General features: G+C 51.5%; 51 protein-coding genes and 1 other RNA gene (1 of these 52 running past the window's edge). 7 read left to right on the top strand and 45 right to left on the bottom strand.

Annotated elements, in window-relative coordinates; genetic code table 11:
* The 16 genes from AXA67_02020 to AXA67_01945 all read right to left on the bottom strand — a co-directional run.
* Positions 1 to 694, bottom strand: the 5' portion of a protein-coding gene (locus AXA67_02020) for a hypothetical protein (protein KXJ39455.1). The gene continues 5 nt to the left of window position 1, outside the view; 694 of the gene's 699 nt are visible here — the first part of the coding sequence; the start codon lies at positions 692 to 694; its stop codon lies off the left edge, out of view.
* Positions 695 to 704: 10 nt separating this feature from the next.
* Positions 705 to 2,780, bottom strand: coding sequence for a chemotaxis protein CheA (locus tag AXA67_02015; GenBank protein ID KXJ39454.1), 2,076 nt, complete (start codon positions 2,778 to 2,780; stop codon positions 705 to 707).
* A 348-nt stretch (positions 2,781 to 3,128) separates the two neighbouring features.
* Entirely contained in the window at positions 3,129 to 3,887 is a 759-nt protein-coding gene (locus AXA67_02010; GenBank protein KXJ39453.1) for a chemotaxis protein CheZ, read from the bottom strand.
* A gap of 9 nt (positions 3,888 to 3,896) precedes the next feature.
* Entirely contained in the window at positions 3,897 to 4,283 is a 387-nt protein-coding gene (locus AXA67_02005) for a histidine kinase (GenBank protein ID KXJ39452.1), read from the bottom strand.
* A gap of 253 nt (positions 4,284 to 4,536) precedes the next feature.
* Entirely contained in the window at positions 4,537 to 5,265 is a 729-nt protein-coding gene (gene fliA / locus AXA67_02000) for an RNA polymerase sigma factor FliA (protein KXJ39451.1), read from the bottom strand.
* Positions 5,262 to 6,134 (bottom strand): cobyrinic acid a,c-diamide synthase, encoded by an 873-nt coding sequence (locus AXA67_01995; GenBank protein KXJ39467.1) that lies wholly within the window; start codon positions 6,132 to 6,134, stop codon positions 5,262 to 5,264. The genes fliA and AXA67_01995 overlap by 4 nt, the downstream gene beginning before the upstream one ends.
* Positions 6,121 to 7,521 carry a hypothetical protein gene (locus AXA67_01990; GenBank protein ID KXJ39450.1) on the bottom strand — a complete coding sequence of 467 codons (1,401 nt, stop codon included), beginning with the start codon at positions 7,519 to 7,521 and terminating at the stop codon, positions 6,121 to 6,123. Before AXA67_01990 ends, AXA67_01995 begins: the two co-directional genes overlap by 14 nt.
* 18 nt (positions 7,522 to 7,539) lie before the next feature.
* Positions 7,540 to 9,627, bottom strand: coding sequence for a flagellar biosynthesis protein FlhA (locus tag AXA67_01985; protein ID KXJ39449.1), 2,088 nt, complete (start codon positions 9,625 to 9,627; stop codon positions 7,540 to 7,542).
* Positions 9,624 to 10,769, bottom strand: coding sequence for a flagellar biosynthetic protein FlhB (locus AXA67_01980; GenBank protein ID KXJ39448.1), 1,146 nt, complete (start codon positions 10,767 to 10,769; stop codon positions 9,624 to 9,626). Before AXA67_01980 ends, AXA67_01985 begins: the two co-directional genes overlap by 4 nt.
* Positions 10,770 to 10,772: 3 nt before the next feature.
* Entirely contained in the window at positions 10,773 to 11,546 is a 774-nt protein-coding gene (locus AXA67_01975) for a flagellar biosynthetic protein FliR (protein ID KXJ39466.1), read from the bottom strand.
* A gap of 167 nt (positions 11,547 to 11,713) precedes the next feature.
* Positions 11,714 to 11,986, bottom strand: coding sequence for an EscS/YscS/HrcS family type III secretion system export apparatus protein (locus AXA67_01970; GenBank protein KXJ39447.1), 273 nt, complete (start codon positions 11,984 to 11,986; stop codon positions 11,714 to 11,716).
* Between the two features lie 12 nt (positions 11,987 to 11,998).
* Complete coding sequence (locus tag AXA67_01965) at positions 11,999 to 12,739, bottom strand: flagellar biosynthesis protein flip (protein ID KXJ39446.1); 741 nt, start codon at positions 12,737 to 12,739, stop codon at positions 11,999 to 12,001.
* On the bottom strand, positions 12,736 to 13,143 hold the full coding sequence (locus tag AXA67_01960) for a hypothetical protein (protein ID KXJ39445.1): 408 nt from the start codon (positions 13,141 to 13,143) through the stop codon (positions 12,736 to 12,738). The genes AXA67_01965 and AXA67_01960 overlap by 4 nt, the downstream gene beginning before the upstream one ends.
* Entirely contained in the window at positions 13,140 to 13,613 is a 474-nt protein-coding gene (locus AXA67_01955; protein KXJ39465.1) for a flagellar motor switch protein FliN, read from the bottom strand. The genes AXA67_01960 and AXA67_01955 overlap by 4 nt, the downstream gene beginning before the upstream one ends.
* Positions 13,614 to 13,662: 49 nt before the next feature.
* The gene (locus AXA67_01950) at positions 13,663 to 14,700 is read right to left on the bottom strand and encodes a flagellar motor switch protein FliM (GenBank protein KXJ39444.1); all 1,038 of its coding nucleotides are present in this window, start codon (positions 14,698 to 14,700) and stop codon (positions 13,663 to 13,665) included.
* 4 nt (positions 14,701 to 14,704) lie between these two features.
* A complete protein-coding gene (locus AXA67_01945; protein KXJ39443.1) occupies positions 14,705 to 15,247 on the bottom strand; it encodes a hypothetical protein in 543 nt (180 codons plus the stop codon).
* Positions 15,248 to 15,448: 201 nt separating this feature from the next.
* On the opposite strand from AXA67_01945, the gene AXA67_01940 reads away from it, so the two are divergent.
* Positions 15,449 to 18,115: a hypothetical protein gene (locus AXA67_01940; GenBank protein ID KXJ39442.1), complete on the top strand. Its 2,667-nt coding sequence runs from the start codon at positions 15,449 to 15,451 to the stop codon at positions 18,113 to 18,115.
* A 146-nt stretch (positions 18,116 to 18,261) separates the two neighbouring features.
* Here AXA67_01940 and AXA67_01935 read toward each other — a convergent pair whose 3' ends face one another.
* The 18 genes from AXA67_01935 to AXA67_01850 all read right to left on the bottom strand — a co-directional run bounded on the left by AXA67_01935 (position 18,262) and on the right by AXA67_01850 (position 40,200).
* Positions 18,262 to 20,712: a hypothetical protein gene (locus AXA67_01935; GenBank protein KXJ39441.1), complete on the bottom strand. Its 2,451-nt coding sequence runs from the start codon at positions 20,710 to 20,712 to the stop codon at positions 18,262 to 18,264.
* A 45-nt stretch (positions 20,713 to 20,757) separates the two neighbouring features.
* Positions 20,758 to 21,780 carry an aspartate-semialdehyde dehydrogenase gene (locus AXA67_01930; protein KXJ39440.1) on the bottom strand — a complete coding sequence of 341 codons (1,023 nt, stop codon included), beginning with the start codon at positions 21,778 to 21,780 and terminating at the stop codon, positions 20,758 to 20,760.
* 14 nt (positions 21,781 to 21,794) lie between these two features.
* The gene (locus AXA67_01925; GenBank protein ID KXJ39439.1) at positions 21,795 to 22,883 is read right to left on the bottom strand and encodes a 3-isopropylmalate dehydrogenase; all 1,089 of its coding nucleotides are present in this window, start codon (positions 22,881 to 22,883) and stop codon (positions 21,795 to 21,797) included.
* A 21-nt stretch (positions 22,884 to 22,904) separates the two neighbouring features.
* The gene (locus AXA67_01920; GenBank protein ID KXJ39438.1) at positions 22,905 to 23,552 is read right to left on the bottom strand and encodes a 3-isopropylmalate dehydratase; all 648 of its coding nucleotides are present in this window, start codon (positions 23,550 to 23,552) and stop codon (positions 22,905 to 22,907) included.
* A 2-nt stretch (positions 23,553 to 23,554) separates the two neighbouring features.
* Positions 23,555 to 24,955: an isopropylmalate isomerase gene (locus tag AXA67_01915; protein KXJ39437.1), complete on the bottom strand. Its 1,401-nt coding sequence runs from the start codon at positions 24,953 to 24,955 to the stop codon at positions 23,555 to 23,557.
* 122 nt (positions 24,956 to 25,077) lie between these two features.
* Complete coding sequence (locus AXA67_01910) at positions 25,078 to 25,725, bottom strand: adenylate kinase (protein KXJ39436.1); 648 nt, start codon at positions 25,723 to 25,725, stop codon at positions 25,078 to 25,080.
* 29 nt (positions 25,726 to 25,754) lie between these two features.
* Positions 25,755 to 27,029, bottom strand: a complete 1,275-nt coding sequence (locus AXA67_01905) for a serine--tRNA ligase (GenBank protein ID KXJ39435.1) — start codon at positions 27,027 to 27,029, stop codon at positions 25,755 to 25,757.
* Positions 27,030 to 27,342: 313 nt separating this feature from the next.
* Positions 27,343 to 27,666: an integration host factor subunit beta gene (locus AXA67_01900; GenBank protein KXJ39434.1), complete on the bottom strand. Its 324-nt coding sequence runs from the start codon at positions 27,664 to 27,666 to the stop codon at positions 27,343 to 27,345.
* Positions 27,667 to 27,730: 64 nt separating this feature from the next.
* Positions 27,731 to 29,401, bottom strand: a complete 1,671-nt coding sequence (rpsA, locus tag AXA67_01895; GenBank protein KXJ39433.1) for a 30S ribosomal protein S1 — start codon at positions 29,399 to 29,401, stop codon at positions 27,731 to 27,733.
* A gap of 89 nt (positions 29,402 to 29,490) precedes the next feature.
* The gene (gene cmk, locus AXA67_01890; GenBank protein KXJ39432.1) at positions 29,491 to 30,183 is read right to left on the bottom strand and encodes a cytidylate kinase; all 693 of its coding nucleotides are present in this window, start codon (positions 30,181 to 30,183) and stop codon (positions 29,491 to 29,493) included.
* Positions 30,176 to 31,498, bottom strand: a complete 1,323-nt coding sequence (locus tag AXA67_01885) for a 3-phosphoshikimate 1-carboxyvinyltransferase (GenBank protein KXJ39431.1) — start codon at positions 31,496 to 31,498, stop codon at positions 30,176 to 30,178. The genes cmk and AXA67_01885 overlap by 8 nt, the downstream gene beginning before the upstream one ends.
* A 14-nt stretch (positions 31,499 to 31,512) precedes the next feature.
* Positions 31,513 to 32,379, bottom strand: coding sequence for a prephenate dehydrogenase (locus AXA67_01880; protein ID KXJ39430.1), 867 nt, complete (start codon positions 32,377 to 32,379; stop codon positions 31,513 to 31,515).
* 19 nt (positions 32,380 to 32,398) lie between these two features.
* The gene (locus tag AXA67_01875) at positions 32,399 to 33,529 is read right to left on the bottom strand and encodes an aspartate aminotransferase (protein ID KXJ39429.1); all 1,131 of its coding nucleotides are present in this window, start codon (positions 33,527 to 33,529) and stop codon (positions 32,399 to 32,401) included.
* 1 nt (position 33,530) lies between these two features.
* The gene (locus AXA67_01870; GenBank protein ID KXJ39428.1) at positions 33,531 to 34,622 is read right to left on the bottom strand and encodes a prephenate dehydratase; all 1,092 of its coding nucleotides are present in this window, start codon (positions 34,620 to 34,622) and stop codon (positions 33,531 to 33,533) included.
* 27 nt (positions 34,623 to 34,649) lie between these two features.
* On the bottom strand, positions 34,650 to 35,819 hold the full coding sequence (locus tag AXA67_01865) for a 3-phosphoglycerate dehydrogenase (GenBank protein KXJ39464.1): 1,170 nt from the start codon (positions 35,817 to 35,819) through the stop codon (positions 34,650 to 34,652).
* A 7-nt stretch (positions 35,820 to 35,826) separates the two neighbouring features.
* Positions 35,827 to 36,903 (bottom strand): 3-phosphoserine/phosphohydroxythreonine aminotransferase, encoded by a 1,077-nt coding sequence (locus AXA67_01860; protein ID KXJ39427.1) that lies wholly within the window; start codon positions 36,901 to 36,903, stop codon positions 35,827 to 35,829.
* A gap of 83 nt (positions 36,904 to 36,986) precedes the next feature.
* Positions 36,987 to 39,524 carry a DNA gyrase subunit A gene (locus AXA67_01855; GenBank protein ID KXJ39426.1) on the bottom strand — a complete coding sequence of 846 codons (2,538 nt, stop codon included), beginning with the start codon at positions 39,522 to 39,524 and terminating at the stop codon, positions 36,987 to 36,989.
* Between the two features lie 130 nt (positions 39,525 to 39,654).
* Positions 39,655 to 40,200: an oligoribonuclease gene (locus AXA67_01850; protein KXJ39425.1), complete on the bottom strand. Its 546-nt coding sequence runs from the start codon at positions 40,198 to 40,200 to the stop codon at positions 39,655 to 39,657.
* Positions 40,201 to 40,363: 163 nt separating this feature from the next.
* Here AXA67_01850 and AXA67_01845 point away from each other — a divergent pair, with 163 nt between their 5' ends.
* Entirely contained in the window at positions 40,364 to 41,614 is a 1,251-nt protein-coding gene (locus tag AXA67_01845) for a peptidase M48 (protein ID KXJ39463.1), read from the top strand.
* 58 nt (positions 41,615 to 41,672) lie between these two features.
* Positions 41,673 to 42,560, top strand: a complete 888-nt coding sequence (locus AXA67_01840) for a ribosome biogenesis GTPase RsgA (protein KXJ39424.1) — start codon at positions 41,673 to 41,675, stop codon at positions 42,558 to 42,560.
* 94 nt (positions 42,561 to 42,654) lie between these two features.
* On the opposite strand, the gene AXA67_01835 is transcribed toward AXA67_01840, so the two are convergent.
* From AXA67_01835 to ffs, 7 genes are all read right to left on the bottom strand, one after another.
* On the bottom strand, positions 42,655 to 43,137 hold the full coding sequence (locus AXA67_01835) for a hypothetical protein (protein KXJ39423.1): 483 nt from the start codon (positions 43,135 to 43,137) through the stop codon (positions 42,655 to 42,657).
* A gap of 63 nt (positions 43,138 to 43,200) precedes the next feature.
* Entirely contained in the window at positions 43,201 to 43,647 is a 447-nt protein-coding gene (locus tag AXA67_01830; GenBank protein KXJ39422.1) for a hypothetical protein, read from the bottom strand.
* Positions 43,648 to 43,838: 191 nt separating this feature from the next.
* Positions 43,839 to 44,924, bottom strand: coding sequence for a hypothetical protein (locus AXA67_01825; protein ID KXJ39421.1), 1,086 nt, complete (start codon positions 44,922 to 44,924; stop codon positions 43,839 to 43,841).
* 170 nt (positions 44,925 to 45,094) lie between these two features.
* Entirely contained in the window at positions 45,095 to 45,661 is a 567-nt protein-coding gene (gene recR, locus AXA67_01820; protein KXJ39420.1) for a recombination protein RecR, read from the bottom strand.
* 37 nt (positions 45,662 to 45,698) lie between these two features.
* The gene (locus tag AXA67_01815) at positions 45,699 to 46,028 is read right to left on the bottom strand and encodes a nucleoid-associated protein (GenBank protein KXJ39419.1); all 330 of its coding nucleotides are present in this window, start codon (positions 46,026 to 46,028) and stop codon (positions 45,699 to 45,701) included.
* A gap of 31 nt (positions 46,029 to 46,059) precedes the next feature.
* Positions 46,060 to 47,625, bottom strand: a complete 1,566-nt coding sequence (locus AXA67_01810; protein ID KXJ39418.1) for a DNA polymerase III subunit gamma/tau — start codon at positions 47,623 to 47,625, stop codon at positions 46,060 to 46,062.
* A gap of 30 nt (positions 47,626 to 47,655) precedes the next feature.
* Positions 47,656 to 47,752: signal recognition particle sRNA small type (ffs, locus tag AXA67_01805), an RNA gene on the bottom strand.
* Positions 47,753 to 48,562: 810 nt separating this feature from the next.
* Here ffs and AXA67_01800 point away from each other — a divergent pair.
* Complete coding sequence (locus AXA67_01800; GenBank protein KXJ39417.1) at positions 48,563 to 49,231, top strand: hypothetical protein; 669 nt, start codon at positions 48,563 to 48,565, stop codon at positions 49,229 to 49,231.
* A gap of 556 nt (positions 49,232 to 49,787) precedes the next feature.
* Complete coding sequence (locus AXA67_01795; GenBank protein KXJ39416.1) at positions 49,788 to 50,228, top strand: hypothetical protein; 441 nt, start codon at positions 49,788 to 49,790, stop codon at positions 50,226 to 50,228.
* Between the two features lie 38 nt (positions 50,229 to 50,266).
* Here the strand turns inward: AXA67_01795 and AXA67_01790 are convergent, their stop codons facing one another.
* Genes AXA67_01790 through AXA67_01780 form a run of 3 tightly spaced genes read right to left on the bottom strand, consistent with a single transcriptional unit; the run spans position 50,267 to position 53,609 of the window.
* Positions 50,267 to 51,970, bottom strand: coding sequence for a ubiquinone biosynthesis protein UbiB (locus AXA67_01790; protein KXJ39415.1), 1,704 nt, complete (start codon positions 51,968 to 51,970; stop codon positions 50,267 to 50,269).
* A 7-nt stretch (positions 51,971 to 51,977) separates the two neighbouring features.
* Positions 51,978 to 52,706, bottom strand: coding sequence for a hypothetical protein (locus AXA67_01785; protein ID KXJ39414.1), 729 nt, complete (start codon positions 52,704 to 52,706; stop codon positions 51,978 to 51,980).
* A 24-nt stretch (positions 52,707 to 52,730) separates the two neighbouring features.
* Positions 52,731 to 53,609, bottom strand: coding sequence for a hypothetical protein (locus tag AXA67_01780; GenBank protein ID KXJ39413.1), 879 nt, complete (start codon positions 53,607 to 53,609; stop codon positions 52,731 to 52,733).
* A 451-nt stretch (positions 53,610 to 54,060) separates the two neighbouring features.
* Here AXA67_01780 and AXA67_01775 point away from each other — a divergent pair, with 451 nt between their 5' ends.
* Together AXA67_01775 and AXA67_01770 are read left to right on the top strand one after the other, a co-directional pair.
* The gene (locus tag AXA67_01775) at positions 54,061 to 55,947 is read left to right on the top strand and encodes a 1-deoxy-D-xylulose-5-phosphate synthase (protein ID KXJ39412.1); all 1,887 of its coding nucleotides are present in this window, start codon (positions 54,061 to 54,063) and stop codon (positions 55,945 to 55,947) included.
* A complete protein-coding gene (locus AXA67_01770) occupies positions 55,947 to 56,477 on the top strand; it encodes an adenine phosphoribosyltransferase (protein ID KXJ39411.1) in 531 nt (176 codons plus the stop codon). Before AXA67_01775 ends, AXA67_01770 begins: the two co-directional genes overlap by 1 nt.
* Here the strand turns inward: AXA67_01770 and AXA67_01765 are convergent.
* Entirely contained in the window at positions 56,474 to 57,589 is a 1,116-nt protein-coding gene (locus tag AXA67_01765) for a glycosyl transferase (GenBank protein KXJ39410.1), read from the bottom strand. The genes AXA67_01770 and AXA67_01765 overlap by 4 nt on opposite strands.
* Positions 57,590 to 57,671 lie beyond the last annotated feature (82 nt).

The raw sequence follows: 57,671 nt of genomic DNA, 5'->3' as shown, positions 1-57,671 counted from the left end.
TTTCCCTGAAGCGTTTGCCGATCTCATCCAAGCCGATGATTTGATCGGCTAGACCAGCATCGGCAACGGCTTTCGGCATACCATAAATGGTGCAACTCTGTTCATCTTGGACCCATATGCGGGCCCCTTTGCTTTTCAATATTTTGACGCCAAACCGTCCGTCCGCGCCCATGCCCGTCATGACAATGGCCAGCACCCTGCCCATAAACCGATGGGCAACCGAGGTAAAAGTAATGTCCGCACTGGGTTTGTAGAGTTCTTTATGCCTGGTAGCGCGGATTTTGATGGTCCGGTTGGCTTCCAACTCCATTTGCTTCCCGCCCGGCGCCAATAACGCCAGTCCAGGCTTTAACCGGTCCCCGTCCTCGGCTTCCCGTACTTCAATTTTGGATAATCGATTCAATCGCTCGGCAAAATCGCGGGTAAAATCCTTCGGCATGTGTTGCACCACCAAAATCGGGAATCCCACGTTAGTCTTCAGTTGAGGAAGAACCTTCTGCAGAGCCAAAGGCCCCCCGGTTGATGCGGCGATCAGCAACAACTGAAAAGGCGAATCTTTTCTTTCACCCTTAGGCTTATTTGCCCCGTTGACAGCAGATTTACTGTGGATTACTGCCACCATTAAGTCTTTAGGATACAGGCTTTTTCTGGGGGTTGGATTCGATACCCGAATCAATGCTTTGTTAACTACCATCTAATCATGGTCAGGCAGCATAGCGCTTCATTAGTCCGGGAACATCGAGAATCAACGCAATCATGCCATCTCCGGTAATCGTGGCCCCTGCCAGGCCTACCAGTCCGTGCAACTTGGCACCCAGAGCTTTGATGACCACTTCCTCCTGGCCAATCAAATGATCCACCACAAAACCAACGTGCCGTCCTCCCACATTCACCACTACCACATTGCCATCGTTTTGCGAGCGGATTTCACTACGCCGGCCGTGAATCAGCCAGTCTTTTAGGTAAAACAGGGGCAGTGCCTGCTCGCGGACAATAACCACTTCCTGGCCATCCACCACATTGGTCTGATTCAAGTCCAAATCCAGGATCTCCACAACGCTGGCCAAGGGCAAGGCAAAGGCTTGGTGTTCCAATTTCACCATCAGGGTGGGCATAATGGCTAATGTCAAAGGTACGCGGATAGTGAGCTTGGTGCCCTTCCCTTTTTCGGAATCGATATCCACGCTGCCATTCATCTGACTAATCCGGGTCTTCACCACATCCATGCCTACCCCACGCCCGGAAATATCGGATATCTCCGACTTGGTAGAAAATCCCGGCATGAAAATCAAATGAAAGCACTCCTTTTCGTCTAGGCGGGCGGCGCTTTCTTCATCCATTAACCCTTTTTCCACTGCTTTTTGACGCAACATTTCAGGGTCCATGCCCTTGCCATCGTCTTCAATGGTTAACTGGATATGATCACCTTCCTGGGCGGCAGTCAGCACCACCACGCCTTCGCGGGGCTTGCCTGCCTTTTCCCGCTCATCAGGCATCTCAATGCCGTGATCGACGGAATTGCGCACTAAATGCACCAAGGGATCGGCAAGCGCTTCCACCAGATTCTTGTCCAAATCCGTGTCCTCGCCGTGCATTTCCAACCGGATTTCCTTGTTGAGGCTGCGCGCCAAGTCCCTGACCACGCGGGGAAAACGGCCAAATACTTTCTTGATGGGCTGCATGCGGGTCTTCATGACCGCCAGCTGAAGGTCTGAAGTCACCACATCCAGATTCGCCACCGCTTTGGCCATGTCTTCGTTATCCAGGGCTTCGCGAAGGGTCTTGAACCGGTTCCGGACCAGGACCAATTCACCCACCATGTTCATGATTTCATCCAGGCGCTGGGTGTCCACCCGAACCGTGGTTTCCCCCGTCGGGGCTTTGGGCTTGCCGCCAGCAACCGCTTTCAACTGCGGGCGGGGCTTATCTTCCTGCTTGGGCGGCTTTGGTTTAGGCGGATCGGTTTTAGGTTTAACCTCGGCATTGGCAGGGCTTGATTTGACGCGTTCTTCAGACTGTTTAGCCACTGCTGCTTGATGTTTTCCAGGTCCATGGAGCTGATCCAGCAAGGCTTCGAACTCTTCTTCGGTAATCTCGTCATTATCAGCGGAAGTTGCGGAAGGTTTCGGCGATTGCGAGCCCTCTTCTTTTTTTCCTGGCGCGCCACTGGGACCGTGAAGTGAATCCAATAATTTTTCAAATTCTTCTTCGGTAATTTCATCAGCCGCAGGAACCGTTTCTTGGGGTTCTTGCACACCTTGGAGCATAGCTTCGAATTCTTGCTCAACGGGATCGGGTTCCGGTGGTTGCGCTTCGATTGACTCTGGTGTTGTTTCCGGTTGCTCGTTAACCGCTGCTTGTGGCGCCACCTCCACGGAAGCACTGCCATCATCAGGCACGGTAAATTGCGCCAGTGCATTAAGCAACGCGGGATCGGCCGAAGCAGGCTCCTGCCCGCCCCGAATCGCGTCAATCATCTCGTTGATGACATCCAACGCCTTGAGTACCGCATCCATCAAGGCAGGTTCCACCTTGCGGTCTCCCTGACGCAAGAGATTGAAAACATCTTCCGCCTTATGACACAGCTCCACCAGCGGAGTTATGCTCAAAAAGCCCGCCCCGCCCTTGACCGTATGAAATCCCCGGAAAATCGCGTTGAGCAGATCACTGTCTTCGGGCGATTGCTCCAGATCTACCAGTTGCTCGCCTAACTGCTCCAAGATTTCCCCGGCTTCTACCAGGAAGTCTTGGAGAATTTCGTCGTCAAAATCTATCGCCATGATGGAGATCTCCTTCCTTAACCCGAATATTGCACCAGCATCCCGGATGATGGCGCAGGACAGGTGCGGCTGGACGCAGGATTGGACTGACCAAATCGCCGGGAGCGATTTGGAACAGCTCCGCTGGCCCCGTAAGGGGCGAAGGGCAGGACGCCCGGAGTAAACCCATAGCCGTAGCTATGGGTTGAGGGAAATTCAAGTCCAGGCGTGCCTGGACAAGCCAGGGCCGGGATAGGATTCGGGCCAGGGACAAATTGCACCTCGTGAATAATGTGAAAATTTAGCATTTTCTTTCCCTAATTCAATAAATTACTTAAAGGCTCGAAACCGGCTGGTGCAATATTCGGGTTAAAACCCTAGACTGGACAATAAATCATCCACATCGTCCTGGTTGCTGACAGCTTCTGCCTTGTCTACCCCCGGAACTACCGGCCCCTCGGCTTCTACTTCGGGCTTCCCATGCCCGGTCTCCGGGGTAGAAGGTCCAATATGCCGGCTTGAAAAGCGGATCAATTCAATCAGGCTGTTTTCCACCTGTTGCACCAGTTCGATAACCTTGCGGATAATTTGCCCGGTCAAATCCTGAAAACTCTGCGCCATCAGCACTTCATTCAACTGCGCTTGCATTTGCGCCAGGGCGGGCGATATATCTTTAAAATAACTGCTAATTTCCCGGCTCATTTCCCGGAATTCCGCATAAGGCATTTCCCGTTGCAGAAACCGCTCCCAGCGGGCGCCCAAGTTATCGGTTTTTTCACTGAGAGAATTGATTTGCGGCAAGACCTCATCCAAAACGTTAAGCGTGGTGTTGGCCGCCTGATCGGTCATGGTGATGACATAATTCAAACGCTCGCGGGCATCGGGAATATCGTTTTCGGTAAGCTCTGCCAATTTGTTGTCCACCATGAAGCCTGTCAAAGCCTCGTGAAGCTGACGAGTTAATTTGCCAATCTCCTGAAAAAGCATGCTTTCCCGTACCCGGCCGATCTCATCCAAAATCCGGTCAGCCTCTGCTTCATCTCCTTGTTCCAGAGCAATCACCAAGGCTTTGGCGCGCTCCAGGCGTGCACTGAGGGATTCATCCAGTTCAGTTGTTACTGCTGCCATGAATTGCCCCTAAGCCGCCAGACGTTCAAAGATTTTTTCCAGCTTCTCTTTCAGAGTACCGGCGGTAAAAGGCTTGATAATATAGCCATTCACACCAGCCTGAGCGGCGGCAACAATCTGATCCCGGCGGGCCTCGGCCGTCACCATCAGTACCGGCATGGTTGATAACTTTTCGTCCGCTCGTACCGCCTTCAGCAGTTCAATGCCGGTCATGCCGGGCATATTCCAGTCGGTAATCAGCAAATCAAAGTCCCCGGCCTGCAGCTTGGGCAGCGCTGTTTGACCATCGTCAGCTTCGCTGATATTGGTAAACCCAAGTTCCCGCAGCAGGTTTTTAATGATCCTGCGCATGGTGGAAAAATCATCCACCACCAGGATTTTCATGTTCTTGTCCAACGCTCAACCCCTTGTCTGTCGTTTAACTCAATTAATAGTAAATATAGTCGTATTTTCGCGGTTGGCTGTGATTCATCCGATTGAAGAGATTTGGCGATATAATCCGATCGCCTAAGCTGGTGTTCCAGTCCTCCATCCGCGGGTGTTGGTGGCCCGGATGGCCACCATCAAGCCCCCAGGGATGGGTTCACTGCGTCCCGCGGATGGAGGATTGGAACACCAGCGCCGCCTCGAGTTTTGAGACACAACCCACCTAATCATGCAGCCATTCCCGCATCCGCGCCCGCAACCTGAGCATGGCCTGGCTATTGATCTGGGATACCCGGGACTCGCTCACTCCCAACACTTCGCCAATTTCCCGCAGATTCATTTCTTCTTCATAATAGAAGGAAATCACCAACCGTTCCCGCTCGGGCAGTCCGGCAATAGCATCCGCCAACGCTGCCTTAAAATTATCCTTGGAAAGGGAATCAATGGGCGCTACTTCAGAGCCACTAATCTGATCCAGAATCGCCTCGCCATTTTCGAACAACTCATCGACACTAAACAGACGGCAACCAATAGCATCCTGAAGCACCTGATGATATTCATCCAGGGTCATATTCAACTCTTCCGCCACCTCCGTGTCCCGGGCGTCACGGCCGGTGCGGCGTTCGATGGCATACATGGCCTCGGAAATCATTCTGGCCTTGCGGTGGACGGAACGGGGCGTCCAATCGTAACGGCGCACTTCGTCCAGCATCGCCCCGCGTATACGGATCCCCGCATAGGTTTCAAAACTAGCGCCCTGCCCCGCATCGTATTGACGGGAGGCTTCCAACAAACCCACCATGCCGGCTTGAATCAAATCATCCAATTGCACGCTTGCCGGGAGCCTGGCTTTCAAATGATGGGCAATCCGATTCACCAACGGGGTATAGCGACCCACGATTGATTCGAAATCCTGGGACTGTACCTGCGCATAGGCCTGGGCGCCTTTCATGCGAATGCCTCCGAACTGAAATGAATCATGCGCTCGACAAAAAATTCCAGCTGCCCGGATGGCATGTCACTCATGGGCCAAGTCTCAATCTTACGCGCCAAGGATTTTAATGCCTGGGCAGCAGGCGATCCGGGAAATGCCGTTACCACTGGCTGTTGCATTCTCACGGCCTTGCGTACGCCGTCATCGTAGGGAACGGCGCCAAAATAATTCAACGTCACATCCAGATAATGGTCGGTCACCCGGCAAAGCTTTTCGAATAGAATCCTTCCCTGGCCCGCATCCCGCACCATATTGCATAGAATTTGAAAGCGGTGCAGGCCATAATCGCGATTGAGTAGCTTGATGAAAGCATAGGCATCGGTCAAGGATGTGGGCTCATCACACACCACAACCACTACTTCCTGGCACGCCCGGGCAAAATTCACCACGCTGCCGGAAATCCCCGCCGCAGTATCGACAATCAACACTTCCAAAGGGATTTGCAGCTCGCTGAATGCCCGGATCAAACCTGCCTGCTCCGCTGGCGATAACTCCGCCATCTGTTGCACACCGGAAGCGGCTGGCACAATTTTCAAACCGGCGGGGCCTTCCAATAAAATTTCATCCAGGGCCTTTTCTCCCCGAATGACATGGGAAAGGTTATAGCCAGGATGCAGTCCCAATAAAATGTCCACATTGGCCAGCCCCATATCCGCATCCAACAAGGCGGTAGCCCGCCCCATCTGCGCTAAAGCCACGCCGAGATTCACCGACACATTGGTTTTACCCACCCCCCCTTTGCCACTGGCCACCGCCAATACCCGCACTGGCTTGAGGTTTGTCATGTGCCGGATTCCGGCGGCTTGATCCGAGTTATACGCTGGCATAAGCAACCCAATCTTCAAAGGCGAAATCATTCTTATCTGGCGCGGATGCGGCTTCCTCGCCGGCAAAACAACACTCGACCAGATCCCTGGCATTGGCGCGATGCAGATTTTCCGGCACCTGTTGGCCATCGGTGACAAAAGCGGCTGGTAACCTGTGCTCCAGCAAGGCGGATAATGCCGGTCCCAAGGTACCGGCTTCATCCAGTTTGGTAAGAATGCAGGATTTGGCTCCGAACCCGGAAAATGCGGCAATGGTTTCCTTAAGGGATTTGAGTTGGGAACTGGCGGAAAGCACCAGATGAGTTTCAATCTCGATTTCACTCTCCCGGAAAAGGGCGAATTGGTCCGCCAGCCGCAAGTCTTTTTGGCTCATGCCGGCGGTATCAATCAGTACCAATTTTTTATCCATGAAACCCCTGAGTATACCGTGCAACTCTTCCGTATTACCGGCCACCCGCACCGGCACCCCCAAAATCCGGGCATAGGTACTGAGCTGTTCATGGGCGGCGATCCGGTAATTGTCCGTGGTGACCAAGGCAATTTGGCGGGGGCCGTGCTTTAACCGGAAACGGGCCGCCAGTTTGGCAACAGTAGTGGTTTTACCAACACCGGTCGGCCCGACCAAAGCGACAATCCCGCCATAATCCAGCAGTGGATTTTCCGCGATAGGAATCGCCTGGCTTATTGCCTGCCGGACTTGCTCCCAGGCAAAAGCGATGTCCCCTGCCTGACCACAGCGTTGAGCAAATTCGCGGCTCAGGGTTGGAGAGAAACTCAATTGGGTAAGCTGGCGCAAAATATCCAGACGGGTAGGATACTTCTCCACTTCCTCCCGCCAGGCTTGCCGGGATAAATGTCTATCCAGCAAAAAGCGCATTTGCTGCAATTCCCGCCGCATCCCCTGCATTTCCTCTGAATGAACCGGTATGTTGGAAAGGGTGGCGGAAACCGGGCTGTCCCCAGTAGAAGCGGCAGATTGCGCCACCGGCTTCTGCCGGGTAAGGAGGGGGTCCTTGGATGGGCCCCGATTTCCGCCATTGTTTAATGTCACCTTATTGATATCGGCAACTTGCCTGGTATCTTTAGCCGGCTTCTTTGTCCGCCCCGAAACCGGCTTGGGTTTGTCCGAGGCGTCAGCCAGTTCCGCCACCGCGCTATAGCCGCGGGCGGAAAAGGATGGTTTGGGTGTCACTTTTGGCTTTTCCGGTTCCGCCCGAGGTGGACTGGAAGGCGGCATGGTTTCCATCTCGAAATCGCGGGCGGCGACGATTTCCACCCCCTCATCGGTTTTGCGATTGGAAAGGATGACCGCATCTGGACCCAGAGTTTCCTTGACTTGTTGCAGAGCCTGGCGAATATCCGGTGCCAGGAAACGTTTCATCTTCATCCAGTGTTACCTCTAAATTTAAGCTCTTTGGCCGACCACGCCCACCACTTTGATCTGTTGATCTTCCGGGACTTCGTTATAGGCCAGCACGTGCAGTCCAGGAATAGTATGGCGGACGAACCGCGACAACCAGGAGCGGAGCAGGGAAGAAACCAACAGGACCGCGGGTTTGCCGGTCATTTCCAATTTTTGGGTTTGTTCTTCCAACAGTTGATGCATACGTTGCGCTAATCCCGGTTCAATGCCGGCACTTTCGTTGCCAGCGCCTTGCAGGGTTTGCTGCAATAACTGTTCCAATTCAGGATCCAGGGTAATTACCGGCAACTCATGCTCCAAGCCATTGATTTTCTGGACAATGGAACGTCCCAGCGCGGAACGCACCGCGGCGGTCAAGGTGTCGGGTTCCTGACTCTTACCCCCCTGCTCCGCCAAAGTTTCGGCGATGGTAATCATGTCGCGGATGGAAATTTTCTCTTTGAGCAGGTTTTGCAGGATCTTGACCAGCAACGTCAGAGGAATAATTTGAGGCACCAGACTTTCCGCCAGTTTCGGCGCCACCTTGGCCAAATTGTCCAGCCATTGTTGCGCTTCTTCGTGGCCAAACAGTTGAAATGCATGTTCCTGAAGCACTTGGCTGAGATGGGTGGCAATCACCGTTTCAGGATCTACGACGGTGTAACCCAGCGCCTGGGCGTGATCTTTTTGCGCCGGCTCGATCCACACCGCCTCCAGGCCAAAGGCGGGATCTTTCCCTTCGATACCCTGCAATGCGCCGAATACCTGGCCGGGATTGATGGCCATTTCTCGATCCGGCTGAATTTCCGCCTCGCCAACAGTCACGCCAAGCACTTGTAACCGGTAAGCGGTGGGTAATAAATCCAGGTTATCCCGGATATGTACCGGCGGAATCAAAAAACCCAATTCCTGGGACAGTTTTTTCCGAACCCCTTTAATCCGGGCCATTAGCTGCCCGCCCTGCTGTTTATCCACCAAAGGAATCAACCGGTAGCCCACTTGCAAGCCAATCCGGTCTACGGGCATCACATCATCCCAGCTCAATTCTTTGACTTCCGGTTCCGGCGGCGGGACCAGGGCCTCTTCAGCCTGGGTTTCCAGCACTCGATTGCGTCGGTACAGATAATAAGCCCCCGCCCCCAAAACGCTTCCCAGCAGTAAAAACGGCAAATTCGGCATTCCCGGAATCAAACCCAACAGGCCAATCACCGCGGCGCTGATGGCCAAGGCCTTGGGGTGATCGAAAAACTGACCGCTGAACTGCTGGCCCATATCCTCGGTGCTGCTGGAAACCCGGGTCACTAGAATGGCCGAAGCCACTGACAATAACAGGGAAGGAATTTGCGCCACCAGGCCGTCGCCGATGGTCAACAAGGTGTAACGCTCGACGGCTTCGGCAAAGGTCATGTCATGCTGGGCCATGCCAATGGCCAGACCGCCAATGACATTGATGAAAAGAATCAAGATCCCGGCGATGGCATCGCCGCGGACAAACTTGCTGGCCCCATCCATGGCGCCGTAGAAATCCGCTTCTTGCGCCACTTCCAGCCGGCGCTGACGGGCTTCGTCCTGGGACAGCAGGCCGGCATTGAGATCCGCGTCAATGGCCATTTGCTTGCCCGGCATCGCGTCAAGGGTGAAACGGGCGCTGACTTCCGACACTCGCCCCGCCCCTTTGGTCACTACCACAAAGTTGATAATGACCAAAATGGCAAACACCACCAGCCCCACGGCGAAATTACCGCCGATGACAAAGGCGCCAAATGCCTCGATCACCTTGCCCGCCGCCTCCGGGCTTTCGTGACCTTCCAACAAGACAATGCGGGTAGAGGCTACGTTCAGCCCCAACCGCAATAGGGTTGCCACCAGCAATACGGTGGGAAATATGGCAAAGTCCAGCGGTTTGGCCGTATAGATGACTACCAAAAGAATAATGAGAGAAAAAGCGATATTGAAAGTGAAAAACAAATCCAGCACAAATGCGGGCAGCGGCAACACCAACAGCATCAGCATCAACGTCACCAGCAATGGCGCGCCCAGGCCCGCGCCGCCCAATTGCTTCATTCTGGTCAGGATTACATTAATGTTCATTCCCTAATGTCTCCCGAATGTCGTAAATATTCTTCCGGAACCGGTAAATCCACTGGTGGAGGCGGCCGTTCGCCAGGATGGGTCGCCACTTTAAGCTGATAGACGTAAGCCAGCACCTGGGCCACTGCCAGGTATAACCCTTCCGGGATTTCCTGCTCCAATTCGGTGTTGTAGTACAAGGCCCTGGCCAGTGGCGGAGCCGCTACCAGTGGCACCTCGGCCGCCACCGCCTTGTTGCGGATTTGCGCGGCAATCATGTCCACCCCTTTGGCCACCACCTTGGGCGCTCCGCCCCCTTGTTGATCATATTTCAGTGCCACCGCGTAATGGGTAGGGTTGGTCACGACCACGTCCGCCTTGGGCACTTCCTCCATCATCCGTTGGGATGCCCGTTCATGTTGGAGCTGGCGGATCTTGCTCTTGACCTCGGGGCGGCCTTCCGATTCTTTCATTTCATCCTTGACTTCTTGCAGCGTCATTTTGAGCTTTTTGCGATGATCCCAAAGCTGGTATGGCACATCGATGGCCACCAGCACCACCAAAGCGGCGCTGAGGAGCAATGTTGCCCGCCACAGAATCTCCAGCCCGTGGCTGAGCGCAGGTTGCAAATTCTGCTGGATCAACCCAAAAATTTCCCGCTGAAAAGCTTGCAGCAAAAGCGTGGCTACCCCGCCCAACAACAAAACCTTGAGCAGCGACTTGATCAGTTCCACCAATCCCTTGGTGGCGAACATCCGCTTGAAGCCTTCCCAGGGATTCAGTTTGCTGAATTTGAGTTGCAGACTTCCCCAGCTGAACATCCAGCCCCCCAATCCCAGGGGCGCCGCCAAGGCGGCCAATACCATTAAAGCCAGGAAGGGGGTTAACATGCTCAATATATTGGTGAATGCTTCGCCACTGTGAACCAGCAGGGCATCTGAATCAAACAACTCTTTCCTTTCCAGCTTAAAATTTGCGGTCATGGTCTGGCGTAATCTTTCCGCCATGTAACCACCAAAAATACTGCACCCCATTACCCCGGCCAGCAGCACCACGAAGGTATTCAACTCCCGGGAACGGGGGATCTGGCCTTTCTTGCGGGCATCGTCCAGCCGTTTGGCGGTGGGTTCTTCGCTCCGTTCGTGGCCTGAATCTTCCGCCATGCCTTACAACCTCAATAGCTTGGCAATCAATTCATATGCCGCTGGCAAGCTCAGGGAAAAACGATGCAGCACGGCGGGAAAGGTTACCCACACCATCGCCAATCCTAACATTAAAGTTACGGGGAAACCCACAGAAAAAATGTTTAATTGCGGCGCGGCTCGGGTCGCAATGCCAAATGCTATATTGACGAACAATAAAGTCACCACAATGGGCAGGGATAATAAAACGCCGCCGATAAATACCGTGGCGCTCCAGCGAACGATGGTCCACAAATCCTCCCGCGCTAGACTTTCCATCACCACGGGCAGCGTATGGAAGCTGGCCGAGATCATTTCGATCAGCACCAAATGCCCATTAGCGGCCAAAAAAACCAGGGTGGCAAAAAGCAAATATGCCTGGGAAATAATCGGCACCTGAACCCCCAATTGCGGATCAATCATGGAAGCAAAGCCTAACCCCATGCTGTAGGCAATGCTTTGCCCCGCAAAAATCAAGGCGGCAAAGGCCATTTGCATGATAAAGCCCATGGCCATGCCAATCAGCACTTCCCGCATGGCCACCAAAATGGCTGAAAATCCCAGCATATCCAGAACTGGTACAGACTCCAGGGTTGGAGCGACTATCCAGCAGAGCGTTACCGCCATGATGACCCGCACCCTTACCGGCACTGAATGGCTATTGAATACCGGCATGGCCATGATGAAAGCCCCTGTGCGAAGCAGGGGCCAAAGAAAACGGGATAAATACTCCAATAGCTGGGCTTCCGTCCAATGAATCATGGTTCAACTAACAGGAGTTCCAGTCTTCCATCCGCGGGACGCCGTGAACCCATCCCTGGGGGCTTGATGGCTGCCATCCGGGCCGCCAACACCCGCGGATGGAAGACTGGAACTCCTGACCCCAGGTCCGGATAGACAAAATGGTGAAATCTTTATTGCTCCTTTCATCCACCTAACAGCCTCGGAATATTCTCATAAAGCTCGCGGGTGTATTCGGTCAGCAACCGTAACATCCAATGGCCCGCCAACACCAAAACCAGCGCGATGACAATGAGTTTGGGGACAAACGTGAGGGTCATCTCATTAATTTGCGTAGCCGCTTGAAACATGGCCACCACCAGCCCGACGGCCAATACGGAAAGCAAAATGGGCGCTGCCAGTTTCAATGTCACCCACAACATTTCATGGGCCACGGTCATGACGGTATCGGCATCCATGATAAAAACGCTTTACACAGTGTAAAAACTGGCAGCCAGGGTTTCTATGACCAGCGCCCAGCCATCTACCAACACAAACAACATTAGCTTGAATGGCAGAGAGATAATTACCGGAGACAACATCATCATCCCCATGGACATCAACACGCTGGCAACCACCAAATCAATCACCAAAAAGGGCAAAAACAACAAAAATCCGATTTGAAAAGCGGTTTTCAACTCCGAAGTGATAAAGGCCGGAATCAACATGCTCATGGGAACATCGTCCAGGCTCTCCAGGTCTTCCCGGCCAGACAGGCGGACAAACAAGCCCAGATCGCTTTCCCGGGTCTGGCGGAGCATGAACTTTCGCAGGGGCACGGTAACCCGCTTGAGGGCTTCGCCTGCTTCTATTTTCTCCTCCAGATAGGGGGCAATACCGGTTTTGTATGCCTGATCGAACACCGGCATCATAATGAAAAAGGTCAGCAGCAAGGAAATCCCGAGCAGAATCTGGTTATTGGGCGTTTGGCCGGTCCCCAATGCCTGACGGAGAATCGCCAACACCACGATAATGCGGGTGAAGGAAGTCATGGACAACAGCAATCCAGGCAACAGCGTCAGGGCCGTCATCAGCGCCAATACCTGGATGCTGATGGTGTAACTTTTGCCACCGTCCGGGGCAGTGGTCACTTGCACCGCTTCCAAACCCGGCGCCGCGACCGCCAACCCTGGCACACTCAAAAGAAAAACCATGCCGAACCCGTTCTTCATTTGCTCTGCTCCCTTGTTTTCAATGACCGCTGGAGCTGCTCTCCAAAACTGGGTTCAGAACTGGGCGATAACCGTTTATCTTCCTCCAGGACACACAGGGTTTGTACCCTGCCGGGAGAGATGCCCAACACTAACTGGGTTTCTCCCACTTCCACCACCACCAGCTTTTCCCTGCCTCCCAAGGACAATCCTCCCAACATCCGGATTTGCCCGCCGGCAGGCGCGCTCCAGCGGCCCAACCGCTGTAATGCCCACAAACACACCAGAATCAGGGCCACCACTGTCACCAATCCCCCAAGCCACTGTCCGATTAACGCCAGATTCCAATGGGACTGGCCATATTCATCCGCCGCCAATGCCATTTGGGGGAAAAACAATCCTGTTATCAAACAAATATTTTTCATCGAAGCTTGCGCAATCGTTCCGCCGGACTGATCACATCGGTGAGACGAATACCGAATTTATCATTCACCACCACCACTTCACCGTGAGCAATCAAGGTGCCATTGACCAAAACATCCATGGGCTCTCCCGCCAACCGGTCCAGCTCCACGACTGAACCTTGAGTCAGTTGCAATAAATTGCGGATACTCATGCGCGTCCGACCAATTTCCAGAGATACCGTGACGGGAACATCGAGAATAACGTCCAGGTTGATGTCTTCCGGCGTTCTGGATTCGGTGATTCCCTGATTCTCAAGATTTTCATAGGTGGCTGGCGCAATTTCATCTCCGCCTTCTTCCGCCTCGTCAACCACTTCGGCATCGGCCTGTTCCGCCAAGGCAGCACCCCAAGCATCCTCGAGATCGTCCTCGCCGGTGGATTCCTCTGCCTCGCCGGATTCTTCCGAAGACGAGGCCGCCGCGCCTTCCAGAAGTTCATCTACATCGTCTGGTTCTGGCGTGGGTTCTAGTTCTTCTTCGTCACTCATGGGTAACATCCTCTGCTTTCTCGTGTTCAATTTGTTCAGGACAGGGTTTGGAGTCCGGACCGCGTTCTATTTTTTCCATCAATTTCATTGCATAGTTGCCATTGGAAATACCCACCCGCCCCTTGAAAATAGGGATTTCTTCCGCCATTAAGGTCGCTTTTTCATTCATTTCCACGGGAATAACATCGCCAGGGCGCAAATCCAGCAATTGCTCCACCGTCAGTTGCTTGTCCAAGAGCAGGCCATGGAGCTCGACTTGCGATTGCATCACTTCATAATGAAGCGCATTGCGCCAGCGCTCATCCACATCTCCGCGGTCACTCTGGATGGTATCCAAAAGTTCGCGGATTGGCTCAATCATGGAATAGGGCAAAGTGATGTGAAGATCCCCACCACCCCCTTCCAGCTCGATATGAATAGTGGAATTGACCACGATTTCCGAAGGGCTGACGATATTGGCAAACTGGGGATTGACCTCGGAATTCATATATTCCAGTTCAATTTCCATCACCGGCTTCCAGGCTTCGTGCAGGTCCTTGAAAACCAAATTCAGCAGGATTTGGATTACCCGCATCTCCGTGGGCGTAAACTCCCGCCCTTCCACCTTGTTGTAAAACTGCCCGCTGCCGCCAAAATAATTATCCACGGCGGTAAACACCAATTTGGGATCAAATACAATCAATCCCCGTCCCCTGAGCGGCTGAAAGCGGATCAAATTAAGATTGGTGGGCACAAACAAACTATGGATGAATTCCGAAAATTTCATCACTTGGACGCCGCTGAAGGTAACTTCCGCTGTTCTTCTCAACAAGCTAAACAGACTGATGCGGAAATACCGGGCAAACCGTTCGTTGACCATCTCCAGGGTTGGCATCCGGCCCCGGACAATCCGGTCCTGACTGGTAAAGTCATAACTCCGAACTTCATCGGCACTATAGGTAGGGGCGGTTTCTGTTTCAACCTTACCCTCATCGACGCCGTGGAGAAGAGCGTCGATTTCGTCCTGGGATAATAAATCGTCCAATGACATGGTGTTATTGCATTATAAATTGAGTATAAAAGACCGCTTCTATCTCGCCCCCTTCCTTCTGCATATCCAATGCTTTTTGGATCTCTTGGGTGATAGCATTCAACAACGCTTCCTTGCCTTGTGTGGATTTAAGTTCCGAGGGACGAAATCTGCCCAGCAAAAGTAATAAATTGTTACGAATGAGGGGAGCATGCTTGGTCAATGTCTCGGCCACTGCTTCATCATGGGTCAAGGCGCTAAAACTAATCTGTAATAATCGCGCCTCCCGATTAGGCGGAAAGTTGACGATAAAAGGCTCGAAATCATAAAAAAATGCCTCGCTTGATTTTTTACTGACTTTCTTTTCTGAGGCTTCCTCTTCTGCCTCTCCTTCCTCTTCTTCAGCAACCTCTTCGGTATCTGAAGACGCCCCGAAAGGAAGCAGGCCCATAAAATAAGCCGCAGCGCCGCCACCAATGAAAAGCACAATCACCATGGCCAAAATAATAAACAGCATTTTTTTTGAGGATTTTTTTTCCTCGCCAAGATCTAAATCATCATCTGCCATAATTTCACCTCCTGACAAGGTATTAGCAAAACCCGGGCCAACTATGAATACACAATGCTTTCAATAAGTTATATTTTTTAACTAAAAATTTATTGTTAATGCATCTCCCGGACCCTTAAAAGCGTCAAAAATCAGTCACGGGGATTTACACCGGCCTCAGGCTGCTTGATAATCACACTCTAAATCTAATTGCACCCAGTAATGTCCATATTTAAATCCATTCGCAGTCAGCTCCTGTTTACTTCCCTTCTTCCCGCAATCACCGTCGCCATCGGAATGACCGTTTACTTTCATCAGATATTGATTTCGTCTGTTGAAAGGTCACTGGTCCAACACGGGGAAATCATTGCCAGGCAACTAGCTTTAACCAGCGCCCAATATCTGTTCAATCATCAGCATCAGCGGTTGGCCCAACTGCTGAACGTGACGTTGCAAAATCGCTATGTCAGGGAAATTACAATTGTCGATGGCCAGGGGAAACAATTAATCCGGGCAACCGATCCGTCCTCTGTCGAGAATGGAAACGATGAAGTCATCATAATTACTGCTCCTATCCCGCTGGCACTCGACGATCCCGACAAAGAGAATGTGGATCTCGTTGCTGACGACACTTATGGCATGGTACGGGTTGTGTTATCCGCCTCTCAGCAGATTGCCCAACAGCAACAACTGGTTTTACGCAGTTTGGGTATTTTGCTGGCGGGGGTTTTGCTGGCTCTGGGACTGGCCAAACTATTGACTCAAAGATTGTTCCAACCCATTCGTGCTTTGCAACGGGCCGTCACGGATATTACCAAAGGCAAATTGGAAACCCGCGCAGATTTTATAGCCACCGGCGAATTAAAAACCCTGAGAGACGGCTTCAATGTCATGGCGGAAAAGCTGGAACAAAGCCAGACTCAATTGGAAAACAAAGTCTATCAAGCCACTGTCCGCCTGCAACACGCCCTACAGGACTTGGAAACCCGCAACCGGGAACTGGAACAAGCGCGCGCCAAAGCAGTGGAGCAGAATCGCCAAAAAAGCCAGTTTCTTGCTCAGGTCAGCCACGAAATCCGAACGCCGATGAACGGCATCATTGGCCTGTCGGAAGACTTGTTAAAAACGCCGCTGTCGGATCGGCAGTATGAACATCTCCAACTGATCTACCGGTCGGCAACAGATTTACTCAATATCATTAACGAAATTCTTGATTCCACCCAGATTGAATCCGGGCATATTAAAGTACGTCCGGTGGCGATGTCTCTTCGTCCTTGTTTAGAAGAATGCGTTGCGTTGCTTGCTTCCAAGACCCAACAGGTTCGTTTGATTTTGTGGATTGATTCCAATCTACCTGATGAAATCGTCAGTGATCCACTAAGAATCCGGCAAATCATCACTAATTTGGTGGGCAACGCCATCAAATTTACTAAAAGTGGCTGGATAGTCATTCGGGTACGCTGGTCACAAAGCCACCGTCTGCTTTTCTTTTCCATTTCTGATACCGGCTGTGGCATCGCGCTGGGACAATGTCAACGTATTTTCCAGCCCTTTGTCAGCCTAACTAAGGATGAACAAGAAGGCACCGGACTCGGGCTAAATATCACTAGGAAGTTAGTCGAAAAGATGGGGGGTACGATTGAATGTACCAGTATTTCTGGCAAAGGATCGACGTTCTGGTTTACTTTACCCGTGTCCCGTTGGCAGAAGAATCCGAAACCAACTTTTTGCCGGGTGGCCCTCATCGACATTTTGCCGTTGTCCCAACATGCGCTTAAAGCCCAATTGGAAAATTTGGGTGCGGAAGTTGACATACTAACGCTGGATAAAATCGAGAATCCAGAACATCAACCATGGCATGCGCTGATTTTTGTTATTCCTGAGCAAAACCCTTCTTTTGAAAGCATCAAGCGTCACTCGACAAAATTGAGGGGGCAGTTTCAAATCCCCATAATCCTTGCCGGACCCTATCACTGCGCCCAATACGAATCCCACTATCGCACCTTGGGCGCCATTGCTTTTGTTTCCATTCCAAGCCGTAGTGAATTTTGGCGACAACAGCTCCAAACCATCGTCAACGCCGAACAGATGGCAAAACAACGGCGTCCGATTGAAAAAACTTCTAAGTTTATAGAAAAACAAAATCGAATTTTGGTCGTGGATGACAATGACATCAATCGCATGGTGGTCAAAGCACAACTGGCTGACAAGGGCATAGAAATCATTGAGGCGGCCAATGGCAGTCAAGCCATGGAACTTGCAGATTCTTTACCCTTTGATTTGATATTGATGGATTTACAAATGCCAGACTACTCCGGCGTGGAGGTTTTAAAGCATATCAAAAGCAATGCTCAAGGAGTGAATTTTGCAACCCCTGTGGTCGCAGTCACGGCGCATGCATCTCCGGATCAGCTTGAATCTTTAAAAAAAATTCAATTCAGCGATTTATTAATCAAGCCCATTTTCGAAGACAAATTAAACCAAATATTAAAAACCTGGCTAAAAAAAGAATCTGTAGAACTGGAAAAAACGAACCGAACCATCAAACAAATAGCGGAGGGTATTTCACAGCGCCTCCAAGGCAATCATCAACTAGGGGCGAAAATCATAGAAAAATTGCTGGATGAATTGCCGGGACAGATTAAAGACATCGCCCATGCTTTAGACGAAAAAGACTACTCGAACGCACAATCCATCGTCCACAAAGTACACGGCTCTGCAGCTTTTTGCGGCATTCCGAAGCTGAAAGACCTGGCAGAAGATTTGGAAATCGTGCTTGAAAATGAGGATGAGGCCGGGATACCCATGGCATGGCAGGCGTTTCACCAAGAAGCGAAACACCTGCTGCAGTTGGGCTCAAGCCTGTTTGAGATTTTATCCAAGCAATAGCCTGAATTGCGGTAACTACTCGCTCGTACAGAAAGAAAACCCCATGGGTTATCTGTAAGCGTCTTTGAAGGGATGCCAAAGCCGGATGTATTCACGGCGTCTTGCGGAACAAATCCCCCCATAGGTGCCCGACGAGCCGTTACGAATTATGATGCCATCCCCAATTTACCCATCAGGGCTTTGGCTTCTTCCTTTTGTTTTTCATTGCCATGGGCGAAAACATCTTCCAGAATATCCTTGGCTGAATCCACATCTTCCATATCCACATAAGCACGGGCCAAATCCAGCTTTGTCTCCATTTCATCCATGTCCGTCAAATCGAAGGCTTCTTCTTCAGTTTCATCTGATTCTTCGTTTTGACCCTGAATGCCCATGCTCTCCAGATTAAATGTGAAGTCGCTGTTTTCAGGTTCGTCGACTGATTCCTCGCCTGGGGCTTCTGCACCTTTCGATTCGGGGTCCAAATTTATTCCGCTCAGATCAAAGTCCAAAGCATTATCCGAGGATTCAGAAGCTTCAATTTCAAGGCTCTTGTTTTCGTCATCGGCAAATTCATCCTCGGGGGAGTCAGCTGAAAAATCAACGACAGCTTCGTCTCCCAGATCAAAAGCCAGGGATTCCTGATCATTTACTTGTTCGTCCAAATCTGCTTCCAGATCGATACTATCTGCCGACTCTTCCTCGGAATCCCAATCATCCTCGACAAGGGTTGCTTCTTCACTGTCTAAATCAAACAACGAGGATTGGGGACAGAGTTCTCTGCCCATTTCTGCCACTTTCGCCCAAAACAGGCCATCTTTATGCCTGCCTTTTGCCTGCAGTTTGCTCGCATAGTTTTCAAAAGCTTCCGCGTCTTCCTTGGCATAGAAGATTTCCAGCAATTTTAGTTGCAGCTCCGGGTTTTTAGGTTCATCTTCCAGTGCTTGCTGGATCAATTCTTCGGCCTGTTGATAACGACCGTAGGCCAAGTAAACATCCGCTTCCGCAACCGGATCGACGGCGTCACTTTCCGTTTCCAGAATATCGAAATCACTGGGAGTAAATTCACTCAGGAAAGAACTTTCTTCCACAGGGGCGCTAGCGCTTACAGCGGCTGCTTGGGGTTGCTTGTCACTAGCGGGGGAAGGTGCAGTAATATTTTCCTGTTGTTGCTCCTCTTCTTCCAAATCCATCAAGAAAGAATCAGCAAGCAAACTATCAGCCTGCTCTTCCGCTGCCACTCTGCGGCGCCAGATCAGAAAGCCAGCCACGCCCAACAGCATAAAACTGAAGCTGCCAATTCCCAAATACAAAGGATTGGAAAAGACACTTACCGAGAAATCGCTCTCCTCTCCTGCTTGCACTGGTTTCGGAACCGAAACCGGTTTGGGAGTTGGTTTGGCTTGCTCTGCAGGCTTGACAGGTTTGGGCGTCACCACAGGTAAGGACTGCTTCTCTGCCGTTGGTACAGACGCAATCTTCTCCCCCTGTTGCGTTCCTTTGGATTGTTCTTCGATTGTTTTGGATTGATCAAGAGTTTTTTCCTGGTTTTGCCGTGCCCCAGCATTTTGGAGTTGGGCCAATTGAGCATTCTTGATCTCCATCAACGCCGTCATGCGCTTTTCCAAGTCTTCCAGACGCTGACGCAATAGATCATTTTCCTGACGGAGAGACTCAATCATCTCCAAGGTCTTGGGATTATCCTGACCTGGCATTTCAATCACTGGAAGCTCTGACTGCGCTTCCTGGATATCCGCTTCCCTGGGCGCTTCCAGTTTCAACCGGTTGGCTTCTTCCGCTACGGTCAATGGCTTGGAACCAGAATGGGTCGACTGCTGACGCCGGGCAATCCAAGTTTGATACTGTTGCTGGAATTCCCTGCGTGCTTGCGAAGGCGATAGTTGAACCACTTGAGAAGCTTCAGGCACTTTTAAAGTAACTCCGGCTTTTAACTCATTGACATTGTTGTTATAAAAAGCCCCGGGGTTGGCATTAAACAGTGCCATTGCCATTTGTTCCGTCGTTACCGACGCTTGCGGTTTGAGCTTCTTGGCGATGGCCCACAGTGATTCATTACGTTTTACTGGGCCGTATTCACTGCCAGGAACTGCTATAGTCTCCTGGGCTTTCTGCTTGACCGTGGAAGCTGGTGGCCGGGACTGAGCTTGGTTGCCGCTTTTTTCTGCGGCAGGCTTGGATTGAGCTACCGTCACCACATCTTCAAAAGTGATGGGCGGATCCAACAGGACAGTGAATTCCCGCAGCATCCGGCCCTGGGGCCAATCTACTTCCAGCAGAAAATCAAGAAATGGTTCCCGGATGACATCGCTGGAGGTGACTTGCACTACGACAGTACCATCCGACTTCTTTACCGGTTTGAAACGCAAATTCGACAAATAGTAAGGGCGTGTCAACCCAGCTTTTGAAAAGGCGTTGGGCGGCGCCAGACTGACGCGAATTTGTGAAATATCCTCACCTGGCGAAACAAGTAACGGAATTTCCGCATAAAGCTTCTGGTTGAGCGCGGAGTGTAATTTTATCTCGCCCACGCCCAATGCGTTTACACCGGCCGGCGTCATCACACTTACCACAGCCAGGGTTTTTGCGAATTTGCGCACTTTGGGTCTCCTTTGAGCTAATCTTGGCTTCCTTGTAAGGATAGCTCAAATATAATTTTTGACCAGCAACTCAGCAATTTGAACGCTATTTAGAGCCGCCCCCTTACGAACATTGTCCGCAACCACCCAAAGGTCCAAGCCTTTGGGATGAGAAATATCTTCCCTGATTCTTCCGACATAAACCGCATCCTTGCCAGCCGCTTCCGTCACTGCTGTAGGGTACCCTCCTGCCTCTCTTGTATCCAGGACGATCACCCCGGGAAATTTCTCCAATAATTCCCGGGCATTGTCAGCACTGATTTTCTCCCGGGTTTCAATATGCACCGCTTCACTATGCCCGTAAAACACAGGCACCCGGACGGTGGTGGGATTCACCTGAATGGATTCATCACCAAGAATCTTCCTGGTTTCCCACACCATTTTCATTTCTTCTTTGGTATAACCGTTATCCAGGAAGACATCAATGTGCGGCAATACATTAAAAGCAATTTGCTTTGGATAAACTTTAGGCTCAATGGATTTGCCATTGAGCAGCTGGGCCGTTTGCATGGCAAGCTCTTCAATCGCTTCTTTCCCGGAGCCGGAAACGGCTTGATAAGTGCAGACATTGATGCGCTCTATCCCCGCCGCATCATAGATTGGCTTTAACGCCACCACCATTTGAATGGTGGAACAATTGGGATTGGCAATGATGCCCCGATTCGTGTATTGAGCCAAATCCCGGGGGTTGACTTCCGGTACAACCAACGGGATATCGTCGTCATAGCGGAATTGGGAGGTATTGTCGATGACCACGCACCCTGCCTCGGCGGCAATGGGGGCAAATTTTTCCGAAATGCTGGCGCCGGCGGAAAACAGTCCAATCTGCGCCTGGGAAAAATCAAACTCGGCAAGGTCTTGCACCACCAGTTGCCGGTTTTTGAACAAAAGCTTTTCTCCCACAGAACGCTGGCTTGCCAATGCATAAACTTCCCCTACCGGAAAGTCACGCTCGGCCAAAATTTCCAGCATGACCTCCCCTACCGCGCCCGTCGCGCCTACGACAGCGATATTGTAGGTTTTACTCATCTTTGACCTTCCTCTTAATTTTCCTGAGTCCGGAGTGCATTCACTACCGCGTCGCCCATTTCTCCAGTGGTAACCTGTCGGCAGCCTTCCGAATAAATATCCGCGGTACGCATGCCGCTATCCAATGCTGCTTCCACGGCATTCTCAATCCGCTCTGCAATATCACCTTGGTTAAAGGAATAACGGAACAGCATCCCTAAAGATAATATGGTTGCCAATGGATTAGCCAGATTCTTACCGGCAATATCCGGGGCAGAACCGTGAATGGGTTCATACATACCTTTACCCTGTTCATCCAGGGAAGCAGATGGCAACATGCCAATGGAGCCTGTCAGCATGGCGGCGCAATCGGACAATATATCGCCAAACATGTTAGTGGTCACCATCACATCAAACTGCTTGGGCGCCCGCACTAATTGCATCGCGGCATTATCCACGTACATATGGCTCAGGGTAACTTCGGGATAATCCTTGCCCACCTCGGTTACCACATCCCGCCATAATTCAGTACACTCCAAAACATTGGCTTTATCGACGGAACAAAGCCTGCGGTTTCTTTTCATCGCCGTATCAAAAGCCACCGTGGCGATGCGCCGGATCTCTGATTCATTATAAATAAGCGTATTGAGCCCCACTCGTTCCCCACTGTCCAGGGTGCGCACCCCTCTGGGTTTGCCAAAGTAAATGCCACCAGTCAATTCCCGGATAATCATAAGATCCAAACCGGAAACCACTTCAGGCTTCAATGTAGAGGCCTCTACTAACTGAGGGTGGAGCATGGCAGGGCGCAGATTGGCGAAAAGATTCAATTCACTGCGCAGCCCCAGCAAACCCCGCTCGGGACGAACCGAATAATCCAAGGCTTCCCAACGGGGACCACCTACTGCTCCCAGTAATACCGCATCGGCCGAATTCACTAGATCCAAGGTCTCTTGGGGCAAAGGATGGCCCTTGGCATCATAAGCCACACCGCCAACCAAACCTTGTTCGGTTTCCACCTCCACGCCAAATTCTTGGCGCAGACAATCTAAAACTTTTAATGCTTCGCGAATAATTTCCGGGCCGATTCCATCTCCCGGCAATACTGCAATTTTCTTCGTCATATACTAACCGTTGAATTTTAATTAAAGAGGCGCTTGCCCGGTAAACAACCAAGGCGCCCGTTGCCGATACTGGTCTTCGAATTGACGAATTTCGTCTGCATACTTCAAAGTCAAGGCAATATCGTCCAATCCCTCCAACAAACGTTGCTTGCGGGAAGCATCGATTTCAAACCGATATTGCGTACCATCCGGCTTGATGATGGTTTGATTTTGCAGGTCAACGGTTAATTGATACCCAGGACCTACCTCTTTAAACAACGCGTCGACTTCTTCCGCCGATAAAACAATGGGAAGCAAGCCGTTTTTGAAACAATTGTTGTAGAAAATATCCGCAAAGCTGGGAGCAATGATGACCCGGATGCCATAATCCAATAGCGCCCAAGGCGCATGCTCGCGGGAAGAGCCACAACCGAAATTTTCCCGCGCCAACAAAATTTGGCCGTCTTTGTATTCCGGCTGATTTAGGATGAAATCAGGATTGATCGGCCTGTTGCTGCAATCCATGTCGGGTTCGCCCCGATCCAAGTAACGCCATTCGTCAAATAAAAACGGTCCAAACCCGGTACGCCGAATCGACTTGAGAAACTGTTTGGGAATGATGGCGTCGGTATCCACATTGGCTCGATCCAAGGGTATGACCTGTGAAGTGATGCGTTCAAACGCTTGCATAATTAGAAATTCCTCACGTCAACGAAATGTCCAGAAAGTGCTGCCGCTGCCGCCATTGCCGGGCTCACTAAATGAGTCCGCCCTCCAAACCCTTGCCTTCCCTCGAAATTGCGGTTGGAAGTCGAGGCACAGCGTTCTCCGGGTTCCAACTTGTCCGCATTCATGGCCAGGCACATCGAGCAGCCGGGGTCGCGCCACTCAAAGCCCGCTTCGACAAAAATCCTGTCCAAACCCTCGGCTTCGGCTTGTTGCTTCACTTGGCCCGAACCAGGTACCACCATGGCTAATTTGATGTTGGAAGCCACTTTCCGGCCCCTTATAACTGCCGCTGCCGCACGCAGGTCTTCAATTCGGGAATTTGTGCAAGAGCCGATAAATACCTTATCAAGCTGAATTGATTGAATCGGCATGCCGGGCCTGAGCGCCATATATTCCAACGCCCTTTCCAAGCTTTTCCGTTTGACAGGATCTTTCTCCCGTGACGGATCAGGAACACTAGCATCCACCGGGACGACCATTTCCGGAGATGTTCCCCAAGTCACTTGGGGCTTGATCTGACTGGCATCCAGTTCAACAACCCGGTCAAATTGCGCATCCGGATCACTGTGCAGTTGACGCCAGTTTTGCACCGCCTTATCCCAAAGTTCCCCTTTCGGTGCCAATGGGCGGCCTTGAATATATTCCAACGTGGCATCATCCACCGCCACCAGTCCAGAACGCGCGCCTGCTTCAATAGCCATATTACATATTGTCATCCGCCCTTCCACGGACAAGGCGCGGATGGCGCTGCCGGCAAATTCAATGGTGTAACCGGTGCCGCCTGCTGTTCCTATTTCACCAATAATTGCCAGGACAATATCTTTGGCGGTCACCCCTTCTCCCACTTGTCCTTCCACCAAAACCAGCATATTTTGGGCTTTTCTCATCCACAGGCATTGGGTAGCCAACACGTGTTCGACTTCCGAAGTCCCCACGCCAAACGCCAATGCCCCCAAAGCCCCGTGGGTTGAAGTATGGGAATCACCGCAAACCATGGTCGTCCCCGGTTGAGTAAAACCAATCTCTGGTCCAACCACATGAACAATCCCCTGACGCGCGTCATCCATGGAAAAAACCGGTATGCCAAATTCGGCGCAGTTTTTTTCCAAGGTAGCCACTTGCAGGCGGGAAACAGGATCGGTAATCCCTAGATCACGATCTTTGGTGGGAACGTTATGATCAGCCACTGCTAAATTGGCCTCGGGCCGCCATGGCTTGCGACCGGCCAAGCGCAGACCTTCAAAAGCTTGGGGGGAGGTGACCTCGTGAATCAACTGGCGATCAATATAAATTAATGACGTACCATCAGGCTCTGTACGTATCAGATGATTTTCCCAAATTTTATCGTATAAAGTTTTTCCCATACTTAACCTAGTCAATATAGCTTTTTAAAAAGGTTTCACGCCTTCTCGCAACATTAGAGAATCAATAAAAACACAAAATTCTTTGCAATAATAGACCGTGTTACCGTAACAAAGATCTTCTGTTAGCTATCTAAAATTGAAAAAATCCGCTCGCGAATTTCCTCCACAGACCCCAATCCCGGAATTGAATAAAATTTTACCCTGCCTTTCTCCGCCTTTTGCCGGTAAAAATCAATCAAGGGTGCGGTTTGTTGATGATAGACTTCCAGGCGTTTTCGTACTGTTTCTTCTTTATCGTCATCGCGTTGGATCAGAGGTTCGCCGGTAAGATCATCCTTACAATCTTCCTTGGGAGGATTATATAGCAAATGATAGACTCGGCCCGAACCTGGATGAACCCGCCGGCCGCTCAGCCGTTTGATTATTTCCTCATCCGGCACATCAATTTCGATAACGTAATCCAAAGTCACGCCCATTTTTTCCAAGCCTTCAGCTTGCGCAATCGTTCTTGGAAAACCATCGAGCAAAAACCCCTTTTCACAATCAGGTTGAGAGATTCTTTCTTTAATCAGGTTCAAGATAATATCGTCTGGCACCAATTCACCCGCATCCATAATCGCTTTGGCCTGCCGCCCCAAAGGAGTACCGGCTTTGACCGCGGCCCTGAGCATATCACCGGTGGAAATTTGCGGTATTTGATATCTCTCACAGATAAATTGCGCCTGTGTACCCTTCCCGGACCCTGGCGCGCCTAAAAGCATTATTTTCATTTTTTATATCTCCTAAACCAACCTCTGACTCAAGCAATCACTTCCGAACCAAGCATGTAGGGACGCAGCGCCTCCGGCACCTGGATGTTACCGTTTTCATCTTGATAATTTTCCATAATGGCAATCAAGGTTCGCCCCACTGCCAGGCCAGAACCATTCAATGTATGCACTAACTCTGGTTTCCCGGTATCAGGATTACGCCACCGGGCTTTCATCCGCCGAGCCTGAAAATCACGGAAATTGCTGCACGAAGAGATTTCCCGGTATTTTTGCTGCCCTGGCAGCCAAACTTCCAGATCATAGGTTTTAGCCGCTGAAAAACCCGTATCGCCAGCACACAAAAGCATTTTCCGATAAGGAAGACCCAAGCGTTGGAGGATGGTCTCAGCATGCTGGGTAAGCTCCTCATGGGCTTGTGAAGACTGCTCTGGGCGGGTGATTTGCACTAACTCTACTTTTTCAAACTGATGTTGGCGAATCATGCCACGCACATCTTTGCCGTAAGATCCGGCCTCAGACCGAAAACACGGCGTATGGGCAACGAATCGCAGAGGCAAAGCAGCGGCGTCGATGATCTCGCCGCGGACCAAATTAGTGACCGGTACTTCCGCAGTGGGAATCAAATACCAAGGGGGATCTCGTTCGACCTTGAAAAGGTCGTCCTCGAATTTTGGCAACTGACCTGTGGCTAATAAAGAATCGGCGTTGACCAAATAAGGTACGTAAATCTCTTGATAGCCATGCTCGCTGGTATGTATATCCAACATAAACTGGATAAGCGCGCGATGCAGCCGCGCCAGGGGACCTTTGATTACGACAAACCGCGAGCCGGTTATTTTTGCCGCGGCATCAAAGTCTAGATAACCCTTACTGACGCCTAAATCCACATGATCCTTGGGCGGAAAATCAAATTTGGGCGGCTCTCCCCAACGGCTTATTTCAACGTTATCTTCTTCGCTTTTCCCTTCCGGGACCTCTTCATCCAGAATATTTGGCAAACCCAATAAGAACCGGTCAAGTTGAGCTTGAATTTCGGCCAACTCTGCTTCGCACCGTTTTAGATCGTCTCCAAGCCGCCCGACTTCTTCCAGTAACGGCTGGATATCCTCGCCTTTTGCTTTTGCCTGACCAATGGCTTTGGAACGGACGTTACGTTCATTTTGAAGCTTTTGAGTCTGAATCTGGAGAGCTTTGCGCTTTTCCTCCAACCTTAAATACAATGATGGATCAAAATTGGCGCCGCGCCGCGCCATCTGGCGTTCAATTTCGTCCAGAGATTGCCGTAAAAGCCGGGGATCTAACATTACATTCTCTCGAAAGTATCAGAAGATTCAGCGTACTTACCCGAAGCCGGGATTGTCCAAGCCTTAGGCTCAATTAGAGCCTATCTCGATAGGGAGATGGATCAGCCTTTGGGAAACGCGACCGTTAACTCATCCCTGAAGGCTTGAAAGCGGCCATCCAGGCCGCCATCATTCACAAAGACCAACCACCTCCCATTAACCATTGGGATGCGTTCTTAACACGATCCATGCAGGTTGCCTGCTATTTCAAATTCTGGTTTGTGTTACCTGCGCTGGAGTCACGCAAGGCGGTTTTTTTCGATTAACAGGTTTTCTAATCGATATCTCTTCTTTTCTTCTGGGCTGCTTCATTCACTCTTTCCCGGAGATCCTTTCCAGATTTAAAATGAGGAACATTTTTTGCCGGCAAGTTCACCGGTTCGCCCGTTCTTGGGTTTCGCCCAACCCGTGGTGGGCGATTACGCAAAGTGAAACTGCCGAATCCCCGAATTTCTATCCTTTGCCCCTGAGCCAAAGACTCTCCCAAAAAGTCGATAATACTTTTCACCGCCAATTCCACATCCTTGCTGTTGAGTTCGATCCCTTTCTCGGCAAGCAGGCGCTGGGTGAGATTGTCGATTAATTCAGACTTATTCATAGTTTTTTATCTTTCACACAAATAAGGGGCGATGAATCGCCCCTTATTTAATCAAGCCAAGATGTTATTCCTTGTCTTCCATTTGTTCCTTGAACAAATCTCCCAACGTCGGCGACCCTACGGGCTGCTGACTGTATTCCTTGACGACAGCTTGTTCTTCAGCTTCGTCTTTGGCCTTGACAGAAAGCATAATCATCTTGTTCTTTTTATCGACACCGATGAACCTGGCTTCCACTTCGTCTCCTTCCTTCAGCACGGTCCGGGCATCCTCTACCCGGTCGCGGGTGAGTTCCGAGGCCCTGAGATAACCCAGCACGCCATCGGCCAACTCTACCACTGCGCCTTTGGCGTCCACCTCTTTAACCACGCCTTTAACCAGGCTGCCTCTTTCATGTTCGGCAATGAAATTCTGAAAAGGATCTTGTTCCAGCTGCTTGATACCCAGAGAGATTCTTTCCCGCTCCGGATCAATCGCCAAAATAACCGCTTCGATTTCATCGCCTTTCTTGAACTTGCGCACGGCTTCCTCGCCAGCCTCATTCCAGGAAATGTCCGACAAATGAACCAAGCCGTCAATGCCACCTTCCAGGCCCACAAAGATACCGAAATCGGTGATGGATTTGATCACGCCCTTGACCTTTTCGCCCTTGTTATGGGTTGCGGCAAATTCTTCCCACGGATTGGGTTTGCACTGCTTCATCCCCAAGGAAATCCGGCGCCGGTCTTCGTCAATCTCCAAGACCATGACTTCGACTTCGTCACCGACCTGTACCAGCTTGGCCGGGTTGATGTTTTTATTGGTCCAATCCATTTCCGAAACGTGGACCAACCCTTCCACGCCATCTTCCAATTCAACAAAGCAACCGTAATCGGTAAGATTGGTCACCTTGCCAATCAACCGGGTTCCAGGTGGATAGCGGCGGGCGATATCTTTCCATGGATCTTCGCTGAGCTGTTTCAGGCCCAAGGAGACCCGCTGTTTCTCTTCGTCGAACTTGAGTACTTTGACATCAATTTCCTGGCCGAGTTGGACCACTTCCGACGGATGACGAACCCGCTTCCAGGCCATATCGGTAATATGCAAAAGGCCATCGATACCGCCCAAATCGATAAAGGCGCCGTAATCGGTGATATTCTTGACCACCCCTTTAACCGTTCCTTCTTCCTTGAGCTGCTGCAACAAGGCTTCGCGGTCGGCGCTGTATTCCGTTTCCACCACCGCGCGCCTGGACAGCACGATATTGTTGCGTTTGGGATCCAGCTTGATGACTTTAAATTCCAGCTCCTGGCCTTCCAGGTGACTGGTATCGCGCACGGGACGCACATCCACCAGAGAACCTGGAAGAAACGCCCGCAGCGGGCCGATTTCAACAGTAAAGCCGCCACGCACTTTGCCGGTGATTTTACCCTTGACGGTTTCGCCTTTTTCAAAGGCTTCTTCCAGCTCTTCCCAGGCACGGGAACGCTTGGCCTTTTCCCGCGACAGCAACGTCGCGCCCAAGCCATCTTCCACCATATCCAGGGCGACTTCCACTTCGTCACCCACTTCCACTTCGAGCTGGCCGTTTTCATCCAAAAACTGCCACTTGGGGACAATCCCCTCGGACTTTAAACCTGCATCAACAATTACTGCGTCAGGGGTAATATCCACCACCTTGGCCTTGAGCAGCGTCCCGGGACGCATTTCGGTTTTCGCCAGGCTCTCTTCAAATAATTCCGCAAAGCTTTCGCTCATGATTTTCCACTTCCACCCCAGGCCGGTCCTGGGAAACAAAAACGATCAATTTCGTTGATTAATAAAACCACGCCGCTGATCAATGTGATTCAGCGGCCCCTAGGTTGACTTGTCAAAGATTTTGGCAGCAACGCCAGAATCCTGTCGACGACCTGCTGTGCCGTCAACCCCGATGAATCGATAACGACAGCGTCCCGCGCCGGTTTCAAGGGGGCTTCCTTGCGCTCTCGGTCGCGCCGATCCCTTTCTTCCAAGTCATTGATTATTTGGTCAAGATTAACATCAAACCCTTGTTCTTTCAACTGACGATAACGCCTTTCAGCCCGGACTTCGGGGCTTGCGGTTAAAAAAACTTTGTAGGGCGCATCGGGGAAAACCACTGTGCCCATATCCCGTCCATCGGCAATCAAGCCTGGCGGGCGAAGAAACTGCCGTTGCTTTTCCAGCAGCGCTTGCCGGACCTTGGGGTAGGCAGCAATCGTTGACGCAGCCCGCCCACATTCCTCGGTTTGTAGCTCATCAGTGACATCCTTGCCGTCAACCAAGACTTGGACGGACTCGTTACAAATAAATTCCAATGTCATTTCCATTGCCACCTTCGACACTGCCTCTTCATCTACGAGGGAAACACCACGGGACAAAACCGCCCAGGCGAGGGCACGGTAAATGGCGCCACTGTCCAGGAAGTGCCATCCCAATCGTTTTGCCAATAGTTTGCTGACCGTTCCTTTCCCCGCCCCACTGGGACCGTCAATGGTCAATACCGGCACGGATTCAGCCACACCGCACCTCCTCCACATTCAGCCCCAATTGCCGGGCCAGCCGGGCAAACCCTGGGAAAGATGTGTTCACGTTGGCACAGTCTTCGATCTCTATTGGGCCTCGCGCCCGCAAACCGGCAATGGCAAAGGCCATGGCAATACGGTGATCGCCGTGAGAGTGCACCCGACCGCTAGCAATTTCCCCGCCCTGGATACTAATGCCATCGGGTTTTGGATTCGCTTCAATTCCCAGAATGGTCAAGCCATCGGCCATCACTTGAATACGATCGCTTTCCTTGACCCGTAGCTCTTCAGCCCCGCTCAAAGTCGTCTCGCCTTCGGCACAGGCGGCGGCAATAAACAGAACAGGAAACTCATCAATGGCGAGGGGAACCAGCGCCTCGGGAATTTGGATTCCCTTGAGCGGCGCGGACCGTACCCTTAAATCCGCAACCGGTTCTCCGCCAACTTGACGGGGATTTATCACTTCAATATCCGCCCCCATCAGTTTCAGAATATCAATCACGCCAGTCCGGGTTGGATTGATCCCTACGTGTTGCAGAATCAACTCGGAATCCGGGGCAATGCTGGCGCCAACCAGAAAAAATGCCGCGGAAGAAATATCGGCGGGAACATCTAAATCGGTAGCAATCAACTTGTCCCCTCCCCGCACACAAACCCGGTTGCCCTGACGGTTCACTTCATAGCCAAACCCTGTCAGCATTCGCTCGGTGTGGTCCCGGGTTGGCGCCGGTTCTTCAACGCAAGTTTCTCCTCCATTGGCGTAAAGTCCTGCCAATAATAACGAAGACTTGACTTGGGCGCTGGCCACCGGCATGGCATAGTCGACCCCTTTTAGCCGCTGGCCGCCGTGGATTTTCAGCGGCGCGGTGCCCTGAGGTGTGGTTTCGATTTTAGCGCCCATGGCCTGCAACGGCTCGGTCACCCGGCGCATGGGCCGGCGGGAAAGTGACTCGTCCCCAGTCAATACGCTATCAAAAGACTGGCCCGCTAATAATCCGCACAACAAGCGCATGGATGTCCCTGAATTCCCCAGATACAAAGGACCTTCCGGGGCTTGTAAACCATGCATGCCAACCCCGTGAATAATCAACCGGCCATTGTCGGGACCTTCAATGGCAACTCCCATTTGCTTGAAAGCAGCCAGGGTCGCCAAGGCATCCTCAGCCTCCAGAAAGCCGGTCACCCGGGTCACGCCTTCGGCAATGGCGCCCAACATCACGCTGCGGTGGGAAATGGATTTATCCCCCGGAACCCGGGCTTGCCCGCTCAATTTGCCTCCCGGGGTCACTACAAATTCAATCTGATTGGTCATAAGGTCCTGTCATTTTACTGCTGATCAAGGAAACGCTGCCGGGCCGCTTTGGCTTCGGCAAAAAAATCATGAATCACCTGCCAGTCGGCCTGTTCCAGCTTGTCACCAAACTCTTTCAGCGCTTGCTCGAACTGGCGGAGATAGGCCAAAACCTCCTTTTGATTGGCCAGGCAAATATCCGTCCACATACCCGGATCGCTGGAGGCAATGCGGGTGAAATCTTTAAAACCTCCCGCAGCGTATTGAAAGATTTCATCCTTTTCATCCTTGCGGCCAAGCATATGGGTCAAGGCAAAGGCAATCACATGAGGAAGATGGCTGGTGGCGGCGAGCACATGGTCGTGATGAGCAACGCTCATGTCATGGATCTCCGCGCCAAAGGATTTCCAGAACTGGCGCACTTGCTCCAATGCCCGGATTTGAGTGACTGGCAACGGCGTCAAAATCACCCGCTTACCCAAAAACAAATCCACCGTCGCTGCATTGACACCGCTCAATTCACGGCCAGCGATTGGGTGGGCGGGTACAAAATTCTTCGGCACTTCTCCGAAAACGGCTTCGGCTGCTTTCACAACACTGGATTTGGTACTGCCCACATCGGTGTAAAAAGCTCTTTCCGACCAAACCGGCCGCAAGGATTCAAACACTTGGCGCACGCTGCCCACGGGCGTCGCAATCACCACCCCGTCCGCATACTCCGCCCCTTCTCTGACATCGACGCAAGCATCATCAATCACCCCCAGTTCCACAGCCTGGAGTAGATTTTCGCCATCCAGGTCCACCCCGATTATCTCCCGGCATAATCCCCGGGCCTTGGCCGCCAATGCCACGGAGCCGCCAATCAAGCCTACACCTATTATGCACAGCCGCTGGATTTGCATTATGCCGGCTTAGACTGCATCACAACACACAATCCAGCGCGTCGATAAAGGTTTGATTTTCTTCCCTGGTGCCGATGGAAACCCGCAAATGTCTGGGCATGCCATAATTTGCGACAGGACGCACAATCACCCCTTCTTTTAGTAGCGCGTGAAAAACAGGCTCCCCTTCCCGACCCATGTCAACGGTGACAAAATTACCCACCGAAGGAATATAATCCAACCCCCTTTGCTGAAACGCTGCTTCCAGTTGGGCCTTGCCTTCTTCATTGATGGCGCGACTAGCCTGCAAATGGGCACTGTCGTCCAAAGCCGCCACCGCCGCCGCCAAGGCCACGTTGTTTGCGTTGAAAGGCTGACGCACTCTGTTGAGCAAATCAGCGATTTGCGGATTGGACAACGCATAACCCACCCTCAGTCCCGCCAGGCCATAGGCCTTGGAAAAGGTACGGGTAACAATCAAGTTGGGAAACTGGTCGAGCCAGGATAATGAATCTGGATAATCGTCTTTTTCCACATATTCAAAATAGGCTTCGTCCACCACGGCGATAACCCGCTCCGGCAGGTTTTGGAGGAAATCCTTTAGTTCTTGGCGGGACACATAGGTGCCAGTGGGGTTGTTGGGATTGGCGATAAAAACGACGGTGGTATTGTCCGCCACCCGGTCCAACATTGCCGAGAGGTCATGACCGTATTTGGGGCCCTGTTTGCCATCATGCGCCGGGGCGATTCGAGCCTCGGCGCCCACTGCTTGAACCGAGATCGGATAAACCGCAAAAGCGTATTGAGAAAACACCGCGCTACGCCCGGGGCCCAAAAACACCCGGGCAATCAAATCCAGCACATCATTGGAGCCGTTACCCAAGGTAATCTGCGCCATGGCGACATCCAATTTTTCCGCCAGTTTTTGCTTTAACAGATAACCATTACCGTCGGGATAGCGGGCTACTTCTTTTAATGCCGATTGCATTGCGGCTAATGCTTTGGGACTTGGTCCAAGCGGATTTTCATTGGACGCTAGCTTGACTATTTTCCCCGCATCCAGCCCCAACTCTCGGGCCAATGACTCAATGGGCTTGCCCGGTTGATAAGGCGTCAAGCCCGAAATGGCTGGCATTGAAAAGGCCAAAAAATCGATTTGGCTATCGCCCATGTTAAATCACCGCCTTAGGATAAGAACCCAACCAATTGACCATCTGGGCTTTTTCTTCCAAAGCTTTTAATGCCTTGGCCACATGGACTTCTTTTTTATGGCCTTCGATATCTATAAAAAAGACATAATCCCAACATTCCCGGCGGGAAGGGCGGGACTCGATCTTGCTCATACTGATGCCATGCTCGGCGAAGGGTTGCAATATCTGATACAAGGCGCCCGGGAAGTTGCCGGTGGAAACCACCAAAGTGGTCTTGTCCTCCCCGGTAGGCCCCACCTCTTGCTTACCAATCACCAGAAAGCGGGTGGTATTGTCCGGTTCGTCCTCAATATTACGCTGGAGAATAGTCAGCTCATACAATTGCGCCGCCACTTCCCCGGCAATGGCGGCGCTGTTGGGAACAATCGCGCTCAATCGCGCCGCTTCGGCATTGCTGCTGACCGCGGTGCGTTTAACATTGGGCATGAACCGATCCAGCCACTCCCGGCATTGGGCCAAGGATTGTTGGTGGGAAAATACTTCCTTGATTTCATCCAGTTTCAAGCTACGGCTCATCAAATGATGATGGATCCGGAGCACTACTTCGCCGGTAATGAGCAAGGAAGTGTTCAAGAAACTGTCCAGAGTATGGGTAATGACTCCTTCCGTGGAATTTTCCACCGGCACCACGCCAAACTGACAGGTATCGCTGGCCACTGCGCGAAAAATCTCGTCAATGGCGGGAAATGACTGGGCCTGAATGGCGCTGCCGAAATGCTTGAACGCCGCCTGCTGGGTAAAGGTACCCTCCGGTCCCAAAAACGCTACTTGCAGAGGTTTCTCCAGCGCCAGGCACGCGGACATCACTTCCCGGAAAATCCGCGCAACCGATGCCTCGGGCAATGGCCCGGGGTTTTCCGCCATGATCCGCCGAAGCACCTGGGCTTCCCGTTCGGGGCGGTAAAAACAATCATTTTCCCCTGCCGCCATTTTCACCTTGGCGACTTCCTGGGCCAATGAACCCCGCTCGCTGATGAGCTCCAGCAACTTGGAATCGATCCGGTCGATCTTTTGGCGAAGCTCGTTTAGGGCTTGCTCTGTCTTTGCTGCCATCCGCCAATTGAGGCTAATTTAAAAGCATCATTGTATCACCCGGGCGGACAAGACGCCTTTGATCTGGCGGATGGATTCTATGACCTGCGGCCCTACCTCGCCTTCCACGTCAATAATGGTATAGGCCACTTCTTCCTTGGATTTATTCAGTAAATCCAAAATATTAAGCTGCGCTTCCCCCAAACAGGACGATATCTTGCTGACCATGGCGGGAATATTGGCATTGGAAATCGCAACCCGGGTTGCGTTGGGGGTTCTTGGCAGCACCACTTCCGGAAAATTGACGGAATTGCGGATATTGCCATTTTCGAGAAAATCCCGGATTTGATCCGCTACCATGACCGCGCAGTTTTCCTCTGCTTCCCGGGTGGACGCACCAATATGGGGCAAGGCTATGACCCGAGGGTGGTCTTTAATCCCGGCGGTCGGAAAGTCGGTGACATAGGCATGCAACCCGCCATTATCCAGCACACTCAGCAAGGCCTCTTCATCCACTAAACCGTCACGGGAGAAATTCAACAATACTGAACCTTCGCGCATGAGCTGCAAGCGCTCAGTATTGATGCAACCCTGAGTCTCTTTGGTCAGGGGCATATGCAAAGTGGCAAAGTCGCAAAGATTTAACAACTCCTCTTTACTGGTCGCCTGGACCACTGAGGAGGACAATTGCCACGCCCGCTCCACCGTAACGAAAGGATCGTAACCAATTACATTCATACCCAATTCCAGCGCCCGATTGGCAACTTGTACCCCGATAGCGCCCAAACCCATCACACCCAAGGTCTTCCCACGCAATTCAAAACCCTGAAAGCGTTTTTTATTGCTTTCCACCTGGGTGTGGATTTCCTCATCCGAGCCTTGCAGGTTACGCACAAATTCCCATGCCGGGCATATATTCCTGCTGGCCAGAAACATCCCCGCCAGCACTAGTTCTTTCACCGCGTTGGCATTGGCGCCAGGGGTATTGAATACCGGGATGCCACGGTGGGTGTACTCTTCCACGGGTATATTGTTTACCCCCGCGCCGGCGCGCCCTACCGCCTTGACCGATTCTGGAATCGGCAGCCCGTGCAACTTGAACGAGCGTAAAATAATGGCGTCCGGGTGTTGAATTTCCGATGCCACCTCATAGCGGTCCCGGGGAAAGCGCTCCAACCCCGCCACCGCAATGTGATTGTAAGTTAAAATTTTGTATATTTGATCGTCAGCCATAACGTTTTTCAAACTCTTTCATAAAATCCACCAGCGCCTGTACGCCTTGCAAAGGCATGGCGTTGTAAATACTGGCCCGCATGCCACCCACCGAACGGTGCCCTTTCAAATTCACCAAACCGGCTTCTTGAGCCTGAGCCAAAAACCGCCCGTCCAGTTCCGGGTTGGCCAAAGTGAATGGAATATTCATCCGTGACCGAAAGCGAGGATCGACAGGATTGCGGTAAAAATCCGACGCATCAATGGTGCGGTATATAAGCTCGGCTTTTTCGATATTCTGCTTTTCAATGCCCTGAATTCTGCCTTGGTCCCGTACCCATTCCAGCACCAACCCCAGCAGATACCAATTATATGTAGGCGGGGTATTGAGCATGGAGCCCGCCTCCGCCTGTTTTCTGTAATCCAGGACAGACGGCGTGCCCAACAACGGGGTTTGGATCAAATCCTTGCGTACAATCACCACCGTAATCCCCGCCGGCCCCATATTTTTCTGGGCGCCTGCGTAAATCAGCCCAAACCGGTCAACCTCCACCGGCCGGGACAAAATATTAGAGGACATATCCGTCACCAGTGGCAGCGAGACTTCCGGCACAAACGGAAATTCCACCCCGTGAATGGTTTCGTTGGAGGTGTAATGCAAATAGGCGGCATCCGTATCTACTTGCCACCCCGAGGGATCGGGAATGGTGGTGAAGCGCTCCTCTTCGCTGCTGGCGGCAATTTTCACGTCAGAGAATGCCTTGGCTTCCGATGCTGCTTTTTTCGACCAAGAACCGGTCAAAACGTAACAGGTCGAGCGCTTATCTCCCAATAAATTCATCGGGATAGCGGCAAACTGCCCAGTCGCCCCCCCTTGTAGGAAAAGACAGTGGTAATCGTTGGAAATGCCCAGCAAATCCCGCAAATTTGCCTCGGTACGTTCGGCGATGTCGATAAACTGCTTGCTGCGGTGACTTATTTCCATCACCGACATACCACTGCCCTGATAATCCAGCATTTCATCCCGGGCCCGCTCCAATACCGCTTCAGGCAACATCGAAGGGCCGGCGCTGAAGTTATAGACTCTCATTAATAGTTACTTCCTATCTTGATGGAACAATCAATAAACCTATTTCCCAGGGAATGGAAGGGAAAGCCTTCTTTCCCAGGCGATTACTCTTCTTCCGGCAGGCTTTCGATCCGGTCAACGCCCACCAGCTTTTCACCACCACTCAAGCGGATAATCCGCACACCCTGGGTATTCCTGCCCAATACCGGAATTTCGCTGACCCGGGTGCGGACCAATGTGCCGCCGGTGGTAATCAGCATAATTTCATCGTCGTCCTGGACCAGTACCGCCGCCACCAGGGCACCGTTACGCTCTGAGGTCTGAATGGCAATCACACCCTGACCACCGCGCCGGTGGCGGGGGAATTCATCCAGTTGAGTACGTTTGCCATAGCCATTCTCGGTGACGGTCAATACCGTGCCTTCGGTGCCAATGATCAGAGCGATCACTTTGTCCCCCTCAGGCAGCTTCATCCCCCGGACGCCGCCGGCGGTGCGGCCCATGGACCGGACTTCCGATTCGTTAAAGCAAATCGCCTTGCCGCCGCTGGAAAACAGCATTACATTCTGCTGTCCATCGGTGAGGGTAGCTTTCACCAGCTTGTCTTTGGGCTTCAAATCAATGGCGATCTTGCCGTTGCTGCGCAGGTTTTCGAATTCCTTGAGCGGGGTTTTCTTGACCACGCCCGCGGCAGTCGCCATAAAGATAAATCCCCCGGCGCTGAAATCCTTAACCGGGAGGACCGCGTTAATCCTTTCATTGGCTTCCAGCGGTAGCAAATTGACAATGGGCTTGCCTCTCGATGTCCGGCTCGCTATCGGCAATTCATAAACCTTGAGGCCGTAAACCTTACCCAAACTAGAGAAACACAACAGGGTATCGTGGGTATTGGCGATCAAAAGTTTTTCGACGAAATCCTCTTCCTTGGTGGCCGCCGCCGCTTTCCCCCGACCGCCCCGGCGCTGGGCCTGATAGACCGATAGCGGTTGGGCCTTGGCATAGCCAGCGTGGGTCAAAGTCACCACCACATCCTCTTCGGTAATCAAGTCTTCCACCGACAAACTCAATTGGTCCTCTAGGATTTCGGTGCGGCGCTCGTCGCCAAATTGATCGCGAATGGCAATCAGCTCTTCGCGGATGACTTCCAGCAACCTGGCGTCACTGCCTAAAATCGCCAGCAATTCGTCGATTTTTTCCAGAAGATTCTGGTATTCCTCGATAATTTTGTCCTGCTCCAGGCCGGTGAGGCGGTGCAGACGCAGATCCAGAATCGCTTGTGCCTGAACCGGCGACAGACGGTAGCCATCGTCCCCAAGCCCGTATCCTTCTTCCAGATCTTCCGGCCGGGTGCGGGCGGCATCGGCCCGCTGGAGGTAGGATTCCACCACCCCAGGCCGCCATACCCGCGACAGCAAGCCCTCTTTCGCTTCCTTGGGGCTGGGAGAGGATTTGATCAGCTCGATAATTTCGTCGATATTGGCCAAAGCGACAGCCAAGCCTTCCAATACGTGAACCCTTTCGCGGGCCTTGCGCAATTCAAATAGGGTGCGGCGGGTAACGACTTCTCGCCGGTGATCAACGAAGGCTTCCAGGATTTCCTTGAGATTCAGGCACCCGGGCCGGCCGTCCACCAGCGCCACCATGTTGATGCCGAATACGTTTTGCAGCTGGGTATGCTGATAGAGATTGTTCAGCACCACATCCGGCTGTTCCCCGCGGCGCAATTCAATCACCATGCGCATGCCATCCTTGTCGGACTCGTCGCGCAGGGCGGAGATGCCTTCCAGCTTGCCATCCTTTACCAAGGCGGCGATTTTTTCAATCAGGCGGGCCTTGTTGACCTGGTAGGGCAGCTCGGTCACGACAATACTTTGGCGGCCGCTGTCCTTGCTGGTTTCCACATGGGAACAGGCACGCAGATAAATCCGCCCCCGCCCCGTTTCATAGGCCTGGCGAATCCCCTTGGCGCCATTGATAATCGCGCCGGTGGGAAAATCCGGGCCGGGAATGTGCCGCATCAGGCCATCAATGGTAATTGACGGATCATCAATCAACGCCAGCACGCCATTAATGACTTCGGTCAAATTATGCGGCGGAATATTCGTGGCCATCCCCACCGCAATCCCCGCCGAACCGTTAACCAGCAGATTGGGCACCTTGGCCGGCAAAACCACGGGTTCGTGTTCGGATTCGTCGTAGTTAGGGATAAAATCGACGGTCTCTTTCTCCAGATCGGCCAGCAGTTCATGGGCAATCCGGGACATGCGGATTTCGGTATAACGCATCGCCGCCGGGGGATCGCCATCCACCGAGCCAAAGTTACCCTGCCCGTCAATCAACACATAACGCATGGAAAACGGCTGAGCCATGCGGACAATGGTGTCATAGACCGCGGTATCGCCATGAGGATGATATTTACCGATAACATCCCCGACAACCCGGGCCGACTTTTTATAGGGCCGGTTCCAGTCATTGCCCAGCTCATGCATGGAAAACAGCACGCGCCGGTGCACCGGCTTGAGGCCGTCGCGCACATCGGGTAATGCCCTGCCCACAATCACGCTCATGGCGTAATCGAGGTAGGATTGCTTCATTTCGTCTTCGAGATTGACGGGGATAATTTCTTTGGCGAATTCAGACATAAAAACTTAAGTTCCATCAAGGAATCAACACACACGGCGGCAATCGCCGGCAAATTTTTGGAATTATACCACTTTGAAAGAGGTGGGTCTTTATTCAGACGATACCCAAAGCGAGGGGTTCAGACTTGAATCAATACCGAATGAAGTGTTCGCGGTAATACTTCAATTCCTCGATGGACTCCAAAATATCCGCCAATGCCTCGTGGGCATTTTTCTTTTTGAAGCCCTCCTTTAATTGCGGTGCCCAACGATCCGCCAGTTCTTTTAGGGTGGACACATCCAGATTGCGATAGTGGAAATAAGCTTCCAATTCCGGCATGCCGCGATAAAGAAAACGCCGGTCCTGGCAAATACTGTTGCCGCACATGGGGGATTCCCCAGCGGGCACCCAGGCCTGCAAAAAGGTCAGGGTGCGTTGTTGCGCCTCTTTGATATCAACGCCGCTTTTGCGGATGCGGTCCAACAAACCCGATTCGCTGTGGTGTTTACGATTCCAATCATCCATGGCGGCGAGTGCTTCCTCTGGCTGGCGAATCGCCAACACCGGTCCCGTGGCCAGGACATTCAGGTCTTTGTCGGTCACCACCGTTGCAATTTCGATAATTCGGTCACGATCCGGGTCCAATCCGGTCATTTCCAGATCAATCCAGATCAAATTGTCTTTGTTTTGGGCCATCGTTTTTCCTTAAGATATTCCGGTTAATAACAACATCTGCCGCTTACTGAAAAAATAAAATACGCAACGCCTCCTTTCCCGCCGGTATTTTTTACTCCCCTTGTCAGGCATTCTAGCAAAGGCTAAGCTGTACGGATTATTTACCATGGTGCAGCAAGAAATAATGAATACCTTTACCGTCTTTTTCTTATTGGCTTTAACGGCTTCCTTTGCCATTGAATTCTGGTTGGCGCGCCGTCACCGCGATCACGTCCTCGCCCACCAGGGCCAGGTCCCCGAACCTTTTCAAGACACCATCACGCTGGAAGCCCATCAAAAAGCAGCCGACTACACCCTTGCCAAGCTAAAAATCATCGACGTTAATCGAATTCTCAGCACCGCGCTATTACTTTTATTTACGCTCGGGGGTGGTATCGATGCGATAGACCAATTTTGGTCACGCTTTGATTTAGGCCCCATCGCCCATGGTGTTGCCTTGATTCTCTCGGTTTTTTTTCTGATGGCGCTGTTTGAATTGCCGCTACAAATTTATCAGACGTTTGTCATTGAAGAACGTTTCGGTTTCAACCGCACCACGCCTGCCCAATTCATCAAGGACCTGGCCCTGCAAACTGCTCTTAGCCTGGCCATCGGTGCCCCACTGCTGGCCTTGGTGCTGTGGGTAATGGAGAGTACCGGTAATCTCTGGTGGCTGCTGGCCTGGGCGATCTTGATGGCATTTTCACTCCTCATGAGCTGGGCCTATCCCACTTTGATTGCGCCATTATTCAATAAATTCGATCCTCTCGACGATCAAAATCTGAAGGACCGCATTCAACGACTTTTGGAACGCTGCGGCTTTCACAGTAAAGGCATTTTTGTCATGGACGGTTCCCGCCGCTCCGGTCACGGGAATGCTTATTTCACTGGACTTGGTAACAACAAACGCATCGTTTTTTTCGATACTTTGGTGGAAGCGCTGGAGCCTGAGGAACTGGAAGCCGTTCTAGCCCATGAACTGGGTCATTACAAGCGCAAGCATGTCATCAAAATGCTGATAACCAGCGCGGTTCTGAGCCTGATCGGTTTTGCCCTCCTCGGCTGGCTGGCTCAACAACCGTGGTTTTACGAAGGACTCGGCGTATCCCGTCCCTCCAACGCTACCGCGTTATTGTTATTCATGCTCGCCATGCCGGTTTTCAGCACGTTTTTGCAGCCCCTCATGGCGGCCATTCAACGCAAATACGAATTCGAAGCCGATGAATTCGCCGCTTCCATGTGTGACGCCAATGCCCTGACCCGGGCGCTGGTCAAACTTTACCGGGACAATGCCGCCACCTTGACGCCAGACCCGCTTTATTCCGCCTTTCACTACAGCCACCCCCCGGCGGCCATTCGGATTGAACATTTAAAGCAGGTTCAGCAGAGCGCCTGATGGTTAATCTTGATTCGCGCCGGAAAAGTGATGCTTTTCTGCCGCGGTCATTGAATTGATGGGCGAAGTTCGCACAGGCCGGGTCATCGCCCATTTTGGCAAAAACTGGGCGGTGGAAGAGGAAACCGGGCAAATTTTCTTGTGCAATGCCCTGCGGCGCCTGGATCAACCCTGCGTTGGAGACTGGGTGCGCTGGGAACAAACCGATGCCCGGCACGGCCGCATTGTCGAGATTCTTCCCCGCAAAACCCTCCTGGTCCGTCCTGCCCGGGGAGGAAAACTCAGACCCACCGCCGCCAATATCGACCAAGTTTTTATTGTCATCGCGCCGCAACCCCTATATGACCTTTTATTGGTCGACCAATATCTGGTGGTTTGTGAAAACCGCGGCATCACGCCCATCATTCTTTTCAACAAAATTGATTTGACAGATGACCGAAAGTCCCTGGAAAAAGAACTCAAGTCTTATCTGGAACTATATCCATTCCATTACCTGAGCGCCAAAACCGGCGAAGGCATGGAGAAGCTCAAGTCTTCAATGCGCTGCAAAACCTCCATGCTCGCCGGACAATCCGGAGTAGGCAAATCCTCATTGCTGCACTGGCTGGTTCCCGACAAAGAAATCCGTGTAGGCGAACTATCCAAGGGAACACACCGGGGCCGCCACACAACCACCACCGCCATGCTGTTCCATTTACCCGAAGGCGGTGACTTGATTGACACCCCAGGCGTAGCAGTATTTGGCTTGGCGGACATCGACGAGAAACAACTGGCGCATGGCTACAAGGAATTCCGCCCCCACATCCCCCACTGCCGCTTCAACGACTGCCGCCATGTCAACGACCAAGGCTGCGCCGTTCGTAAAGCCGTGCTACAAGGGAAAATAGATCAAGGCCGGTACAGGCGTTATTTGAAACTCAGGGAAAAGCTGCCGAAAATATCCTAGCCACTTGATAGTATTCAAAAATAAGCGTACTGAATAGCTGCCGGAAATAACATCAAAAAATAAAATAAAAAAAAAGCAGCACACCTAACTTCAGCTACCTCACATTTCCTTTTAAAAAGGAAAGCAAATTATACCTCTGAACTATAGCTGGCAATAATGGAATCCAGCAAAACAAGGCCATTGACCACAAAAAAATCATAATTAGATCCTTGATTTCACCCCATGTAATATTGGCTGAAATATCACCCTTGCCAGTTGGAGACAGTAGAGCCATAAGGCATGAAAATGCTAAAGGCGCGGCAATAAACCAATAAACACAATAGACTCTAAAAAAGAGCTTATTTTTGAATTTATTATTTGCATAAAATGGTATAATCATAAACACACTAAGCACAACAAAATAAACCACAAAAGATAAAAACGCTCTAAGATTCTTATTAATATCCTTGACGCTGCCTATAGGTGTATCAAAAAGATCCAATCTTGGTATTTCACAGCACATTGACAACAAAATTGCCAAAACCACAATAATATTCAGAAATAAATTTGGCCTGTCCAATAAAACATGGAATAACATATTTTATTACAAATCTGCTCTCAAAGAGTCTATTTTTAAACGCATCAACCATGCCCTACCTACTTAATGCTTCATCCATTTTCCAATTCTACCCAAAATATTATATCTTTGGATTAACGGCAGAAGCATAATAATCGATATAAAAAATACTGACAAAACCACAATTAGAATAACAAAATATATATTTTTAAAGGGAAATACAGGACCGCCAGAGATAAGCCAACGACCCAATAATAATGCCATAGGGGTGGCAATCAGCCAATAAATCAAATACTTCCTGAAAAAGACACGGTCTACAAATCTTTTCTCCAATACAAATATTATAGAAGTAAAGGAGCTTAAGATAATGAAATATACAATAAACCCCACTATACTTCTTATCCCTCCCGCCCTTAAATCAAATCCATACCCTAAACTCTTCTCAGGGAATCCCCATACCACAGCTAAAATCAAAGAAATCGTGAATATTAATAGTAAAAACCAACAATCAAACTTAGATAGATTGGTCATTTTTTATTCCATTTATCGCTTAATCAGCAATCTATCCCTCGGAAAAACCAAGGGATAGATTACTCTTGTAGTTGGATATTTTATCAACCTTAAAAAACCTTAATCAAAACACTGATAAGTTACGAAGCCACATGTTGCACTTTATTTAAAATTCCAATTATTGTAAATGAATTGTTCATGCGCCTGATATATCACTCATAACAATTAGCAGTATTAACTTCTGGATACTTTGTACAAGGATGCACTCTTTTGGGGTCAAACCCTTCAATTTTAAACCTCCCGTCACTTCTACGGCGTAGTCTTGCTTTATAGACTGCCGTTACCTTGCCATTTGCAACGAACTTCACCATTGGTAGAATCAGCACTGGATAATTATATTTGGTTATTACACTAGACGTTTCAGTGGTTCTACCTGCCCGCAGCAAGCTAAATACTCCACCCCCTTCATGCTTCAGCAAGGCGAAAAACCCTACATTTCCAACTTCAACTCGTGGGATGTCTAAATAATTTGTATTTGCATTAAATTCAGGAATATTTCCATAATATACTTTTACAGCAAATTCATCCATTTTGCTTAAAGTACTGTCTCCAAAATACTTCTGCCTACAATAATTCATGATGGAATCAGGATCATATTCAGTAAAAAGTGTGTTACCATATACATTGAGACGTTCAGCATCATCCGTATGGCATAAACTGATTGGATCAAAAAGAGGATCATCCGGTCTATTATGTTCATGAGAAAGCCCTAATACATGTCCAAACTCATGGACTGCAGTAAACTCTATGCATTCTTTCAGATTAAATCCATTTTCCAAACACTTATCCTTCAAAGGTGTCCCAAACCACCCAAAATAAGGTCTTTTGTTCAAGTTAAAATCCAGATATACTCCCCGTTTATTTTTTATTGGATGAAATCTCAATAGTTCTACACCAAGTCCATAACTATTTGGGGCAACGTCGGCTCCACCCATGCTGATTCTCACCCCATAAAAGTAACCTGCCGGGCACCATCCCCATCCCACAAATCGCACTAATGATGCCTTTTCCCAGGTTCGTTTAATTGCCTTGCGGACAAGCTCCCGGTTTTCTTTGGTGTTATTCCATTTTGGATCTGTTTGCCTTTCCCAACAAACATTGATATCCAACGAAGGCCAAATCGTAGTGTCTTTAAAATAAGCATAGTCTTTGGCCCGCGTCGCTTCTTCGCTAAAACCAGTATTTGCAAACACCAAGGTGAAAAGTGCGGCTATAACTGAAATGCGTTGAATTACCATAATTCCCCTCCTTGCTATCAGAAATGAATTACATTCCGCAAGTTGGATTATGGATCACATGGGGGGGGGGGGATGTCAAGCAAAAAAGATCGGTTGCCTAAGGGCGACGGATATTGCCGTCTTCCCCATCAATAAATGCCTGCATCGCGGCAGCTAAGAACACACAATGCTTATATCGCCCGACGGCCGTTGAAGGCATAGGCCAAGGTATTGGCGTCCAGATATTCCAACTCACCTCCCACAGGCACGCCGTGGGCGATGCGGCTGACGGAGACTCCGCTATTGCGGGCCAGTTCGGAGATGTAGTGGGCGGTGGCTTCGCCTTCCACGGTGGAGTTGGTGGCGAGAATGAGTTCTTTTATCTCTCCCTTCCCGAGGCGCCGGGCCAGCTTGTCCAGCCCGAGATCTTGGGGACCAACGCCATCGAGGGGGGACAAGTGTCCATGGAGAACGAAGAAAAGGCCATTGAAGACAGTCGCCTGGTTGATGGCCAACACATCAGCCGGGGTTTCCACGACGCACAATTGCTGGCGGTCCCGGGCCGGATTACTGCAGATGGCGCAGATTTCCCGCTCGGTCAAGGTTCGGCAAAGATTGCAGCGGCGGATATTTTCCAGCGCTTCGGAGAGAGATTGAACCAACTGGCCGGCGCCCTGCCGGTCGTGCTGAAGCAGGTGAAACGCCATGCGCTGGGCCGATTTCGGGCCCACGCCCGGCAGACAGCACAGCGCCTGCATCAAGCGCTGGAGACAATCGCCCTGTTCCACGGCAATATCAGAAAGGCAGATTCATGCCGCCGGGGAGTTGAATGCCTCCGGTCAGTTCGGACATCTTTTCCTGCTTGAGTTGGGCGACTTTATGCACAGCATCGTTGACCGCCGCGGCTACGAGATCTTCCAAAATTTCCTTGTCCTCCTCCTTGAACAGGCTGTCATCAATGGATAGCCGAAGCACTTCGCGCTTGCCATTCATGACCACTTTTACCAGCCCGCCGCCTGCTTCGCCCTGGACTTCCGCCCTGGCCAGTTCTTCCTGGGCTTTCTGGAATTTCTCCTGCATTTCCTGAGCCTGTTGCATCAAGGCTCCCAGTGGGTTTTTCATCATAATTTCCTCGGCAATCCAATTTCTATCACGATTATTCTACCGGTTTCGTGGAACCTGGGACGATTTTGGCGTCAAAAGTTTCCATTAATGCCCGTACTGTTTCATCCTCGGCGATCGCCTGCTCGGCGGCCTCGATCTTTTCCTGATGCTGGCGTTCGCGCAATACCGCCGGGGTTTCCTGGCTGCTTTCAGCCAACTTGATTTGCAATTTTACTGGCTTACCCAACTTGGCCCGCAGGGCTTTTTCCAGTCCTGACTGGCGGCGCTCGGTCAACACGTGATCGTGCTGGGGATTGAGCAGCAATACCCAACGCTCATCGGTTTGGGTTTCCACCGTGCAATAGTGGGCCAGTTCCTTGGCGCCTGGCGATAATGACAACTGATTGACCAATTTCGGCCAATCGGTTTCCGTTGCCGCTGGGATTGCGTCCTTGGATACCCGAGTCTCAACAGCGGCATTGGGTGCCGGGGAAACCTGCCGTGGTGATTCCACTGGCGGGACTTCTCTTTCTGATGCCACTGGACGGAACGCCAGCATTCTGAGCAGCACCATCTCCAGCCCTACCCTTGGATCCGGCGCCCAGGGCAAGTCTTTTTGGCCAATCAATCCAATCTGATAATAGAGCTGAACATCCTCGGGAGACGTTGCCTGAGCTTGCCTCATAAGCCATTCCCCGTCGTCGTCCCGATGTACGGTTTCCGGCAGTTGCTGCGCCAGCGCAATGCGATAGAGAAGATCGAGGAGTTCTTTGAGGACCTCCGTAAAATCCGGGGCATTGGCAGCCAATCCCTCGACTTCATTCATCACTTGTTGAGCGTCCCCCGCCGCCAACGATTCCACCAAACCCTTCAAAGAACGGCGCGCCACTCCGCCCAACATGGCTTCCACCTCCGCCGTGTTGACTTGGCCACCACCAAAAACAATGGCCTGGTCCAGCAGGCTCAAAGCATCGCGAAGGCTGCCATCGGCGGCTCGGGCCAGTACTTGTAGGGCCTCGGCTTCAAATGGAATGCTTTCCGCTTTCAGAATAAAAGCCAAGCGGGCTTCTATCTGATCGGGCAGCAATTTTTTCAAATTAAACTGCAGGCAGCGCGACAGCACCGTCACCGGAATTTTTTGCGGATCGGTGGTGGCGAGTAAAAATTTGACGTGGGGCGGCGGCTCTTCCAAGGTCTTGAGCAAAGCGTTGAAGCTGTGACCAGAGAGCATGTGGACTTCGTCAATCAGGTAAATTTTATATTGGCCGCGGCTGGGGGCGTATTGGGCGTTTTCCAGCAGTTCGCGGGTATCTTCTACTTTGGTGCGGGAAGCGGCATCCACCTCGATCAGATCCACAAACTGCCCCGCATCGACTTCCTGGCAAACCTGACATTGGCAGCATGGTTCCGCGTTTTCTAAATGCTCACAGTTGAGGGCTTTGGCGAGAATCCTGGCCACTGTTGTCTTGCCCACGCCACGGGTACCAGTAAACAAATAGGCATGGTGCATGCGTTCGAAGGTCAGGGCATTGGTCAGCGCCCGTACGACATGGGATTGCCCGGTAATTTCAGAGAACCGGCGCGGCCGCCATTTGCGGGCCAGGGCTTGATAGCTCATTCAAAGCTCTTAAAGGATAAGGGAGGTGGATCGCGCCAGCCGCACCCCGGCACACGAATCAGCTGTTACCGTTGCTCCCTTCCGGGCCTGGCGGGGTTCACAGCCTATCGTTGCGGGGGGACCGACGCGGCCCACCATAATTTTTCAGTCAAGAAGATCGCTGATGACTTAGGAGGAGAATTATCCCTTGTTACGGAAATAAACGCAAACCCATAACCGGTGAGCCCAGAGCCACATCATTTAAACACGTAGAGTATTGATTGCTGGGGCAGGTGGTCTGCTTCGAAAGCCTCACCGGCAGGGAGGCCGGCGTGGAGCCTACAGGGGCGAGCCGGACCAAAAGTCCAGTGAACTTTCGCAGCCGGGCAAGCGCCCAAACAGGGAAGTTTGGGCAGGACTGCGTAGCAAGAAAGTATTCACGGCGTTTTTCGAAGCAGACCACCTGCCCCGGCTTGAATAGATGACGGAGCCCTGGCCGAGTCACCCTAAGCCGGTGAACTAAAATTGATTTACGTTTTCAAAGAGATTCAGGCAAAGACAAAATCCATTCTTTCGGAGCACTCTGAATTTTAGCCCTGATCTCACAGAGCAGGAAAAAATTGCTTATTGTTTACATGCCTATAATGATTAGAACGTCTTTGCCGCATAGAATCTTAGAAGCAAGTAGTTTTATTGGGTTTGCATGTAACATAAGTTATCATGCGCCTTAGGCTAAAATTTCACCTAAATTTTGCAAGTGATTCGAGCACCGAGGGTGTCAAGCAAAGCTTTAGGCAAGGCGGCAAGCCAATTTTCGCGCAGGAGTAGCAGCGCTACTTCGAGCATAATATTGGTGCAGCCAACGCAGCATAAAGGCTTGATTTGGCAGCCGAATGCCGAAACACTTGCAGAATTTAGGTTTCACCAATCACAATTCACATAAGGAGGGATCATCCCGATGGTAGATAGAGTTCGCGCTTTGCGCCAACCCCAAACCCGTGTCCTGGAAACCAACAAGGTACTGAGAAATACTTATGCCCTGCTGGCCATGACCTTACTATTCAGCGCCTTCACTGCTGGCTTATCCATGGCCCTCAACCTGCCCCATCCAGGAATAATCATTACTCTGGTGGGTTATTTCGGATTGTTGTTCTTGACCCAGAAATTCAGCAACAGCGCCTGGGGCCTGTTGTTTGTCTTTTTGCTCACCGGATTCATGGGCATGACTCTGGGGCCCATTTTGACCATGTATCTGAAGTTCATTCCCAACGGCCACCAGATTGTCATGACCGCCCTGGGCGGCACGGGTCTGACCTTTTTAGGCATGTCCGCCTATGCCTTGATTTCCCGCAAGGATTTTAGCTTTCTGGGTGGATTCCTGTTTGCCGGAATCCTGGTCGCTTTTTTGGCTGGCCTGGCGGCGATTTTCTTTCACCTGCCCGCGCTTTCCCTGGCGGTTTCGGCTATGTTTGTTGTGCTGATGGCAGCGCTGATTTTGTTTGAGACCAGCCAGATTATTCACGGTGGAGAAACCAATTACATTCTCGCCACGGTAACCTTGTACGTCGCCATTTATAATCTTTTCACCAGCCTGCTGCACTTGCTGGGTTTTATGGGAGAAGAATAACCTCTGTACAGCTCCAAACAAAAAGGGCAGCCTGGGCTGCCCTTTTTTTATCGGCCAATACTATAAGTTTCAAGCCGCCATTTGCCGGCAAGCCTCGGCGCACTTGCGGCAGCTTTCCGCGCACTTTTTACAATGATCGTGGCTGTGTTTTTCACATTCCTCTGCGCACCACTCGCAGATATCCGCGCACAGTTGGCAAATCTGTTTCGACCAGCGGCTCTCCCTTGCCATCGCCTGGGCGCACATCAGGCAGACTTGCAGACATTCCCGGCAACAACGGGGACATTCGCTATGGGAATGCTCGGAACCGCAACACGATGATGACTCGCCCTTCATATAGATATCCAACATCTTATCCAGGCAAATTTCGCAATCGATGGCGCACTCGAGGCAAAGTTTGATACATTCGTCTCTGTTCATAGCTGTCCCTCCTATCTTGGGTGACTGACAATTCGAGTCTAAACCTTATTTCCTGACAAAGTCAATGGATTTAGCCGGGAGAAAACTATTGACTTAATCTTTGCTTCGATATAATTGCCTGACGGGAAAATTATTGGTGTGTTGTTTACTGATTTGTTTTCCGGAAACTCGCATTCGCAAGATTCTGACAATCATCGAAACCCATAAGGAGGTGAATAAGATGGTATTTTTAACCGCTTCTCTGGCAGCATTCACCATTGCCGCGGCATTGGGCCTGGTTTTGGCTATCGATTTATTCAAAGGCATTCCAACGCAGCGTTCTTTCACCCTGACCCACGCAGGCATGGCGGTTTTGGGCGCGGTGTTGGCAATTGGCGCCGCTTTGACGGGTGACACCCGAGTTTATATCAACATTGCCCTGGTGGTCGTTATCGTTGTTTTGGGCGTCATGGCCGCGATCAAAAGGCATAAAACCGGCGTAGTACCCAAAGGGCTCCTTGCCGCCCATGCCGGCATAGCCGTGATTTGTTATTTGATACTGGCTGCCACGGTGTTTGGCGTGAATGTGATAGGGTAATTTCATTATTAAGCGCGTTTTGAAAATTCAAAGCGCGCTTAATCTTCCATCTCTTCTCCGTGGCGCAGATGCCCGCCACGCCAAATGGAAATCAACAACCAAACGCCACCAATGCCTGCCCCGGCAAACCCCAGTACGCCGAGCATCGGCAACCCCCATAAAGTCGGGCCGCCGGGAACAGTCATGACAATGGAAGAACCGATAATTAGTGAAGAAGTCACCATCCCCACCGTCAAACGGCTGGCAGCACGGTCGATAATCCAACTAAAATAATCGAGCTGATTGAGATCGACATTGAAGCGCAAACTGCCCGTGCGGATGGCCTTGATCAACCGCCGCATATCGTAGGGCAAGGCGGCGACAATATCCATGACATCGGAGGCTGTTCGCCAACCCCGTTTAAGCAGAACATCCGGCCGGTATCGGCCAAACAGGGCGCGGCGCACGTGAGGGGTGGCGGCGAGAATGAGATCAAAATCAGGATCTACTTGCCTACCCATGCCATCCAATGTCAGCAGTGCCTTGAACAGCAAGGCCAAATCTGCAGGCAACACCAAATGATAATCGCGCATCAAATTGGTCAAATCGGTAAGAATATTGGCGATTTTTAATTGTTTTAAAGGCAGGCCATGGTAAGTATCTATGAATACATCCACGTCAATCAGCAGGGCATCTATATCCACGTGCACATCCCCGGCCCAATCCAGCAACACATTGACCGCCGTGCGCGCATCCCGGTCAATCACCGCCGCCAGCATATCGACAATCTGATAACGGCGCGCCTCGGACAACCGCCCTACCATGCCAAAATCGATGAACGCCAAGCGGTTACCGGGCAAAAAGATAATATTGCCAGGATGGGGATCGGCGTGGAAAAAACCGTCGATGAGAATCATCTTGAGTACTGCATCGGCGCCGCGGCGCGCCAGTATCTTGCGGTTGAGCCCCGCCGCTTCCGCCAGTTGCAGCTTGCGCCCTGGAATCCCGTCAATATACTCCTGAACGTTGAGGCGTTCGCAACTCCACTCCCAATAGACCTTGGGAATGACAATCCAGGGGTTGCCGGCAAAATTCCGGGCCATGCGCTCGGCGTTGCGGCATTCGTTTTCAAAGTCCATTTCTCGCCGCAAGGAAACGGTGAACTGATGCATGATCTCCAGAGGGCGGTAACGGCGAAGTTCCTTCACTTCGCTTTCGGCAATCCGGGCTAACCGCGCCAACAAGCGGAGATCAGCCTCCACCAGTTCCACGACACCAGGACGACGAATCTTGACGATGACCTCTTCGCCACTGAATAGCCGGGCGCGGTGGACCTGAGCCAAAGAAGCCGCCGCCAAAGCTTCGGTTTCGAACTTGGCGAACACGGTATCCACCGGCGCGCCGAGATCTTCTTCCAGTTGCGGACGAATTTGCTCGAAAGGAAGCGGGGGTACTTCATCCTGAAGCTTTTCGAATTCAGCAATCCAATCGGGTGGGAACAAATCCACCCGGGTCGCCAAAATCTGGCCCAATTTGATAAATGTCGGGCCCATTTCTTCCAGGGCCCGCCGTATTCGCTGAGGCGTATCCAGTTGAACCAGCTCTTCCACGCCTTTCCAGTGCAACACCCGGCCAGCCTGCTCAAAGGCATGGGCCAACCCCATTCGCCGCACAAAACCGGCAAAGCCGTAGCGCAGAAGAATCGTGGTCAGATCATACAGGCGGCCGAGGTCGTGAACGGCGCTGACGGCTTCCCATAGCATCAAATGGTCAGGATTTGTCTTGTTTTAGTTTTTTTGCTTGCCGGTCCAACACATCCGCCAAACCTGCAAGAAAACCACTGGTAATGGCAGCCAATTGCGCACCGGTATTACGTGCCGTTGCAACTCCTGCTTTAAAGCCCCATTCGCCAGCTTCCTGCAATTTCTTAGGCAAGGATTCCATCACTTCCGCCATGTATTCACCGATTGCCGTGCCGCTATTACGGGCATGGCGGGCTAGATCTTCGAGGGTTTCCCGGGCCTGTTCGGAGCCCTTTTGCGCAAGCTCTGTCAAGACATCGACAAAATGACGCTCCAGGTTAATCAATTGATCCACTGCTTGTTTGACTTCCTGCTCGGTAAAATCCTGGGCGCGGCTCGTGGCTTCTTCCAAAGCCAACTTGGTCGCTTCCGCAGCCTTGATTAGCCCGTCTTCCAAACCTTTGACAGCTTCCTCAAGGGCCGCCTTCGCTTTTGGACCATGGGCCTCCATGCCGCTGCTGGCACCTTCTATCACCGCCTGGATCACCGACCTGACCTGGCTGGCGTCCAATTTCCCTTCCGCCAAGGCCTCCATGGTCAAGCGGCGAACCTCCTCCCGGACGTCCTCTGCCGTTTCCATGGCCTCTTTGACCGAGGCTTGCAGTTTTTCTATTTCCGCTTGTTTGACTTCTGCTTGTTCCGCAGAAGTTTGTGTTTCTTCGCTAGTATTTTCCGGTTGCTGTGCATCCTGACTCATAATCATTCCCCTCAACTTATGAATTCAATGTATTCCCAATCCGCCCGGGGTTATGGTCTCCAAAACCCCAAAAAACTGCAAGTTTGCATGTTCTAATGCGGCTTGCAAGTCACTCTCGCCCAACCCGGTGAATTGAAAAGCCCACGGATCGGGCGTAATGGCGTGATTCTTTAATTTATCCCCTGGTTCCACGCGGCTGGCGGCGACATCGGCAAGATGAATCAAAGCTACTTCCTTGGGAAAATTGTCAGCCGCAGAGGGAATATGGTGGTATCTTGACACCGCCTGATAAATTTTCGGCAAACGCCATTGGTTGAATAACGCAGCCCCCAACTCTCCATGGGAGAAGCCCAAAAGCCGTCGCTCGGCCGAATCCAAGTTGCGGTTCGCTTTTTCCGTTTCGAGCCGAAGTTCGGCCGCATACTCCGGAAATTGTTGATATAGAACCAAAAGGCCAAGGTCATGGAGAAGACCCACGGTAAACATTCTTTCCCGGAGGAAAAGATGGCAACGCCTGGCCAAAAAGCGTGCAATCAGCGCAGTATAGACACTGTGATACCAAAAATCCTCCATATCCAAAAGATCCGGGGAAATCCGCTGAAAGGTCTCGGCGGTGACCGCAGCCAGAAGTAAATCCTGCATTTCCCGCAAATCGATGCGATGGAGAAAACTGGTGATCGAGCGGATAGCATTATCAGGTTCTGCTCCGTCTTGTTGGCTGCCAGCCAGTCTCAGTATTCGCGAAACCAGCGCCGGATCAAATAGAATGATTTGGCGAATCTTGCGCCAATCCACATCGCCTTCTTTAATCAGCTCATCCAACCGATAGTAAATATCAGGCAAGGTATAAAGGGACCCCGCTTTTTTCGCTAAGGCATGGAAATCAATTTTTGCGGGTTTCATATTAGTCCACCTTATTGTTAGATTCACAGGTGAAAACAGCGCTACAATGGTGTCAGCTTAACCTTTTTTAGTCATTTCTGTCACTTCGAACGCCATGCTGAAAAATACGCGCCAAAGACGAACCATAGGCATTATTCTAATTATTTTGGGTGCATTGCTAATGCTCCTGGCACCCGAAGTATGGGCAGGACTTATCATGATTTTGGTAGCCTTCATTTTGGAAGGCATCGGTATTGCTCTGGAACATTCCCAGCAAGATCAGGATTAAGGTATAGACCCAGAAAATACCCGTCCATTCATTCCGTGGCGTTGTTCCTCCCAGCCCCCGGAAAAGCAAACTGGCAAGTGGTGAGTAGTTCATCAACAACCCTTGCAAGGGATGCACCACCGTTGGATAATGACAACATTCCGTGACGTTCACGCCAATCATCTTTTTGCTGCGACTCAAATTATGTCTGATCAGAAAAAATACCCCCTTCTCAGCCGTATCGAAGGCCCGGAAGACCTCCGCCAATTAAATGAAAAGGAACTGGAAACCCTGGCGGAAGAAGTCCGGCATTTTTTATTGGAGAGTGTCAGCCGTTCAGGGGGACACCTGGCCGCAGGACTGGGAACCGTTGAGCTAACCATCGCCCTTCACTATGTGTTCAACACTCCTCATGACCGGTTGGTATGGGATGTGGGGCACCAAGCTTATCCCCATAAAATCATTACCGGGCGCCGGGACCGGCTCAGCACCATTCGTAAAAAGGGTGGATTGACACCGTTCCCGAAACGAGCCGAAAGTCAATACGATTGTTTCGGCGTGGGACATTCCAGCACTTCCATTTCCGCCGCTTTGGGCATGGCCATTGCCGCCAAACTGGAAAATCGGGACCAACGCGCTGTCGCCATCATCGGAGATGGTGGATTAACGGGCGGCATGGCATTTGAAGCCCTCAACCACGCAGGCTCCCTGGATGCCAATTTGCTCGTCATCCTCAATGACAATGAAATGTCCATTTCCCCCAATGTGGGGGCGATGACCAATTATCTGGCCAAGGTGTTATCCAGCAAGCTTTATACCACCGTGCGAGAGGGAAGCAAACAGCTTCTGGGACGCTCTCCCACGGTTTGGGAGCTGGCCCGCAGGGCGGAAGAACACGTCAAGGGCATGGTGGCGCCGGGCACCCTGTTTGAAGAGCTTGGGTTTAACTATATCGGCCCCATTGATGGCCACGATATGGAAACCCTAATCACCACCCTGTCCAATCTCAAGGAGCTGTCAGGGCCGCAGTTCCTGCACATTATGACCAAAAAGGGTAAAGGTTATTTGCCCGCTGAACGTGATCCCGTGGCCTATCACGGGGTATCCCCCTTTGATCCCAGCAAGGACAATCTCAGCAAAAGCTCCTCCTCAAAACCTACCTATACCCAAATCTTCAGCCAATGGCTGTGCGATATGGCGGAAAAGGAACCCAAGCTGGTTGCCATCACGCCCGCGATGCGGGAAGGGTCCGGGCTGGTGGCATTTTCCGAGCGCTTCCCGCAGCGTTATTTCGACGTCGGCATCGCCGAACAACATGCGGTCACCGTGGCAGCAGGCATGGCCTGCGAAGGTTTTAAACCAGTGGTTGCTATTTATTCCACCTTCCTGCAACGGGGTTATGATCAATTGATTCACGATGTGGCCATCCAGAATTTGCCGGTTTTATTCGCCATTGATCGGGCGGGACTGGTGGGTCCGGATGGTCCCACCCATGCCGGTAGCTTTGACCTCAGCTTTCTCCGCTGCATTCCCAACATGGTCGTAATGGCCCCTGCCGACGAAAACGAATGCCGGCAGATGCTCTATACCGGGGTCGAATACGGTGGCCCAGTAGCCGTCAGATACCCCCGAGGCACCGGCATGGGGGCTTCCGTGGAGAGGGAAATGTCCGCCCTGCCTATCGGCAAGGGAGAAATTCGCCGCCACGGCAAGCAGATCGCCATTCTCGCCTTTGGCAGCATGGTGGCACCCGCTCTGGAAGTGGGAGAAAATCTGGACGCCACGGTCGTCAATATGCGCTTTGTCAAACCGCTGGATGAAGCACTGGTGCTTGAATTGGCCCGCGATCATGAGGTTCTTATCACCGTCGAAGAGAATGTCGTGATGGGCGGTGCTGGCAGCGCGGTCAATGAATGCCTGGCAGCTCACCGCTGTCTCCTGCCAGTACTCAATTTGGGACTGCCAGACCGTTATATTGAGCATGGCAGCCGTGAAGAATGTCTGGCGGAAGCAGAACTGGATGCTCCCGGTATTGAGAACAACATCCAGCGATTCATCCGTCAGCAGAAAAAATTTCAGGTGATTGCATAATGGCATCCGATTGGCAGGCAGCGCTTCAGGCCAAAATCCGAGATATTCCGGATTTCCCATCACCTGGCATTCTATTTAGGGATATCACGCCCCTGGTAAAAGATGCCGGGGCCTTGCGTCTAGCTGTTCATCACTTGATCCACCCTTTTATAGGCCAGCCGATTTCTGCCGTCGCCGGCATGGAAGCCCGGGGATTTATATTTGGCACCCTGGCTGCCTGGGAACTAGGGACGAGTTTCATTCCCCTTCGCAAACCCGGCAAGCTTCCTTATGACGTCCAGAGTGTTTCTTATGAACTGGAATACGGCACTGATACCCTGGAAGCCCATAGCGATGCTTTCGCTCCCGGCGACAAAGTACTGCTGGTGGATGACCTCCTGGCCACCGGGGGCACCGCCAAGGCAAGCAAAGCATTAGTGGAAAAAATGGGGGCAGAAGTTTTAGCGCTGGCCGTCGTAATTGAATTAACGGATTTAGATGGCAGGGAAAAACTTCTCCCGCTACCCGTTCATAGCCTGATACAGTATTAGCTTGCGTAAACTCGGCCTTTCCAGCGGCTCCGTTCCCCTTGCCAAAATCTCACCGCCGAATCCCACACCATCATGAGATATAAGGCCCCAATCACGGGCAAAGCCAGCCCCCAGCCGAAAGATAACCGGTAATATCGCAACGTCGGCCAGTAAGAAAACATCATTGCCCCCAGAGCAGCGATAGCTGGCACTGCTGTCGTTTCAACAAACAAGGCCGCCACGGGAATCCCAAAGGCAGTTACCATCAATAGTGTGCACAGGCCCAATAGCGCTATTGAATAACGAAGTTGGGTAAAAGCGGTCCGCGCCACCATGCGCCAAATAGGTTCCAGGCTCTCATATCGGCGCTGGCTGACAACGCCGCGGGATAAACCTATCCAGGTTCGATAACCTTGCCGTTTGACCCGTTGCGCCAAGGTGCAATCGTCTATCAGAGCATTCTTAAGAGATGCAAAACCGCCAATCGCGCCTAAGACTTCAGTTTTAAGCAGGATGCACCCTCCCGCGGCCGCCGCAAACCGGGTCAATGCAGCATTATTAGCCAAAGAAAAAGGATAAAGCAATTTAAAGAAATAAACGAAGGCCGGCATTAACAGCTTTTCCCAAAAACCCTCCATTCGCAAACGGGCCATGATAGAGACAAAATCCAGCCGTTCCCCGTCCATTTTTGTCAGTAACGCAGCCAACATCCCAGGATGCAATTGGATATCAGCGTCCAAAAGTAATATTTTGGGGGTTTCCACCAACCCCGCCCCCTGCTCCAATGCCCAGAGTTTTCCACTCCAGCCCTTGGGCAGCGGTTTTCCCTGGACCAAAGTGAGATCTAAACCTTCAACTTGGGATACAACGGCATCGGTGGCATCGGTGGAATTGTCATTGACCACTACTACCCTCAGCCCTGGCGCATGTTGCGCCAGGGATTGCAGCGTGGATCCGATGACATCGGCTTCGTTTCTGGCGGGGATTAAAACGGTTAACTGAGAATATTGAAAGGGCTTCTCTTCGCTATCAGGCTCCAAAACTTCACGAATGCGCCAAGGCTGCCAAGGAAGCAGCAGAATCCCCCACCAAATGGCAACCGAACTCCAAACGGCCCACTCAAACCAAAACATCGGTCTTTAAAGTCCCCGATAGGGGATCCGTAAATCCCACGCCTTTAGGCGGCAGGGATGGGGTGGTAAGCTTGACGCCATG

Source organism: Methylothermaceae bacteria B42 (genome assembly GCA_001566965.1).
Classification (GTDB): Bacteria; Pseudomonadota; Gammaproteobacteria; order Methylococcales; family Methylothermaceae; genus Methylohalobius.
The sequence above is the reverse complement of the archived record's forward strand: the minus strand, read 5'-3'. Positions and strand labels throughout refer to the sequence as shown.

What these genes read in the sequence shown, in the direction of transcription:
- AXA67_01920 (KXJ39438.1), bottom strand. Translation starts at nt 23,552, where the DNA reads ATGCAAGCGTTTGAACGCATCACTTCACAGGTCATACCCTTGGATCGA.
- AXA67_01965 (KXJ39446.1), bottom strand. Translation starts at nt 12,739, where the DNA reads ATGAAGAACGGGTTCGGCATGGTTTTTCTTTTGAGTGTGCCAGGGTTG.
- AXA67_01950 (KXJ39444.1), bottom strand. Translation starts at nt 14,700, where the DNA reads ATGTCATTGGACGATTTATTATCCCAGGACGAAATCGACGCTCTTCTC.
- AXA67_01780 (KXJ39413.1), bottom strand. Translation starts at nt 53,609, where the DNA reads ATGAAACCCGCAAAAATTGATTTCCATGCCTTAGCGAAAAAAGCGGGG.
- AXA67_01845 (KXJ39463.1), top strand. Translation starts at nt 40,364, where the DNA reads ATGAATACCTTTACCGTCTTTTTCTTATTGGCTTTAACGGCTTCCTTT.
- AXA67_01815 (KXJ39419.1), bottom strand. Translation starts at nt 46,028, where the DNA reads ATGATGAAAAACCCACTGGGAGCCTTGATGCAACAGGCTCAGGAAATG.
- AXA67_01945 (KXJ39443.1), bottom strand. Translation starts at nt 15,247, where the DNA reads ATGGCAGATGATGATTTAGATCTTGGCGAGGAAAAAAAATCCTCAAAA.
- AXA67_01830 (KXJ39422.1), bottom strand. Translation starts at nt 43,647, where the DNA reads ATGACCAATCTATCTAAGTTTGATTGTTGGTTTTTACTATTAATATTC.
- AXA67_01880 (KXJ39430.1), bottom strand. Translation starts at nt 32,379, where the DNA reads ATGCAAATCCAGCGGCTGTGCATAATAGGTGTAGGCTTGATTGGCGGC.
- AXA67_01985 (KXJ39449.1), bottom strand. Translation starts at nt 9,627, where the DNA reads ATGAACATTAATGTAATCCTGACCAGAATGAAGCAATTGGGCGGCGCG.
- AXA67_01810 (KXJ39418.1), bottom strand. Translation starts at nt 47,625, where the DNA reads ATGAGCTATCAAGCCCTGGCCCGCAAATGGCGGCCGCGCCGGTTCTCT.
- AXA67_01910 (KXJ39436.1), bottom strand. Translation starts at nt 25,725, where the DNA reads ATGAAAATAATGCTTTTAGGCGCGCCAGGGTCCGGGAAGGGTACACAG.
- AXA67_01915 (KXJ39437.1), bottom strand. Translation starts at nt 24,955, where the DNA reads ATGGGAAAAACTTTATACGATAAAATTTGGGAAAATCATCTGATACGT.
- AXA67_01800 (KXJ39417.1), top strand. Translation starts at nt 48,563, where the DNA reads ATGGTAGATAGAGTTCGCGCTTTGCGCCAACCCCAAACCCGTGTCCTG.
- AXA67_01860 (KXJ39427.1), bottom strand. Translation starts at nt 36,903, where the DNA reads ATGAGAGTCTATAACTTCAGCGCCGGCCCTTCGATGTTGCCTGAAGCG.
- AXA67_01850 (KXJ39425.1), bottom strand. Translation starts at nt 40,200, where the DNA reads ATGGCCCAAAACAAAGACAATTTGATCTGGATTGATCTGGAAATGACC.
- AXA67_01980 (KXJ39448.1), bottom strand. Translation starts at nt 10,769, where the DNA reads ATGGCGGAAGATTCAGGCCACGAACGGAGCGAAGAACCCACCGCCAAA.
- AXA67_01930 (KXJ39440.1), bottom strand. Translation starts at nt 21,780, where the DNA reads ATGAGTAAAACCTACAATATCGCTGTCGTAGGCGCGACGGGCGCGGTA.
- AXA67_01960 (KXJ39445.1), bottom strand. Translation starts at nt 13,143, where the DNA reads ATGAAAAATATTTGTTTGATAACAGGATTGTTTTTCCCCCAAATGGCA.
- AXA67_01900 (KXJ39434.1), bottom strand. Translation starts at nt 27,666, where the DNA reads ATGAATAAGTCTGAATTAATCGACAATCTCACCCAGCGCCTGCTTGCC.
- AXA67_01790 (KXJ39415.1), bottom strand. Translation starts at nt 51,970, where the DNA reads ATGCTATGGGAAGCCGTCAGCGCCGTTCACGACCTCGGCCGCCTGTAT.
- AXA67_01940 (KXJ39442.1), top strand. Translation starts at nt 15,449, where the DNA reads ATGTCCATATTTAAATCCATTCGCAGTCAGCTCCTGTTTACTTCCCTT.
- AXA67_01995 (KXJ39467.1), bottom strand. Translation starts at nt 6,134, where the DNA reads ATGCCAGCGTATAACTCGGATCAAGCCGCCGGAATCCGGCACATGACA.
- AXA67_02010 (KXJ39453.1), bottom strand. Translation starts at nt 3,887, where the DNA reads ATGGCAGCAGTAACAACTGAACTGGATGAATCCCTCAGTGCACGCCTG.
- AXA67_01765 (KXJ39410.1), bottom strand. Translation starts at nt 57,589, where the DNA reads ATGTTTTGGTTTGAGTGGGCCGTTTGGAGTTCGGTTGCCATTTGGTGG.
- AXA67_01785 (KXJ39414.1), bottom strand. Translation starts at nt 52,706, where the DNA reads ATGAGTCAGGATGCACAGCAACCGGAAAATACTAGCGAAGAAACACAA.
- AXA67_01990 (KXJ39450.1), bottom strand. Translation starts at nt 7,521, where the DNA reads ATGAAGATGAAACGTTTCCTGGCACCGGATATTCGCCAGGCTCTGCAA.
- recR (KXJ39420.1), bottom strand. Translation starts at nt 45,661, where the DNA reads ATGCAGGCGCTGTGCTGTCTGCCGGGCGTGGGCCCGAAATCGGCCCAG.
- AXA67_01775 (KXJ39412.1), top strand. Translation starts at nt 54,061, where the DNA reads ATGTCTGATCAGAAAAAATACCCCCTTCTCAGCCGTATCGAAGGCCCG.
- AXA67_01840 (KXJ39424.1), top strand. Translation starts at nt 41,673, where the DNA reads ATGGGCGAAGTTCGCACAGGCCGGGTCATCGCCCATTTTGGCAAAAAC.
- AXA67_01770 (KXJ39411.1), top strand. Translation starts at nt 55,947, where the DNA reads ATGGCATCCGATTGGCAGGCAGCGCTTCAGGCCAAAATCCGAGATATT.
- AXA67_01855 (KXJ39426.1), bottom strand. Translation starts at nt 39,524, where the DNA reads ATGTCTGAATTCGCCAAAGAAATTATCCCCGTCAATCTCGAAGACGAA.
- AXA67_01905 (KXJ39435.1), bottom strand. Translation starts at nt 27,029, where the DNA reads ATGTTAGATCCCCGGCTTTTACGGCAATCTCTGGACGAAATTGAACGC.
- AXA67_01825 (KXJ39421.1), bottom strand. Translation starts at nt 44,924, where the DNA reads ATGGTAATTCAACGCATTTCAGTTATAGCCGCACTTTTCACCTTGGTG.
- AXA67_01875 (KXJ39429.1), bottom strand. Translation starts at nt 33,529, where the DNA reads ATGGGCGATAGCCAAATCGATTTTTTGGCCTTTTCAATGCCAGCCATT.
- rpsA (KXJ39433.1), bottom strand. Translation starts at nt 29,401, where the DNA reads ATGAGCGAAAGCTTTGCGGAATTATTTGAAGAGAGCCTGGCGAAAACC.
- AXA67_01885 (KXJ39431.1), bottom strand. Translation starts at nt 31,498, where the DNA reads ATGACCAATCAGATTGAATTTGTAGTGACCCCGGGAGGCAAATTGAGC.
- AXA67_01870 (KXJ39428.1), bottom strand. Translation starts at nt 34,622, where the DNA reads ATGGCAGCAAAGACAGAGCAAGCCCTAAACGAGCTTCGCCAAAAGATC.
- AXA67_01835 (KXJ39423.1), bottom strand. Translation starts at nt 43,137, where the DNA reads ATGTTATTCCATGTTTTATTGGACAGGCCAAATTTATTTCTGAATATT.
- AXA67_02015 (KXJ39454.1), bottom strand. Translation starts at nt 2,780, where the DNA reads ATGGCGATAGATTTTGACGACGAAATTCTCCAAGACTTCCTGGTAGAA.
- fliA (KXJ39451.1), bottom strand. Translation starts at nt 5,265, where the DNA reads ATGAAAGGCGCCCAGGCCTATGCGCAGGTACAGTCCCAGGATTTCGAA.
- AXA67_01970 (KXJ39447.1), bottom strand. Translation starts at nt 11,986, where the DNA reads ATGGATGCCGATACCGTCATGACCGTGGCCCATGAAATGTTGTGGGTG.
- AXA67_01925 (KXJ39439.1), bottom strand. Translation starts at nt 22,883, where the DNA reads ATGACGAAGAAAATTGCAGTATTGCCGGGAGATGGAATCGGCCCGGAA.